Genomic DNA, 57,636 nt, shown 5'->3' on the forward strand with positions numbered 1-57,636 from the left:
GTTTTCTCACCGTCGGGCACAGCGATCTTGATGAGTTTGAAACCCTTGTCCTGGGCGGCTTTTTCGGCAAAGGCCCATTCGGTCTGGAACCACGGCTCCTCGGCCTGCTTGACCAGAAAACCGATCTTCACTTCTTCAGCGGATGCGAGGCTGCTGAGGCTGCTTAAAGCAACGGCGGCAGCAAGGACGCGTAGAGCCTTTTTCATGAACGACACCTCTTGTTGTTGTTTTTTGAATGTTGGGGTTAACCGGCAAAACGATGGCAAGGCTTGCCAGGTACATCGACTTCGATAGCCAGCACGGCACCGTCCAAAGGGTGATTCAAAGGACTGGCCGCGCTGGTGATAAACAGGGTGGTGAGGTCGGGCCCACCGAACACGCAACTGGTGGGGCGGCTGACCGGCAGTTCGATGATGCGATCCACCTCGCCCGCAGGCGACAGGCGCAGCAGGCAACTGCCGTCCCAGCGCGCGTTCCAGATAAAGCCCTGGGCGTCCATGGCCGAGCCGTCCGGGCCGCCGCGCGTGTGCGGCCCGAACCACACCCGTGGTGGTGCGAGCTGGCCATCGGCGTGGATCGAATACTGATAGAGCGTGCCGTCCAGGCTGTCACCAAAGTGCACCTGGCTGCCCTCCTCGTTCCACAGCAAGGTGTTGGGAATGCCCAGGCCTTGCAGCAACGGCGTGACCCGCGCATCGGCATTGATACGGAACAGGCCGCCGGAGCGCCGGGTAATCGGCAGGTCTTCACCCTGTTCGCCGATGTTGTTCTGCATGGTGCCCAGCCACAGGCGCCCCTGGGCATCGCAGCGTGCTTCATTGCCACGGTTGCCCGGTTGCGGGTCGGCCACGCACAGCAGGGTCAAGGCTTCGGTCGCCAGGTCCAGCCGATAGACGCCGCTGCTCAGGGTCACCAGTGCATCGCCGCTTTCACACGGGATAAACGCCGAGACATGCTCGGGCAACTGCCAGATGCGCAATTGCCCGCCCATCAGGCGCAGCGCCTGTTTACCTGCGATGTTGACCCAATACAGTGCCTGGGTCGGCACGTCCCAGAACGGCCCTTCGCCCAACTGTGCACGGTGTGCAGTGACCGCATTCCACGCCATGAAACCTCCGGATTCCTTAGAGCGACTCGCGCGACGGCGTGCCATCGACCAGGCGCTGGATACGCAACGGGTTGGCGTTTTTCAACGCATCGGGCAGCAGGCTGTCCGGGTAGTTCTGGAAGCACACCGGGCGCAGGAAACGGTCGATGGCCAGGGTGCCGACCGAGGTGCCACGGGCATCGGACGTCGCCGGGTACGGGCCGCCGTGCACCATCGAATCGCACACTTCGACGCCGGTCGGGTAGCCGTTGAGCAGGATGCGCCCGACTTTCTGTTCCAGCAGCGGCGTGAGTTCGGCGAACTGTTGAAAGTCCGCCGGCTCGCCAATGAGGGTCGCGGTGAGTTGACCGTGCAGGCCGTGCAAGGCGGCGCTGAGTTGGGCCTGGTCGGCGACTTCGACAAACACCGTTGTGGGACCGAACACTTCTTCCTGCAGGGCTTCATCGCCGTTGATCAGCAAGCTGGCGTCGGCCTTGAACAGTTGCGGCTGTGCTTGATTACCGGATTGCGCATTGCCCGCCAAGTGCTGGATGCCAGGGTGAGCCAAGAGTTTTTCCAGGCCCTTGCCGTAGCTGCTCAAGGTGCCAGCGTTGAGCATGGTCTGCGCCGGTTGCGCGCCAATCAGCTGCGCCACCTGTTGGGTGAACGCGGTGAATGCCGGCGAGGCGATGCCGATCACCAGGCCTGGGTTAGTGCAGAACTGACCGCAGCCTTGCACCACCGAAGCGGTCAGGTCGCGGGCGACGGTTTCGGCGCGGGCGTGCAGGGCCTGGGGCAACACGATCACCGGGTTGATGCTCGACATCTCGGCAAACACCGGGATCGGCTGCGGGCGGGCCGCCGCCATATCGCACAGGGCACGACCGCCTTTGAGCGAACCGGTAAAGCCCACTGCCTGGATCGCCGGGTGCTTGACCAGCGCCTCACCGACGCCGCCGCCGAAGATCATATTGAACACGCCGGCCGGCATCTCGGTGGCTTCTGCCGCGCGGATGATCGCATTGGCGACCTGCTCGGCCGTGGCCATATGGCCGCTGTGCGCCTTGAAGACTACCGGGCAACCGGCCGCCAGCGCAGCGGCGGTGTCGCCGCCGGCGGTGGAAAACGCCAGGGGGAAGTTGCTGGCCCCGAACACGGCGACCGGGCCGAGGCCGATGCGGTATTGGCGCAGGTCCGGGCGCGGCAGTGGCTGACGATCCGGCAGCGCCCTGTCGATACGCGCACCATAGAAATCACCGCGGCGCAGCACCGTGGCAAACAAACGCATCTGGCCACTGGTGCGCCCGCGCTCGCCTTTGATACGCGCGGCGGGCAGTGCGGTTTCGCGACACACCAGCTCGATGAAGGTGTCGCTCAGTGCATCCAGCTCATCGGCGATGGCGTCCAGGAACTGCGCGCGGCGCGCGGCACTCAGGGCACGATAGGCTGGATAAGCTTGCGCGGCGGCCAGGGCGGCGGCGTCGACTTCCTCTGGGGTGGCCTGGTAGAAATCCTGCGGCAAGGCCTCGCCGGTGGTGGCGTCGACGCTCTGCAGCTTGACGTTGCCGTTGGCGCTGCGCTGGCCGCCGATGAAATTGTGGCCGATAAACTGGGTCATGGGGCTCTCCTTTAAAGGGTGATGACGTTGCCGGGTTCGAATGCCGCATCAACGCTGCCGACACTGTTGACCAGCGGCGCGCCGAATTCGGCCTGGCTGATCTCGAACACATCGCCCGGTTGGGTACGTATACCGTCGGCAAATGACAGGGTAGCGGTGCCGAAGAAGTGGATGTGCACATCGCCCGGCTTGAGGAACTGGCTGTATTTGAAATGGTGGTATTCGAGGTTTTCCAGGCTGTGGCACATATTGGCCTCGCCGCTGAGGAATTCGTTCCGCCAGATTTCCTCGCCGTTGCGCAGGATACGGCTGGTGCCGGCCAGATGCTGGGGCAACTCGCCCACGCGCAGCTCCGGGCCGTAGCTGCAGCTGCGCAGCTTGGAATGGGCCAGGTACAGGTAGTTCTTGCGTTCCATCACGTGGTCGGAGAACTCGTTGCCCACCGCGAAGCCCAGGCGATAAGGCTTGCGGTCATGGCCGATCACATAGAGGCCGCCAATTTCCGGCTCTTCACCGGCGTCTTCGGCAAACGGCGGCACCGGGAACGCCTGGCCTGGGCGCACCACGATGCTGCCGTCGCCCTTGTAGAACCACTCCGGTTGCACACCGGCTTGGCCGGCGGCGGGTTTGCCGCCCTCCACGCCCCATTTGAAGATGCGCATGGTGTCAGTCATGGCGTTGTCGTCGCCGGCCTGCTGATGCATCTTGTCCCGCGCCGAGGCGCTGCCCAGATGCGTGAGGCCGGTGCCGCTGATCAGCATATGGGCCGGATCCGGGTGGTCCAGTGGCGGCAGGATTTTCTGCTCGGCCAGCAACGCCGCGTAGTCGTGAGTGTCGCCCAGGCCAAGGCTTTGCACCTGCTGCTGCAACTTGATGCCCGCCTCGATGGCGGCCAGCGCCAGTTCGCGCACGCTCTGCGCGCCCAGCACTTCGCGCAGTTGGCTGCCGTCTACGACGCCGACCCGACGCTCGCCATTATTGAGTTCAAACTGCACTAAACGCATGAAGGTTCTCCAAAATTTAAGTACGTGTGGCGCCACGGGCGCTGGCGGCGAACTGGTCGGCCGGCAGCACATGCTTGCGCTCGAGGACGCGATAGACCACGCCAGTCAGCACCAGCCCAAACACCATGACCGCGGACAGGAAGTACAGGCCCGAGGCCAGGTTGCCGGTGTATTCCTTGAGCGCACCGATCACGAACGGACCGATATAACCGCCGAGGTTGCCCACCGAGTTGATCAATGCAATACCCGCCGCCGCACTGGCGCCGGCAAAGAAACGCCCCGGCAAGGTCCAGAACACCGCCGTGCAGGAAAACAGCGCGAACGCCGCCAGGCACAGCGCCGCCATTTGCAGCACCGGCGCACTCAGCCAGGCGCTGCAGAACAGGCCGACGGCGCCCAGTACATAGAGCACGGCGAGGTGGCCGTAGCGGTCGTTCAAACGGTCGGAACTGCGCGGGATGATCAGCAAACCGATGATGCCGAAGATGTATGGCACGGCGGAGATGAAGCCGGTGGTGAGGTCGCTGCCGCCGAATTGCTTGATCAGGGTCGGCAGCCACAGGCCCAGGCCGTAGATGCTCAGGGTCACCGGCAGGTAGAACAGTGCCAGCAGCAACACGCGCTTGTCTTTGAGCGCATGCAACGGGTTGCCATGACGCGTCTGGCCGTAGGCTTGCAGGTCTTTGTCCAGCTCACCGGTCAACCAGGCTTTTTCGGCATCGGTCATCCACTTGACCTGCTTCGGACCATCCGGCAGGTAACGCAGCACCGGCCAGGTCAGCAGGATCGCCGGGGTCCCGATCACAATGAACAGCCACTGCCAGCCGTGCAGGCCGAGGATACCGTCCATGCCCAGCAGGCCACCGGACACGGGGCCGGTGATCATCATCGCGATAGGTTGGGAAAGGATAAACAGCCCGAGGATCTTGCCGCGATGGCGCACCGGGAACCATTGGGTGATGTAGTAGAGCACGCCCGGAAAGAACCCGGCTTCGGCTGCACCGAGCAGAAAGCGCATCACATAGAAACTGTGCGGCCCCTGCACAAAGGCCATGCCGATGGTGATGGCGCCCCAGGTGATCATGATGCGCGCGAACCAGCGCCGTGCGCCGAAGCGGTCGAGCATCAGGTTGCTGGGAATCTCGAACAGGAAGTAGCCAATGAAGAACAACCCCGCCCCCAGGCCATAGGCCGCATCCCCGATGCCGACGTCGGCGCCCATGTGCAGCTTGGCAAAGCCCACGGCGGAACGGTCCACGTAGGCAATCAAGTACAGCAGGATCAGGAAGGGAATCAGTTTCAGCGTGATGCGCCGGATAAGCCGCAATTCCTCGCTCATGGGGGTCGATCTCCGATTGTTGTTCTTATAGGAATCGGGGACGCCTCTCGCGGAAATCCGCCAGGGTCGTACCTCAGTTGAGATTGACTATATAGTAGTACTATTTGCGAAACAACACTTCCAAATGGAAGAATTTGCGCTTATGTTTAGCCGCAGAGAGAACATATAGTCATACAATAAGAGAATCGATCATGTCTGATAAAAAGCCCGGCCTACGCTCCGCCCAGTGGTTTGGTACCGCCGACAAGAACGGCTTCATGTACCGCAGCTGGATGAAGAACCAGGGCATCGCCGACCATCAGTTCCATGGCAAGCCGATCATCGGCATCTGCAACACCTGGTCGGAACTGACCCCGTGCAACGCGCATTTCCGCCAGATCGCCGAGCACGTCAAACGTGGCGTGATCGAGGCCGGCGGCTTCCCGGTGGAATTCCCGGTGTTCTCCAACGGCGAGTCCAACCTGCGCCCCACCGCCATGCTCACCCGTAACCTGGCGAGCATGGACGTGGAAGAAGCCATTCGCGGTAACCCGATCGATGGCGTGGTACTGCTGACCGGCTGCGACAAGACCACCCCGGCCCTGCTGATGGGCGCCGCCAGTTGCGACGTGCCGGCCATCGTGGTCACCGGCGGGCCGATGCTCAACGGCAAGCACAAGGGCCAGGACATCGGCTCGGGCACGGTGGTGTGGCAGCTCAGCGAACAAGTGAAGGCCGGCACCATTACCCTGGATGATTTCCTTGCGGCAGAGGGCGGCATGTCGCGCTCGGCGGGCACCTGCAACACCATGGGCACCGCGTCGACCATGGCCTGCATGGCCGAGGCGCTCGGCACCTCCCTGCCCCACAACGCAGCGATCCCGGCGGTGGACGCGCGCCGTTATGTACTGGCGCACATGTCCGGCATGCGCGCGGTAGAGATGGTGCGCGAAGACTTGAAGCTGTCGAAGATCCTCACCAAGGAGGCGTTTGAAAACGCGATTCGCGTGAACGCCGCCATCGGTGGTTCGACCAACGCCGTGATCCACTTGAAAGCCATCGCCGGCCGCATTGGCGTGGAATTGGACCTGGACGACTGGACCCGCATCGGCCGCGGCATGCCGACCATCGTCGACCTGCAACCGTCGGGGCGTTTTCTGATGGAAGAGTTCTACTACGCCGGCGGCCTGCCCGCCGTGCTGCGTCGCCTGGGTGAAGCCAACCTGATCCCGCACCCGAACGCCTTGACCGTCAACGGCAAGTCCCTGGGCGAGAACACCAAGGACTCGCCGATCTACGGCCAGGATGAAGTGATCCGCACCCTCGACAACCCGATCCGCGCCGACGGCGGCATTTGCGTGCTGCGTGGCAACCTCGCCCCGCTGGGCGCCGTGCTCAAACCGTCGGCGGCCAGCGCCGAGCTGATGCAGCATCGCGGCCGCGCGGTGGTGTTCGAGAACTTCGACATGTACAAGGCGCGCATCAACGATCCGGAACTGGACGTGGACGCCAACTCGATCCTGGTCATGAAAAACTGCGGGCCCAAGGGTTACCCAGGCATGGCCGAAGTCGGCAACATGGGCCTGCCGGCCAAGCTGCTGGCCCAGGGCGTGACCGATATGGTGCGCATCTCCGATGCGCGCATGAGCGGCACGGCCTATGGCACGGTGGTGTTGCACGTCGCACCGGAAGCCGCGGCGGGCGGACCATTGGCCGCGGTCAAGGAAGGTGACTGGATCGAACTGGACTGCGCCAACGGCCGCTTGCACCTGGACATCCCCGACGCAGAGCTGGCGGCGCGCATGGCTGACCTGGCGCCACCGGAGAAACTCATCGTCGGCGGCTACCGCCAGTTGTACATCGACCATGTGCTGCAGGCCGACCAGGGTTGCGACTTTGACTTCCTGGTTGGGTGCCGTGGGGCTGAAGTCCCGCGTCATTCCCACTAATTGGGATGCTATGATGCCGCGAATTTAAGCCAGAGCATCCCTGTCGTTATGGATCACCAGCCGCCCAAGCCGCGCAAGAGCATGCATGCCCAGATCGTTCAGGACTTGGGCATGCACATCGTTTCCGGTCGCTTCAAGCCCGAAGAAAGGCTGCCCATGGAGGCCACGCTCTGCGAGGAGTACAAGGTCAGCCGCTCGGTGTTGCGCGAAGCCACGCGTGTGCTCAGCGCCAAGGGCCTGGTGTATTCCAAGCCTCGGGTGGGTGCGGTGGTGCGGCCGCGCTTGAAGTGGCACTTGCTCGACCCGGACGTGTTGTCCTGGCTGATGCAATCCACGCCCCATAGCGAATTCTTCAATACCCTGGCCGGTGTGCGGCGCATCCTGGAACCGGAAATCGCCGCCATGGCGGCGACCACGGCGACCGATGAAGACATCGCCATCATCGAAAAAGCCTACGCCGGCATGGAAACCGCGAAGACCCACGAAGACCTGTTGCAGGCCGACCTGGACTTCCACCGCGCCATCGCCGACGCCACCCGCAACGATTTGCTCGCGTACATGTGCAACATGCTGTCGCTGCCGCTGCGCGAGTCGATCAACATCACCAACCGTCGCCCGGACATCCAGGGCCTGAGCCTGCCCCGGCACAAGGCGATCCTCACCGCGATCAAGAACCGCGATGCCCTGGGCGCGCGGCATGCATCGCTGGTGCAGTTGGATGACACGCGGGTGGCGTTGGATACGGTGATGAATGTGTTGACGCCGCTTTAACCTGTGTTGAGCTTCTACACTCAGTTCGGCGAACGCATCGACATCACGGCCGATTTGACCGGAAGCTCGGAATATTGCGGGTGCTGCTTGACGAAAGTTCGAACGGACTGTTCCTGGCGATCCACCACGCATATGGCAATGCTGGGGTAATCAACGGTGCACGTTCCCAGCGCCAGGATCCCACAGTTTTTCACGCCATAGATCGCTGCCGGGTGAGCCGCGAGCGGGCAACCATAGGTCATTTCACCCACATAATTGATTTGGCCATTGGTGACCGTAAAGCGCAGCGGTTTCGAGTAGGGCCCCATCACGCCACGACGCGAGCCAAGGTCACTGACTTCATACGTACCTCCCGGCAGCCATGCCGAGTAGTAGTCCTTGGGGCCCCAGCCATAGTCTTTGCCGGTATCCACGTTGTGAAAGCTCATCCAGGTTCCGTAGGGCCCACCCTCGATCAGCGCGCCCAGGACAAGACCTGCGTTTTCGGCGGAATAGACTTTTGAGTCCAATGCCATTTCAGGTGGCAATGCCGAGCAGGCACTCGTCAACGCCACGGCTCCAATCACAAACAACTGACCTATTTTGTGCATTCAATCCTCGGTCCATCGAAAAAAAAATCAACGTTGCCGGTATGATGCGGCATTTCTCAACATCGGCGTTAAGGATGACCCCCTTCCATGAATAATTTTTTTGCAGGCCGTGCGCTCGGCGCGACATGTTTCGCATTGGTGTTGAGCGGCTGCAGTGTGTCGGGCACTTATCCCGATGCCACCGAATCGGATGCCGCCAAGCTGAGGTTTGCCAGCGACATGAGCAGCGCCACGCTGAGCGTAATGGATGCGCAGCATTGCGACGGACAGACCACCGGCATCCTTAACAACCTGTTACTGGCCAACACCCGCAGGCGAGCGGACATGTCGATGCCGCCGGCTTCCGAAAAAATGCCTTACCTTGAAATTCGCTTGCCCGCCAATAAAGAGCTGCTTCTGCACCTCAATACCCAAGGCACAGGCTCGGTGTGTGGCATGGCTTTCACCCTCACCCCGCAAAACGGCGCGGAATACGAAGTGACGTTCACCGGCGCAGGCAGCCAGTGCGTGACGATGCTTAAACGCCTGCACTCAGTAAAGGGTCAGGTGGTGCGCTCACCGGTCCCGCTGATCAACAAAGGACTGCCCAGTTGCGTAGGTGCTAACGCGCTGTTCCCCGCACCACCGAAAGGCCTCCCGGCCACCCCGGAGCGTGACGTCCTGGCCGAGCAGATTATCGAGCCGAGCATCATTGCGGAAATGAAACCCCAGGCCAGCCCGCTGGATAACGGCATGCGCGATCACGCAACTGACCTGGTGGTCACCAAGCGCAGGGCCCAGATGAACCTCGATCTGCCGGACGCCTATTGGGCGCAGTATCGTCAGAGCGTCGCGAATTACCTGGTCCAGGCTCAGGGCGTAAAGGCCAAGGCGCTTGAACAATACAAGGCTGAATACCGTGCGCGGCTTTCGCGGCTGGACACGCCCACGCTGAAAACCCTGGTGCCCGATACTCCGGCAACCGACGTCACCCAGGCACTGGCCTTCAACGGCGCGATGCTGCAGTTCTACCGCAGGCTCAACGAATCGCTGGAAAAGGAAGCAATGGCCGACAACTGGGCACATCTGGCTGAATTGGACAAACGTTATGGCGTGTGTGAGCGCTATGCGCAGTGCTGGCAGAATTGATAACGGTCACGGGATGGTGAATGTGCTCACCCCGCTTTAAAGCCAGGTGGAGCCTCTCCCACATTTGGATCTTCACCTGGCTTGAATCCGTGGGCCTGCTCACAATAACGCCATCCGCCACGACCGTCACGCAAGCGCTTTAACGCAAGCCGTAGGCGTGCATACCGACATCGTAAAGTTTGCTTTGCTTGGCCCAGAACACGCGGTCGCCGGCGCCGTCGAAGCCGCGTATGCCGTGGTCACCGCCGTCCAGCGCCAGGCGTCTCCAGGACTGGCCCCAGTTCGTGGAATAAAACACCGCCCCGGACGAGATGTTTGCCTTGCCCCACCAGTACAGCCAGCGCGGCGGATGGTGTTCGCTGTAGGTGCTGATCATCAGGCTGTTGCGCCCCACCCACAGCTTCTGGGCCACGGTGCTGGCGGCCAACGGCGAGAATACATTGGGCACGTCGCCCAGGGGTTGCCAGGCCAGGGTGGTGGTGTTCATTTCAGCGACCACGGCCTGCCCATCCGGGCCGTGGTCGATCAGGCCGAGCACACGCCCCGCGCCATTGCTGGCAAGATCGGTGATGTACAGGTCGTCTTCACGCTGAGCAGCGCCCGCCTGCCATTTCCCGTCCACTCGCGTCAGTTCCACGCGCGTGGTGACGCTGACCCCGACATTGCCGCCCCTGTCATCGGGAGCGACGCCCCAGAAGCGCTGGGACACCCAGATATAGGCGCGTCGAGCATCCAGTTGCAGCACGTGGGTCACTTGATCGTTGGAATCGTGCCACTGCTTGATATCCGGACGTTTACCGCTCACGTATTCACCCCCTACCACCAGGGGGTGTGGCGTTGTGATTAACGTACTGTGCAGGCCGCCATCGGCGGAGTAATACACCCCGGTCGATACACTGCTGGACTCATCCTCTATCTCATCGGGAAAGCTCCAGGCCCAGACCTCGTCCTTGCTGTAAAAGTACGGATCGAGCAGCATCAGCGCGCCCCCTATCGCGGGGAATAACTCGTCGGCCAACAAGGTCCAGGTCTTGCCTTGGTCGTCACTGCTGAACACCACCTGGCCATCGGCCCCGTTGGGCCGCTTGAGGTCGGTGAGCAGCAAAACGCGCGCGCCATCGGCGCTGGCCACCAGGGATGCGGCGCCACTGAGCTGGGCCACTGGCTTGAATTGGCCGTCAGCCTGCAGGCGCGACACGATGGTGGTCTGGGGTTTGCTGCGCGAGAAATAGCTGAAATACGTGTTTTGCTCTTCCGGCGCCTTCGGGGTCTTGCCGTAGAGCTGCTCGGTCAGGTTGACCCGTTCGGCAGACGGTTCGAAGGTGTGATATTCATCGTCTACCAGCCCCACCAACCATGTGCCTTGGGCCGTCACGACCACGCCGGTGCCCGACTCGCCAAAATCACGTGGCGTCAGGCCCTGCAAGACGCCCACCTCCTGCTGATCCGGGCTGGCGCCGCCGATTTCCAGCTTGGGGCTGGCGATGATCCACATGTACCACAGCGCAGCGCCGACCAGCAGCGCGACGACCAGGCGGGTGATAAGGGTTGAACGAGGCATGGGATATCCATCTCCGGGGAAATGGGCACGTTTTTCTCACCTATTGGAGAAGAGGTAAACGCTTATTTAAGAGAACGCGGGGTTTTCTGCCGGTACTGTGAGGCGGCGTGCAATCACCCCGGATGACGCACGCCGCCAGGTAGCCATTACAGAGAGTACGAGATACCCACCTGCACCGTGCGCGGCGCGCCCGGATACGCGTAGATATTGCCGAAGGCGCCCTCTTCGTATTCACGATTGAACAGGTTCTTCACGTCCAGGTTCAGGCGTACCTGCTCGTTGACCTTGTAGTAGCTGAGCAGGTCGACGACGGTGTAGGCGTCCATCGAAAACGCCGTGTTGGCGGTCTGGCCCGCGCGCTGGTCGACGTATTTGCCGCCGGCACCCAGGCCCAGGCCCTTGAGGGCGCCGTCCTGGAATTCATACACGTTGAGCAGGCTGAAGCTGTTGCGCGGGATGTTCAGCAGGCGCGTGCCGGATCGGATCGAGTTGTCCTTGGTGACCTCGGCGTCCACGTAGGCATAGCCACCGATCACACGCCACTCGGGGGTGAGGTTGCCGGCCACGTTCAGGTCAAACCCTCGGCTGCGCACTTCACCCGCCGCGACGCTGAAGGTGTTGACCACCGGATCGGTGGTCAGCACGTTCTTTTTCTCGATCTGATAGATCGCCGCGTCGACGCTCAGTTGGCGATCCAGGGCTTCCCACTTGACCCCCATCTCGTAGGACTTGCCCTTCTCCGGCTCGAAGCCACCGCCTTCGCGGGCGGCACCGGTGTTCGGCTTGAACGAGCGTGCGGCATCGGCATAGACCGCGACGGTGTCGGTGAGGTCATAGATCACGCCCACGCGTGGGGTGACGGCGTTTTCTGCGGTCTGAAAAGGGCTGACGCCGGTCACATAACTTTCGTAGTCATGCTCAAACCGTTCGAAACGCGCGCCGGCCAGGACTTTCAAGCGTTCAGTCAGGGCCACCTGATCCTGCACGAACGCCGCGTAGGTCTTGAGATTTTCCTTGTCATGGGTCGGCGTGCGCGTCAGCGGTGGGCGCGCCTGACCGTAGACAGGGTTGAAGATATCGATCGGGTAAGTCCCCGCGGCTGCGCTGGAGCGCTGGATGATCGATTTGTAGTCGTAGTCTTCGTACTCGATGCCGGTCAGCAAGGTGTGCTCGAAACTGCCGGTCGAGAAATGCCCGGTCAGGTTGAGCTGGTAGTCTTTGTCGGTCCATTCCAGCTTGCGGTAGTTGAAGTTGCGTTGCAGCGTACGCCCATCGGCGCCCAGGCTTCCCGGGCCGTTGGCCTCGATGGCGTTGCCTGCCAGCGTCCCATCCAGCCACTGAAACCCACCGCCCAGTGTCCAGTTGTCGTTGAGCATATGCTCGAAACGCAACTGCGCCATGTTGTTGTCGTTGTGCAACTTGCCCGCGTCCTTGTCGCCCCAGAACGTATCGCGCGAAGGGGTGCCGCGCTGGTTGGGGAAGCGTGTCAGGCCGCGATCCAGCGGGTGGTTGTTGCGCATGAAGTCGCCTTCGAAGATCACCTTGGTCGCATCGGTGGCCTGCCAGGTAATCACCGGGGTCACGCCGTAGCGTTCGGTCTCGACATGGTCACGGAAGGTATCGCCGCCCTCGCCCACCACGTTGAGGCGATAGGCCAGGCGGCCTTCTTCATCCAGCGGGCCGGAGGCATCCAGGGTGCCACGCTTCATGCCCTGGTCATTCAACTGGCTGCCAAGGGTCACGGTCCGCTCGGCCAGCGGTTGCTTGGAGACCACGTTGAAGGTGCCGCCGGGATCGCCACGGCCATAGAGCATGGTCGCCGGGCCACGCAGCACTTCGAGGCGCTCGATGGTGTTGGCGTCCGGCATGTTCGGGTAGCCACGGTTGATCGGGAAACCGTTACGGTAGAACTCGCCGGTGGTAAAGCCACGCACGGTGAAGGTGGTGAGGCCCTGGCCGCCAAAGTTGTTGGCCCGGCCCACGCCGCCCGCGTAATCGAGGGCATCCTGCAGGCGGGTCGCGCCGATGTCCTCGACGACGTCCTTGGACACCACACTGATGGACTGCGGGGTTTCATGAATCGAGGTATCGGTGCGCGTCGCACTCGCTGAACGTGTGGCGTGATACCCCTTGACCGGCCCCTGCGCCGTCTCATCGTCCGCAGAGCCGGTCACAGTGGTCGCTTGCAATTCGAGACTGGCGTTATCGGTGGGGGCAACCTCTGCCCAGGTAAAGGGCGAAAACGCCTGGAGCACGCAGAGGGAAATCAGGGTACGACGCATGGATGTTGCACCTAGTGAAAAAGCCAGATGGGGCGGCAAACCTGCCAAGAATTCGCGGCGCATGGTATATCAACGCATTCTTGTTTGATATCTATTCTCATTCGTTATTTTTTGCGTATCCGCTTTGTATCAAAACCGGGCCGAAAAAAAGCCACTCGATTGAGTGGCTTGGAAACTGCTGGGCTTGCCTTAGCGAAACGCCGGGTTAGCCACTATCGGGAGCAAGCGCCCTCTCCACACGTTCAAAGTCGCATCCGAGAGGTACCTACGCCTCAGCGATAACGTTCCAGCCAATGCGCGTAAGGCGCCGGCAAGGTCCAGGACGATTTGTCCACGCCCAACTCCTTGGCCGCAAAGTAAGCCCAGTGCGGGTCGGCCAGATGCGCACGACCGACCGAGACCAGGTCAAGATGACCGGCCTGCAACGCACCTTCCGCCAATTGCGGCGTGCCAAAGCCCCAGGCCGAGGTCACCGGAATACCGGCTTCACGGCGCACGCGCTCGGCAATCGGCCCCATGAAGGCCGGGCCCCATGGGATCTGGGTGTCGGGAATGGTGAAACCGACGCTGACGCTCAGCAAGTCCAGGCCACCGGCCTTGAAGTTACGCGCCAGTTCGATGGACTCGGTGAGGGTCTGCTCGTCGCGGCCATCATATTCAATCACGCCGAAACGCGCGGTCAGCGGCAGGTTTTCCGGCCAGACTTCACGCACGGCGGCCAGGGTTTCCAGGAGGAAACGGCTGCGGTTGTCGAAGCTGCCACCGTAGGCGTCGGTGCGCAGGTTGGAATGCTCGGAAAAGAAGCTCTGGCCCAGGTAACCGTGGGCGAAGTGCAGTTCGATCCATTCGAAACCGGCATCGCGGGCACGGCGGGCGGCGTCGACGAAATCCTGTTTGACCCGGGCAATGTCATCCAGGGTCATGGCGCGCGGTACGGTCGGCAGGTTTGCACCAAAGGCGATGGCCGACGGCGCGATGGTTTCCCAACTGCGCGCGTCGGATGCCGGGATGTGGTCATCGCCTTCCCAGGGGCGATTCGCGCTGGCCTTGCGCCCGGCGTGGGCGATCTGGATGCCTGGCACCGAGCCCGCAGCCTTGATGGCCTTGACCATCGGCACGAACGCCTCCGCGTGGGCATCGCTCCAGATACCGGCACAGCCGGGGGTGATACGGCCTTCCGGTGAGACCGCGGTGGCCTCGACCACCAACAGACCGGCACCACCACGGGCCATGCCGGCCAGGTGCACGTGGTGCCAATCGTTGACCATGCCGTCATCGGCCATGTATTGGCACATCGGCGGAATGGCGATGCGATTGCGCAGGGTGACGTCTTTAAGTGTGAACGGTTCGAACAAGGCGGACATCGGGAACTCCAGAAGCAGGTGAGTGATTCGATAGTTCGATGGTAATCGAACAATGGTATTCAGCGATACCCCCCTGTTATGATCCGCTGCATGCGAGCCTTCAAACACCCTGCCCCGCAAGACCTGACCCTCGAGCGCGTGCTCTACGCCCTGAGCGATCCGGTGCGCCTGGACATCGTCCGCCACCTGGCCGAGGTGCCCGAGGCGACCTGCGGCGAACTGGACGGCGGACGGCCCAAGTCCAGCATGTCTCATCACTTTCGCGTATTGCGCGATGCTGGCCTGGTAAACACCCGCAGCGTGGGCACCACGCATATGAATTCGTTGCGGCGCGATGAGCTGGAAAGCCGGTTTCCAGGGTTGCTGGCGAGTATTCTTTGCCAGCAATGACGGCGCGTCGGTTTCACCGTCATTGGGAGTTTTTGGATCCAACTCTAATGCGAAAATGCGCTAATTAAACGATTCAGGCCACACGGCGAACCTTCACCCCAGCCCGGCGTCCGAGCTAAGGCACTGTTGCTTGCCGCTCGCCGCGAGGTTGTCGTTTGAAAGCCGCCATCATCAAAAAGTACCGCTTGATCATCAAGACCATGGGCTACGTCGGCTGGTCGCTGTTTTGGCTGCTGCTATGGGATATCGCCGTGACGGTGGATTTCATGCTGTTTCTCAACGCCAAAATCAACCTGCCGCTGATGCCGCTCACCTTGCTGGGCTCGGCGCTGATCGTGTTGATCAGTTTTCGCAACAGCAGCGCCTATAACCGCTGGTGGGAAGCCCGCACGCTGTGGGGTGCGATGGTCAACAACTCACGCAGCTTTGCACGCCAGGTGCTGACGCTGCTGGACGACCCCGGCAGCGAGGTGAACCCGATCAAGTCCACCCTGCTGCGCCGTCACGTGGCCTACGTGAATTGCCTGGCCGCGCACCTCAAGGGCGAGCCGTGTCCGGAGGAGGTACGCGCCTTTATCCCCACCGAAGAATTCGCGCGCAACGGCGCCACCAATAACTTCGCCAACGATATCCTCACCGGTTCGGCCGCGCTGCTGGCCCGGGAATACAAGGCCGGGCACCTGGACAGTATTCGCCTGGCGCGGCTGGAGTCGACCCTGGTGGACCTGTCCAACGCCCAGGGCGGCATGGAGCGGATCGCCAACACGCCCCTGCCCTACCCGTACGTGTATTTTCCACGCCTGTTTATCTCGTTGTTCTGCCTGATCGTACCGGTGGGCCTGGTGGAATCCCTGGGCTGGTTCACGCCGCTGGCGTCGACGGTGGTGGGCTTCATGCTGCTGGCCATCGAACGCATCGGCACCGATCTGCAAAGCCCGTTCCGCTCCAGCGAACACCAGATCCAGATGGAAGCCATCTGCGAAACCATCGAAAAGAACCTGCAATCGATGCGTCGCGATGCCCTGGCCGACGACCAAATCGGCTGATCGCGCCCCGTGCCCTAAAGTGCGTGCCCTCGCGGTCGATAAACCGAGGGTACGCATGGGCATATCCCCTCATAACAACACATGCAGCGTTCAGCACTAACGTTTCTCCTTGCCAAAACTACAAATACCCGCAGGTGAAGTCATGAATATCAAGCAGAAGTTGACCTGGGCGTTCGCGGCAATCGCGTGCGTGCCGGTCATACTCGTGGCCGTGTTGGTAGTGCTGAATCTGCGCGAGGGGGCCCAGGCCAATTTCCTCGACAGCAGCGGTCGCGAAATACGCCAGATCGACAATGGCATGAAACAGTTTTTCGACGGCATCAGCCAGAACGTGGACTTCGTGGCCAAGGACCCGCGCGTTGTCGCGGCCAAGGACCTCAAGAGTTACGCCGGCGCCGATGCGGCGCAAATCCCTCTGACACCGACCAATAAAGAGCTGCTGGCGATTTTCGACCAGTTCGCCAAAAGCCATCCCACCACCGCCTATCTGTCCCTGGGACTGAGCGACGGCGGCTACGCCAGTTGGCCGGACGACACCAAACTCAACAATTACGACCCACGCGTACGCCCCTGGTACAAAGCGGCCATCGCCGCGCCAGGCGCCACCGTGCGTACCGGTGCCTACTACTGGGCGCCGGATGACGTCGTGCTGATCGGCACCGTGCACACCGTCGCCGACGCCACGGGCAACATTCTCGGCGTGGTCGGCCTGGACGTGTCGCTCAAGCAGCTCACCGAACTGGTGCGCAACATCAAGCTGGGCGACAGCGGCTACCTGATGCTGGTGGAAGGCAACGGCAACGTGCTGGTCGACCCCAGCGATGCCAAGCACAACTTCAAACCCCTGGCCGAGCTGGGCCCCAACTACGCCGAACTGGCCAAACGCGGCGACGGCGTGACCCAGATCGACATCGACGGCGTGGCCTACATGGCCAACGTGGTCAGCTCCAAAGACCTGGGCTGGCGCTTTATCGGCCTGATCAAGCGTGATGAAGTGATGGCCGAAGCGACCCGCCTGACCTGGCTGATCGGTGCCATCGCGGCGGTACTCGCCGTGGTCTTCGCCATCGTCGGCGCCAGCTTCGCCCGCGTCATCGTGCGCCCGATTCGCGGCGTGGCCGACGGCCTGCAAGAGATCGCCGAAGGCGAAGGCGACCTCACGCGCCAACTCAAAGTGCAGGGCAAGGACGAAACCGCCAGCCTGGCGGGCTGGTTCAACCAGTTCCTGAGCATGATCGCGCAGTTAGTGCAGCGCATCGGCAACGCCTCCTCCGACCTGCAAAACGCCGCCGCCGACACCAGCGAAGTGGCCAACAACATGAACCAGGCCGCCGGCCGCCAGCGTGAAGCGGTGGAACTGGTGAGCACCGCGTTCAACGAAATGGTCGCCACCGCCAACGAAGTCGCACGTTCGTGCAGCGCCGCTGCGTCAAGTGCCGATGAAGGCTACCGCGACGTGCACGACGGCCAGCAACACATCGGCGAAGCCACCGGCAGCGTGCTCAAGCTCAGCGAAGACTTGCAGAAGTCGACCCAGACCATGCAGTTGCTGGAGCAGGACAGCCAGAACATCAATACCATCCTCGACACCATCCGTTCGATTGCCGAGCAGACCAACCTGCTGGCGCTCAACGCCGCGATTGAAGCTGCGCGTGCCGGTGACCAGGGCCGAGGTTTCGCCGTGGTCGCCGATGAAGTCCGCGCCCTGGCGCGCCGCACGGCGGATTCCACCGGCGAAATCGACAGCCTGCTCGGCAACCTCGCCCGCCGCACCCAGGAAGTCACGCAGCAGATGCAAGGCAGCTTGTTGGTGTCCCACACCAGCGTCGAACGCATTCAGCAGGCCCGTGACAGCTTCGACAAGATCCGTGGCTCGGTGGACTCGATCCGCGACCAGAACACCCAGATCGCCACCGCCGCCGAAGAACAGCATCAGGTGGCCGAAGAGATCAACCGCCACATCGCGCAGATCCATGCCGATGCGCAACTGGTCGAAGGCTTTGCGCATTCGGCGCAAACCGGCTCAGGTCGCTTGACCGATATTTCCGGTCAGCTCAAAGGGCTAGTGGGTCGCTTCAAGTTCTAGCCGCTGTCACACCGGGGTCGCCTGCGGGGGCGTGTATTGGCTACTATAGCCACGCGTTCCCCGCCCTTTACCCAACCACCCCGGAGCCTCAATGCCCAACCCCAAGGACACGGCCGCCGACAGCAGCGCCCCGATGATTCCCGAGCAGCGTCGCGAGCAAATCCTGCGGCAATTGCGCAAGCATCAGGTGATGAGCGTGCATCAGTTGATGGAGATGTTCGACTGCTCGCACATGACCGTGCGCCGCGATATTGCCTTGCTGGAGCAGGAGGGCCGGGCGTACTCCGTCACCGGTGGGGTACGTATCGCCAGTCAACTGCACAGCGAGCCCAGCCATCAATCCAAGGCCGTGGTGGAACTGCCGCAAAAGCAGGCCATGGCACGGCTGGCCGCGCGGCTGTTGCACGCGGACATGACGGTGTACCTGGACGCCGGCACCAGCACGCTGGAGATCGTGCCGTATATCAAGGCACTGTCGGGAATGACCGTGGTGACCAACGACTTCGGGATCGTGCAGGCATTAATGGACGCTACCCAGGTCACGGTGATCCACACCGGCGGCCAGCTGGACCATGACAATCATTCCTCGGTCGGCGGGCTGGCGGTGGCGACCCTGCGCCAGGTGGTCACGGACATCGCCTTTGTGTCGACCAGCTCCTGGGACTTGCACCGGGGCATCACCACACCCTCCGCGCTGAAGGTCGAAGTCAAGCAGATGGCCATGCAATCGGCGGCTCAAGTGGTGCTGGTGGCGAGCAGTTCCAAGTACGGCACCTTCAGCATGTACCGCATCGCCGGGCTGGAGCCGTTCGACGTGATCATCAGCGACGACGCTCTGGCCCCAGCGGCCGCAGACGGCATCCGTAAGCGTGGCATTGACTTGATGCTGCCGGGCGATCCGCCGTCAGCCTGAGCCTGAAGGCGAAGGCAGAACCGACGGATGAATCGTTGGAAAATCGGGGCAAGCCCCCTGCTACACGCCTCGAGTCGCCTTCCAGTCGCGCAACCATTGCAGGCCCGCCGAGGTATCGCCCTTTGGCCGGTACTCGCAGCCGACCCAGCCGTCATAGCCCAACTGGTCGATCAACTCGAACAGGTACGGGTAGTTCAGCTCCCCCAGGTCAGGCTCGTGACGGTCCGGCACGCCGGCAATCTGGATGTGGCCGATGCCGGCGAAATCGCGGCGCAGCTTGGTGGCCAAGTCGCCTTCGACGATCTGGCAGTGGTAGCAGTCGAACTGCACCTTGAGGTTGCTCGCCCCCACTTCCCGGCAAATGGCGTGGGCCTGGTCCTGGCGATTGAGGAAGAACCCCGGCATGTCGCGGGGGTTGATCGGCTCCAGCAATACCGTGACGCCGACCTCGGCCGCCGCCGCGCTGGCGTAGGCAAGGTTTTCCAGGTACACGGCGTGATGGCGCTGGCGCAGGTCTTCCGAGGGCAGCAAGCCGGCCATGACATGCACACGCCTGTTGCCCAGCACCGCGGCGTACTCCAAGGCCCGGTCAAAACCGCCGCGAAACTCGGCCTCGCGCCCCGGCAGGCTGGCGATGCCGCGCTCCCCCGCCGCCCAGTCACCGGGCGGCGCATTGAACAGGGCCTGAACCAGGCCGCTGTCACTCAGGCGCTGCTGGAGCACCTCGGCGCTGTATTCATAGGGAAACAGGTACTCCACCGCGTCAAAACCGTCGGCCTTGGCAGCACTGAAGCGCTCAAGAAAATCATGTTGCGGATACAGCATGCTCAGGTTGGCAGCAAAACGAGGCATAGCAACTCCCGAAAATCAGACAAAGGGCCAAATCAATAGTGTAATCACGAAACCCAAGGTGCCCAGCAAGGTGGTGATGACGGTCCAGGTCCGCAACCCATCGGCCACGTTGAGCCCGGCGAGCTTGGTGAAGATCCAGTAGCCGGCGTCGTTGATGTGCGACATGGCCAGCCCGCCACCGCCCATGGCCAGGCACAGCAGCGCCAGGTGGTTGGGCGTCAGGTTGAGGGTGGCGATCAGCGGGCTGATGATACCGGCAGTGGTCACCAGGGCGACGGTGGTGGAACCCTGCACGGCGCGCAACAGCATGGTCAGCAGGAACCCCAGGGCCAGCACCGGCAGGCCGGTGGTGCGCAGCAGGTCGGAGACCACCGCGCCGATCCCGGTGTCCACCAACACCTTGCCGAACACCCCGCCGGCACCGGCGATCAGGATCACCATGGCCACGCCCGGCAAGGCCGAGCCGATCACATCCGACACCTGGCTGCGACTCCAGCCTCGGCGCGAGCCCAGCAGCCAGGCGCACAGCAAGGTGTCGATCAGCAGCGCCACCAGCGGCGCGCCGAGCACCGTCATCACCCCACGCACCACCGATTCAACCGGCAGTAACGAGGTGGCCAGGGTGCCCAGCAGAATCAGTACGATAGGCAGCAGAATCAGACTGACGATCAGGCCAAAGCCCGGCGCCGGGGCCGGCGGCAGCTTGGCGACGATGGCACTGGTGGACTCTTCCAGGCCCATATGGGACTCGGCAACGCCCGCCTGCCGCTCCGCCTGGTCATGGCCGTTGCTCCAGGCGCGCAAATCTTCGTTGGTGACGTGGGGGCCATAGACTTCGGCGCGAATATCGTCGGTCATGGGATAGAAGCGCCGCGTCATGCGCCCCGCCACGCGGTACCCGACATAACACAGCAACGCGGTGATCGGCAGGCCGAACATCAGCACCCGGCCCAGATCGGCGCCCAACTGGCTGGCCGCCGCCACGGCACCCGGATGCGGTGGCAGAAACGCATGCACCGTCAGCAGCGCCGCGCACATCGGCAACGCAAACACCAGCAACGGCTTGCGCGCCCGACGCGCCACGCCGTAGGCCAGCGGCATCAGGATAATCACCCCGACTTCAAAGAACACCGGCACACCGATGATGAACCCGGCGATAGTCAACGCCAGTGGCGTGCGGCTGTTGCCGAACCGCTCGATCAGCGACTTGGCCAAGGCCTCGGCGCCACCGGACAACTCGATGATGCGCCCGATCATCGCGCCCAGGGCGATGATGATCGCGATATGGCCGAGGGTCTTGCCCATGCCGCCTTCGATCGTCGCCACCAGATCGGCCGGTTTCACCCCGGCCACCAGCGCCACCACGATACTCACCAGCATCAACGCGACAAACGGCTGGAATTTGTACTTGAGGACCAGGAACAGCAGCAGCGCGATACCGGCGCCGGCGGTCAACATCAAAATCAATGGGCTCATTCGGGGATGTCCTGTTGTTATTGTTTTTGGGCGCAAGCCGGCCCCGTCGAAAACCGCGGGCGGGTCTCGAGTGGTGCTTGCAGTATGGGTCTGCGGGTTACCAGTGCGCGCCGAACGTCTCGCGCAGTTCATCCAATGCATCCGTGCTCAACGGTTCGGGCCGGGGGTTGCTCATCAACCACAGCCGTGCGGTCTCTTCCAGCTCCTCCAGGGCATAGCTGGCCTTGGCCACCGAGCTTTCCCAGACCACCGGCCCCAGGCGTTCGAGCATCACGCCACGCACGCTGTTGGCCAGTTGCGCCACCTGCTCGGCCACCTTGGGCGAGCCGGGGCGCTGGTAAGCAATCAGCGGAATGTGCCCGACCTTCATCACCTGATACGGCGTGAGCGGCGGCAGGATATCGTCCGTGCGCCATACCCCGGCCAGGGTCAGCGCCACCAAATGCGTGGAATGGGTATGCACCACGCCGCCCACCGAGGGATTGCGGTCGTACACCTGGCGGTGCAGGGCCAGGGTCTTCGACGGTTTCTCGCCGGACACCCACTCGCCTTGCAGGTTGACCTTGGCAATGGACCCCGGCGCCAGGCGCCCCAGGCAGACGTCGGTCGGAGTGATCAGCCAACCGTCGTCCAGGCGCGCACTGATATTGCCGGCGCTGCCGACTGTGTATCCACGCTGGTAAAGACTGCGTCCCACGTCGCAGATTTCTTCGCGCAGGGCCTGCTCATCGATGCCACTCATTGGGCGCCTCCCGCCAGTTGCGTCAAGGCTTTGGCAAAGAAGTCGCGGCCACCGAAGTTGCCCGACTTGAGCGCCAGCGCCAACGGTTCGGCGCAACTGCTGAGCGTGGCCGGCACGCCCGGGTCAATCTGTGCGCCAATCTGCAACAACGTGACGCCAAGGGCCTTGACCACCGCCCCGGAGGTCTCCCCGCCCGCCACCACAAAGCGTCGAACACCCTGCTCACGCAAGCCGGCGGCGATCTGGCCCAATGCCGTTTCCACCAGGGCACCGGCGCGCTCGACACCCAACTGTTGCTGCACGGCCTTGATCTCGTCCGGGCTGCTGGTGGCGTAGATCAATACGGTGTCCGCACGGTCGCGGGCAAACGCCAGTGCTTGCGCCACCACCGGTTCACCGGCGGCCAGCGCGATGGGGTCAAGGCGCAACGCCGGGCGGCCGAATTCGCACCAGGCCGCGACCTGGCCCAGAGTCGCCACCGAGGCACTGCCCGCCAGCACCACTTCGCCACCGCCGACCGTTGGCAACGCCGTGACATCGAAGTCGCGCAGTTTACCGGCGCGGCGGAAATTAGCCGGCAGGCCCAACGCCAGACCCGAGCCGCCAGTGAGCAACGGCAAGTCGGCGCAGGCGCTGCCCAGGGTGTAGAGGTCCTGGTCCGACAGCGCGTCGGCAATGGCGATACCCACCCCCTGCGCGCGCAGTTCGGCGATCTTTGCACGGGTTGCGTCAACACCGGCGGCAACCGTGTCGTAGCGCAATAACCCGACCGGCAATGGTGTCTGCTGTTGCAGCACGCGCACCAGATTCGCGTCGCCCATGGGCGTCAGCGGGTGATGCTGCATGCCTGATTCGCTGAGCAACTGGTCCTGCACGAACAGGTGTCCGCGGAAAATCGTGCGGCCGTTTTCCGGAAACGCCGGGCACGCCAGGGTGAAGTCGCCGCCCAGCGCCTTGAGCAACGCCTCGCTGACCTGGCCAATATTGCCGGCGGCGGTGGAATCGAAGGTGGAACAGTACTTGAAGAAGATCTGCTCGCAGCCTTGTTCGCGCAGCCACTGCAACGCGGCCAGCGATTCCTCGACGGCCTCGGCAACGGGCGTGGTGCGCGACTTGAGCGCGATGACGATGGCGTCGGCGTCCAGCCCCTGGGCGACTTCACGGCCGGGGATACCAATACTCTGCACCGTACGCATACCGCCGCGCACCAGCATATTGGCAAGGTCGGTGGCGCCGGTGAAATCGTCGGCGATGCAGCCCAGCAAGGGACGTGCGTTGGGGTTAGTCATGCGGCGTTCCTCACACTGACTCGGGCTTGGCGGTCGGCAAGTCGATACCCGGGAAAATCTTGATCACCGCCGAGTCGTCCTCGCGGCCAAAACCGGCGCTGGAGGCCTGCATGAACATCTGGTGTGCGGTGGCGGACAGCGGCAATGGAAACTTGCTCGCGCGGGCGGTATCCAGCACCAGGCCGAGGTCCTTGACGAAAATATCCACCGCCGACAGTGGCGTGTAGTCGGCCTTGAGAATGTGCGGCACGCGGTTCTCGAACATCCAGGAGTTACCGGCACTGTGGGTGATGACCTCGTACAAGGCGTCAGCATCGACCCCTTCGCGCAGGCCCAGGGCCATGGCCTCGGCGGATGCGGCAATGTGCACGCCGGCGAGCAACTGGTTGATGATCTTGACCTTCGAGCCCAGGCCATGCACGTCGCCCAGGCGATAGACCTTGCCGGCCATGCCCGCCAGCACCGCGTCGGCCTTGGCGTAGGCGGCCTGCGGGCCGGACGTCATCATGGTCATTTCACCGGCGGCGGCCTTGGCCGCACCGCCGGAAATCGGCGCATCCAGATACAGCAGGCCGTGTTCGCCCAAGCGCTGCCCCAATTCCACGGCGAAGGTCGGCGCCACGGTGGCGCAACCGATCACCAGGCTGGCGCGACGCAGCGACGCCACCGCACCGCCTTCACCGAACAGAACGGTTTCGGTCTGCTCGGCGTTGACCACCACCGTAATGATCACATCACAGGCATCCGCCATCTGCGCGGGTGACGCGCACGCCACGCCGCCTTCGCCGGCGAACTGCTGGGTGACCGCGTCACGCACATCACAGGCATGCACATTGAACCCTGCGCGCAACAGCGAGCGGGCAATGCCCAGCCCCATCGCGCCCAGACCGATCACACCGACATTCTTATTATTCATGGGTACTCCAGGGGAAAGCGGCGGCTGACACCACACCGGCGAGCCGCGTTGGAATTGCTCTCGATCATCCACCAATGAACGGATTATGTGAAGTATTTTTTCGATCTAACATTTTTTAACATCGATACCACTTTTCCCTTTGTCGCTTCACACCACGCAAACTCGTTTCGGACACTTGTGCTTTTCGTATTATGGTATACCATCATACGCAAGCCTCTCCCCTACACCTGATGGAGCCGTCACATGAGTTTCGAAATCCGCAAGATCGTCAGCTACGTAGAAGAAACCTTCATCGAAGGCGGCAAAGCCGCGGACACCCCGGTGACCATGGTCGGCCTCGCCGTGGTGTTGAAGAACCCCTGGCTGGGTCGTGGTTTCGTCGAGGATCTGAAGCCTGAGATCCGCGCCAATTGTTCCGACCTTGGCGCACTGATGGTCGAGCGCCTGGTGGGCATCATTGGCGGCGCCGAAAAAATCGAAGCCTATGGCAAGGCCGCTGTGGTCGGCGCCGATGGCGAGATCGAACACGCCAGCGCGATCATCCATACCCTGCGCTTCGGCAACCATTACCGCGAAGCGGTCAAGGCCAAGAGCTACCTGAGCTTCACCAACAAGCGTGGCGGCCCGGGCACCTCGATCCAGGTCCCGATGATGCACAAGGACGACGAAGGCCTGCGTTCGCACTACATCACCCTGGAAATGCACATCGAAGACGCGCCGCGCGCCGACGAAATCGTCGTGGTGCTGGGTTGCGCCGACGGCGGCCGCCTGCACCCGCGCATCGGTAATCGCTATATCGACCTGGAAGAGCTGGCGGCGGAAAAAGCCCAGTAAGCAACACCGGCCACCACAACAAAAAGCATGCAGGAGCGCTCCATGATTCGGCTCACCGCTGAACACACACCGGCTGGCACCAGTTACCTGGCGACCGGCCAAGGTCAGCCTGTGGTTTTGATCCACGGCGTGGGCCTGAATAAAGAAATGTGGGGCGGCCAGGTGGTCGGCCTGGCCGCCCATTACCGCGTGATCAGCTACGACATGCTCGGTCACGGCGCCAGCCCGCGCCCGGCTTCCGGCACGCCGCTGCTCGGGTATGCCGACCAGTTGCTGGAGCTGCTCGACCACCTGCAACTGGCCAAGGCCACGGTGATCGGTTTTTCCATGGGTGGCCTGGTGGCTCGCGCGTTTGCGCTGCATTACCCGGAACGCCTGCACAGCCTGGTGGTGCTCAACAGTGTGTTCAACCGCAGCCCGGAACAACGTGAAGGGGTGATCGCGCGTACCGCCCAGGCCGCTGAACACGGCCCGGATGCGAATGCCGAAGCCGCGCTGTCACGCTGGTTCAGCCGTGAATACCAGGCGGCCAACCCGGCGCAGATCGCCGCGCTGCGCGAGACCCTGGCGGGCAACGATCCCCAGGGTTACCTCACGACTTACGAACTGTTTGCCACCCAGGACATGTACCGCGCCGATGACCTGGGCAGTATCCAGGCACCGACCCTGGTTGCCACCGGGGAACTGGACCCAGGCTCCACGCCGCAGATGGCTCGGCAACTGGCCGACCGCATTCCCGGCGCGACCGTGGCCGTGCTGCCCGAGCAACGGCATATGATGCCGGTAGAATCGCCGCGCCTGGTCAACCAGCTGCTGCTGGGTTTTCTTGAAACGGCACACTCCCAACAACACCCGATAAAGGGGATCGTGGCATGACGCTTGAACGCTTCCAGATGTGCATCGGCGGTGAATGGGTCGATGCCCTGTCCGGCAAGACCTTTGACAGCCTCAATCCGGCGCTGGCCCAGCCGTGGGCGCAACTGCCCGATGCCGACGAGGCCGATGTGGAGCGCGCCGTACAGGCCGCGCAAAACGCTTTCGAAAGCCCGGCCTGGCGCGGCCTTACCGCCACCGCACGGGGCAAATTGTTGCGTCGCCTCGGCGACCTGATCGCCGAGAACAAAGAGCATCTGGCCCAGCTGGAAAGCCGCGACAACGGCAAACTGATCCGCGAAACCCGCGGCCAGGTCAGTTACCTGCCGGAGTTTTTCCATTACACCGCAGGCCTGGCCGACAAGCTCGAAGGCGGCACCCTGCCGCTGGACAAGCCCGATCTGTTCGCCTACACCGTGCACGAAGCCATGGGCGTGGTCGCCGCGATCATTCCGTGGAACAGCCCGCTGTACCTCACCGCAATCAAACTCGCCCCGGCCCTGGCGGCGGGCAATACCATCGTGATCAAACCGTCGGAACACGCTTCGGCGACCATCCTCGAGCTGGCCCGTCTGGCCCTTGAAGCCGGGATTCCACCGGGTGTGGTCAACGTGGTCACAGGCTTTGGCCCCAGTACCGGCGCCGCCCTCACCCGCCACCCGCTGGTGCGCAAGATCGCCTTTACCGGTGGCGCGGCCACGGCCCGGCATGTGGTACGCAGCAGCGCGGAGAACTTCGCCAAGCTGTCCCTGGAACTGGGCGGCAAGTCGCCGAACATCATCTTTGCCGACGCCGACCTCGACAGCGCCATCAACGGCGCGATTGCCGGGATTTATGCCGCGTCCGGGCAAAGCTGCGTGTCCGGCTCGCGCCTGTTGGTACAGGACGAAATCTACGACGAGTTCGTCGAGCGCCTGGTCGAGCGCGCCCAACGTATCCGCATCGGCAACCCTCAGGACGACGCCAGCGAAATGGGCCCCATGGCCACCGCCCAGCAACTGGCCGTGGTCGAAGGCCTGGTCGCGGATGCCATCGCCGAAGGCGCGCGCCTGCGCACCGGTGGCAAGCGAGCGCAGAACCTCGGCGAAGGCTGGTTCTATGAGCCGACGCTGTTCGAGTGCGACCGCAACTCGATGAAGATCATGCAGGAAGAAGTGTTCGGCCCGGTGGCCTCGGTGATCCGCTTCAAGGACGAAGCCGAAGCGCTGGCCATCGCCAACGACTCGCAGTTCGGCCTTGCCGCCGGCATCTGGACCCGCGACCTCGGCCGCGCCCACCGCCTGGCGCGCGACGTGCGTTCGGGGATCATTTGGGTCAACACCTACCGTGCCGTATCGGCCATGGCGCCCATCGGCGGCTTCAAGAACAGCGGCTACGGACGCGAAAGCGGCATCGATTCGGTGCTGGCCTATACCGAGCTGAAGACGGTGTGGATCAACCTCTCCCAGGCGCCCATGCCTGATCCCTTTGTGATGCGTTAAGAGTTTACGACCATGATCGAACCCGGCATTTATAAAGACGTGATGAGTTCCTTCCCATCCGGTGTCACGGTGGTCACCACCCTCGACCCGCAGGGTGGCATCGTCGGCATTACCGCCAGCGCGTTCAGCGCGCTGTCAATCGACCCGGCGCTGGTGCTGTTCTGCCCCAACTACGCCTCGGACACCTACCCGGTGCTGCGCGACAGCAAGCGCTTTGCGATACACCTGCTGTCCGCCGACCAGACCGCCGAAGCCTATGCCTTTGCCAGCAAGGGCAAGGAAAAAGCCAAGGGTATCGAGTGGCATTTGAGCGAACTGGGCAACCCGCTGCTGGCCAAGGCCACGGCGATCATCGAATGCGAGCTGTGGCGCGAATACGATGGCGGCGACCACGCGATCATCGTCGGCGCGGTGAAGAACCTGATCCTGCCCGAGCAACCGGTCACGCCGATGATCTATCACAAGGGCAAGCTCGGCCCGCTGCCCACCCTGGCTTGAGGCGGGCCGGGGTCGAGAGGGTTTGTCGCTTCAAGAACCCGGCGTGATAAACTTGCGCATGATTTCGGCCTTTCATCGGCCCAGCCTCCAGTCAACCGCTAAATTCAGAGCAGCCCCCATGAAACGCGCGCCTCTCGACGACAGCTTCAAGGTCAATCACAACCCGGTCACCCTGCGCGAAATCGTGTTGGAAAAACTGCGCAGCGCCATCATGAACTTTCAGCTCCTGCCCGGTGATCGCCTGGTGGAACGCGACCTGTGCGACCGCCTGGGCGTCAGCCGTACCTCGGTGCGCGAAGCGCTGCGTCACCTGGAATCCGAAGGCCTGGTGGAATTCGCCGATGCCAAGGGCCCGCAGGTGGCAATCATCACCCTGGCCGATGCCGTCGACATTTATGAACTGCGCTGCGTGCTTGAAGGCTTGATCGTGCAGCTGTTCACCCTGCGCGCCAAGGCCAAGGACATCAAGGCCCTGGAAAAAGCCCTGGAAGAAAACCGCAAGGCCCTCAAGGACGGTGAACTGCAACAGGTCATCGACTCGGTCCAGGGTTTCTACGACGTATTGCTCGAAGGGTCGGGCAACCACGTCGCGGCCACCCAGTTGCGCCAGTTGCAGGCTCGTATCAGCTACCTGCGCGCCACCTCGGTGTCCCAGGAAAACCGTCGCGGCACCAGCAACCAGGAAATGGAACGCATGGTCCAGGCGATCAAGAGCGGCGATCCGCTGGCGGCACACCAGGCCTGCGTCGACCACGTACGCGCCGCCGCCGCCGTGGCTCTGGATTACCTCAAGCGCAAACAGGAAGAAACCGGGAAAGTTCCGGAAATCACCCTGCCCATCGCACTCAAAGAACCGCGCATAGGCCACTGACCATGCCCAGCCCGCGTTTTTGCCCGACCTGCGGCGGCAGTGACCTCGGTCACCAGCTGCCACCGGGCGATACCCATGAGCGCCTGATGTGCCGAGGCTGCGGCTATATCCACTACATCAACCCCAAGATCATCGCCGGCTGCATCATCGAGCAGGACGGCAAATACCTGCTGTGCCAGCGCGCAATCCCGCCGCGCCCCGGCACCTGGACGCTCCCCGCCGGTTTCATGGAAGGTGGCGAAACCACCGAACAGGCGGCGCTGCGCGAAGTCTGGGAAGAAAGCGGCGTACGCGCCGAGATCGTGTCGCCCTACTCCATCTTCAGCGTGCCCAGGATCAGCGAGGTGTACATCATCTTCCGCGCCATCGCGCTGGAGATCACCGGCGAGTTCGGGCCGGAGACGTTGGACTATAAATTCTTCGCACCCGAGGACATTCCCTGGGACAGCATCTACTACCCGGCGATCCGGCAGATCCTCGAACGGTATATCGAAGAGCGCCAGGCTGGGGTGTATGGCATCTATATCGGCAATGACGACAGCGGCAAGATCCATTTCATCCGCTGACCTCAAGCCCCCTCCCACATCTGGACCACTGTTTGGCTTGATACCTAGAGCGCCAGCCCTTCCACGATGATGATCTGCGCCACCCCCGCTCCCTCCCGGTGCCCCTTCGCCTCCTGATATTCGGCAGACTCGTAGCACGCCACCGCCTGCTCATAACTCTCAAACTCAATCACCACATTACGCTGCCGTGCCGGCCCACCTTCCATCGCCTCACTGCGCCCGCCCCTGGCCAGAAAGCGTCCGCCGAACTTCGCAAACGCCGCCGGCGCGCGCTGGGTGTACTGCGTGTACTGCTCTGCATCGGACACATCTACATGGGCAATCCAATAGGCCTTCATCGGTACATCCTCTTGTTTAGAATTTGTGGTATACCATAATACATACAACCAACAAATCGAGCACTCTCCATGTCCTTCAACAGCATCGCAGACATCATCGAAGACTACCGCCAAGGCAAGATGGTGCTCCTGGTGGACGACGAAGACCGGGAAAACGAAGGCGACCTGTTGTTGCCCGCCGCCTGCTGCACCGCCGAGACTATCAGCTTCATGGCCCGTGAAGCCCGTGGTCTGATCTGCCTGACACTCACCGACGAGCACTGCCGCCGCCTCGGCCTGGAACAGATGGTGCCCAGCAACGGCAGCGTGTTCAGTACCGCGTTTACCGTGTCCATCGAAGCCGCCAGCGGGGTGACCACGGGTATCTCCGCCGCCGACCGCGCGCGCACTGTGGCCGCAGCTGTCGCCAGCAACGCAGGGCCGGCCGATATTGTGCAACCGGGGCATATCTTCCCGTTGCGCGCCAAGGACGGCGGCGTGCTCACCCGCGCCGGCCACACCGAAGCCGGTTGCGACCTGGCGCGCCTGGCCGGGCATACACCGGCGTCGGTGATCGTCGAAGTGATGAACGATGACGGCACCATGGCGCGCCGACCGGACCTGGAAGTGTTCGCGCGCAGGCATGGCATCAAGATCGGCACCATCGCCGACCTTATCCACTATCGCCTTAGCACCGAACGCACCGTGCAGCGCATCGGCGAGCGCGACCTGCCGACGGTGCATGGCACGTTCCGCCTGATCACCTTCGAAGACCGCATCGACGGCGGCGTGCACATGGCGATGGTCATGGGCCAGCCGCGCCGTGACGAACCGACCCTGGTGCGCGTGCATGTGATCGACCCGCTGCGCGACCTGGTGGGCGCCGAGTACAGCGGCCCGTCGAACTGGACACTGTGGGCCGCCTTGCAACGCGTGGCGGCCGAAGGCAGTGGCGTGGTGGTGGTGCTGGCCAATCATGAATCATCCCAGGCCCTGCTGGAGCGCGTGCCGCAACTGACCCAGGCGCCGCGCCAGTTCAACCGCTCGCAATCGCGGATTTATTCCGAAGTAGGCACCGGGGCGCAGATATTGCAGGACCTTGGTGTCGGCAAACTGCGTCACCTCGGCCCGCCGCTCAAATATGCCGGGCTTACCGGCTACGATCTAGAGGTGGTGGAGAGCATCCCCTTTACCGAATGACGGATAACCGGTAAGGCAAAATGCTTGCACAAAGCTTGGAATACCATAATATGATATTCCATAGACCGAACGCTTTCGCCAAGTGCACCCGCCAGGGAAAGCACCCACAACAGCCCTTGGCACGGTCGCCTTTTGGGGTATCGAGTAGACGCCCCGACAGACCTACTGCTCCCGATAGGCGGGCATTACCAGCCCGCTCAATAACAAAACAAATGAGGGCGTGAAAATGGTGTTGAACAAACGTGTTACCGCAGTGTTGTTCGCGGGCTTGTTGGCCACGGCCACTCACGCGGCCATGGCGGCCGAAAGCGTCAATTTCGTGAGCTGGGGCGGTAGCACCCAGGATGCGCAGAAGCAGGCGTGGGCTGACCCGTTCAGCAAGGCCAGCGGTATCACCGTAGTGCAGGATGGCCCGACCGACTACGGCAAGCTCAAGGCCATGGTCGAAAGCGGCAACGTGCAGTGGGACGTGGTGGATGTGGAGGCCGACTTCGCCTTGCGCGCCGCCGCCGAAGGCCTGCTCGAACCCCTCGACTTCTCGGTGATCCAACGCGACAAGATCGACCCGCGTTTCGTCTCCGACCATGGCGTGGGTTCATTCTTCTTCTCCTTCGTGCTCGGCTACAACGAAGGCAAGCTCGGCGCCGGCAAACCGCAGGACTGGACCGCGCTGTTCGACACCAAAACCTACCCCGGCAAACGCGCCCTTTACAAATGGCCCAGCCCTGGCGTGCTCGAGTTGGCATTGCTGGCCGATGGCGTCCCCGCCGACAAGCTCTACCCGCTGGACCTGGACCGCGCCTTCAAGAAACTCGACACGATCAAGAAAGACATCGTCTGGTGGGGCGGCGGCGCGCAGTCGCAGCAGCTGTTGGCCTCGGGTGAGGTCAGCATGGGCCAGTTCTGGAACGGCCGCATTCACGCGCTCCAGGAAGACGGCGCGCCGGTCGGCGTAAGCTGGAAGCAGAACCTGGTCATGGCTGACATCCTTGTTGTGCCAAAAGGCAGCAAGAACAAAGCCGCCGCCATGAAGTTCCTGGCCAACGCCAGCAGCGCCAAGGGCCAGGCCGATTTCTCCAACCTGACAGCCTATGCACCGGTCAACATCGACAGCGTGCAACGCCTGGACTCGGTCCTCGCGCCCAACCTGCCGACGGCGTACGTCAACGACCAGATCACCCTCGATTTCGCCTACTGGGCCAAGAACGGTCCGGCCATTGCAACACGGTGGAATGAATGGCTAGTCAAATGAAAATGACGGCAACCACACCGACCGGGAGCGCCCTCGGCGCTGCCGGCGCGGTACCGGGTAACGCCAACTCGCCGTCCCTGGCACAACGCTGGCGGGGGTCGAGCAACCTGATCCCGGCCCTGCTGTTCCTGGGCTTGTTCTTTCTCGCACCGCTGATCGGCCTGTTGCTGCGCGGCGTGCTGGAACCCACGCCGGGCCTGGGCAACTATGAACAGCTGTTCGCCAACTCGGCCTATGCACGGGTGCTGCTCAACACCTTTTCGGTGGCGGGCCTGGTGACCTTGTTCAGCCTGTTGCTGGGCTTCCCGCTGGCTTGGGCGATTACCCTGGTGCCACGCGGTTGGGGCCGCTGGATGCTGAGCATCGTGCTGTTGTCGATGTGGACCAGCTTGCTGGCCCGCACCTATTCCTGGCTGGTCTTGCTGCAAGCATCCGGGGTGATCAACAAGGCGCTGATGGCCATGGGCATCATCGATCAGCCGCTGGAGATGGTGCACAACCTCACCGGCGTGGTGATCGGCATGAGCTACATCATGATTCCGTTCATTGTGCTGCCGTTGCAGGCGACCATGCAGGCCATCGACCCGATGATTCTGCAGGCCGGCTCGATCTGTGGCGCCAGCCCCTGGACCAACTTCTTCCGCGTCTTCCTGCCGCTGTGTCGGCCGGGGCTGTTTTCCGGCGGCTTGATGGTGTTTGTGATGTCCCTCGGTTACTACGTCACCCCGGCACTGCTCGGCGGTGCGCAGAACATGATGCTGCCCGAGTTCATCATCCAGCAGGTGCAGTCGTTCCTCAATTGGGGCCTGGCCAGCGCCGGCGCCGCGTTGCTGATCGTCATCACGCTGGTGCTGTTCTACTTCTACCTGAAGCTTCAGCCGGAATCCCCGGTTGGCGCCAGCAACGCGAGGTAAGCCATCATGCTCCTGACCCCCAACGCCATGAGCCGCAGGATGCGCCTGGGCCTCTATACCACCACCGGCGTGATCGGTCTGTTCCTGCTGTTGCCGATCGTATTTATCGTGCTGCTGTCCTTCGGCTCGTCGCAATGGCTGGTGTTCCCGCCGCCCGGCTGGACGCTCAAATGGTACGGCCAGTTTTTTTCCAACCCCGATTGGATGAACGCCGCCATGGCCAGCCTCAAGGTCGCGGTCCTGACCACGGTGTTTGCCGTCGCCCTCGGCCTGCCCACTGCGTTTGCCCTGGTGCGCGGGCGCTTTCCTGGCCGCGAGCTGCTCTACGGCCTGTTCACCCTGCCGATGATCGTGCCGCTGGTGATCATCGCGGTGGCGGTGTATGCACTATTCCTCAAGCTCGGCTACACCGGCACGATGTTCGCCTTTGTGGTCAGCCATGTGATCGTCGCGCTGCCGTTCACCATCATCTCGATCATCAACTCGCTGAAGCTGTTCGACCAGTCGATTGAAGACGCGGCGGTGATCTGCGGCGCCTCGCGCTTGCAGGCGGTGTTCAAGGTGACCTTCCCGGCCATTCGCCCCGGCATGGTAGCCGGTGCGCTGTTTGCCTTTCTTGTCTCGTGGGACGAGGTCGTGCTCAGCGTGATGATGGCCAGCCCGACCCTGCAAACCCTTCCCGTAAAAATGTGGACCACCCTGCGCCAGGACCTGACGCCTGTGATCGCCGTCGCCTCGACGCTGCTGATCGGCCTGTCGGTACTGGTCATGGTGATTGCCGCCGCCGTTCGCCGGCGCACCGAAACCCGCGCTTGAGCGCCGAGGATTAAGACATGAGTGCAGTGATCAAAGACCCCGCGCAAACCCCTGGCCAAAGCCTGGTGAGCCTGCGCAACCTGAACAAGTTCTATGGCGAATTTGCTGCCGTGGATAACATCTCGCTGGACATCAAGGACGGCGAATTCCTGACCTTTCTCGGTTCCAGCGGCTCGGGCAAAAGCACCACCTTGTCGATGCTCGCCGGCTTTGAAACGCCGAGCAGCGGCGAGATCCTCGTGGGCGGCCAATCCCTGGTCAACGTACCGCCGCACAAACGCGACATCGGTATGGTGTTCCAGCGTTACTCGCTGTTCCCGCATTTGTCGGTGCGCGACAACATCGCCTTCCCTCTGGCGATCCGCAAACTGGCCAGCGCCGAACGCGAAAAACGCGTCGATGCCATGCTCAAGCTGGTGCAGCTGGAACCCTTCGCCCACCGCCGCCCTTCGCAATTGTCTGGCGGCCAGCAGCAACGGGTCGCCATCGCCCGCGCGCTGGTGTACGAGCCACGCATCCTGCTGATGGACGAACCCCTCGGAGCCCTCGACAAAAAGCTGCGTGAAGACTTGCAGGACGAACTGCGCCAGTTGCACCGGCGCCTGGGCATCACCATCGTTTACGTCACCCACGACCAGGAAGAAGCCATGCGCCTGTCCCAGCGCATCGCGATTTTCAGCCACGGCAAGATCGTCGGCCTGGGCAGCGGCTTCGACTTGTACCAGAACCCGCCGAACGCGTTCGTGGCGTCGTTCCTCGGCAACTCCAACTTCCTCAAGCTCAAGGCCCAGGGCAATGCGGTGGCGTCGTTCGAAGGCCAGTCGCTGTCGATCCGCCTGACCACCGGGCTGCACACCGAGCAAGACGTACTGCTGATGGTACGCCCGGAAAAAGCCCTGGCGCTGAGCATCGAACAGGCCGCCGAGCAACCGTTGGTGGCTGGCTGGAATGAAGTGTCGGCGATTGTGGGTGAAGTGCTGTTTCTTGGTGAAAGCCAGACCTGCACGGTGAAAACCCTCGGTGGCACCTCGATGACGGTCAAGGCACTGTCCGCTGCCGGCATGCCGCTCAAGGCCGGCGACCCGGTGCGCGTGCGCTGGGCGACGGCGGATGCGTGTGTGTATACCGAGTGGGTGGAGAGTGATTTGAACAAGGCGGCCGGGGCGCATTGAGCTTCCCATGTCGAGATCAATGTGGAAGGGGCTTGCCCCCTCCCACATTTTTAGCTGCATTCATCCAGTCGAACGATCAGTGGTTGTAGGCCCGCTCGTTATGCTCGGCCAGGTCCAACCCCATGTCTTCAACCGATTCATGCGCACGCAGGCCGACCAGGGCGTTGACCACCTTGAGGATGATCCAGCTGATCACGAAGCAGTACACCGTGGTCAGCAACACGCCTTTGATCTGGGCCACCACTTGGGCGCCCATGGTCACGCCTTCCACCAGGCCGCCCATGGACGGTACGCAGAACACACCGGTCAACACTGCACCGATCATGCCGCCGATGCCGTGCAGGCCGAACACGTCGAGGCTGTCGTCGTAGCCGAAGCGGCGCTTGAGCACCGTCACGCTCAAGTAGCAGAACACCCCGCACAGCAAGCCGATAGCCAACGCACCGCCGACGCCGACATACGCGCACGCCGGGGTGATGCCCACCAGACCGGCCAACGCGCCGCTGGCCAGGCCCAAGGCGCTCGGCTTGCCGACCTTGAACCACTCGGTGAACATCCAGCCCAGAATCCCGGCGCACGCACCAGCTGGGTGTTGAGCATGACAATCCCTGAGGTACCGTTGAGGCCGCCACCGGAGCCGATATTGAAGCCGAACCAACCCACCCACAGCATGGCCGCGCCGGCCATGGTCAGGCTGAGGTTATGCGCCGGCATCGGCGTGTTCTGGTAGCCCTTGCGCTTGCCGAGGATCAGGCACGCGGCGAGCGCAGCCACACCGGCATTGATGTGCACGGCGGTGCCGCCGGCAAAATCGAGCACACCCCAGTTATGCATCAAGGCCCCTGAACCGCCCCACACCATGTGCGCCACCGGGGCATACACCAGGGTGAACCAGAGGGCCATGAACCACAGCGCCGCCGAAAACTTCATGCGTTCGGCAAACGCCCCGGCGATCAGCGCCGGCGTGATGATCGCGAAGGTCATCTGGAAGGTCACGAACACCCCTTCCGGAATATCCCCCACCAGGCTCTCGGGGGTCATCCCGGCCAGAAAGGCGCGACTCAGCCCGCCGACAAAACTGTTGAAGGTCACCTGCCCCTCGACCATGCCGGTGGTGTCGACCACCATGCTGTAGCCGTAGATCACCCACAGCACGCCCACCAACCCGGCGATACCAAAGCACTGGGTGAACAGCGAGAGCATGTTTTTCGCGCGGACCAGTCCGCCATAGAACAACGCAAGCCCCGGCAAGCACATGAACAGCACGAGCACGGCGGCGGTGACCATCCAGGCGGTGCTGCCGGTGTTCAAGGTGGGTGCATCGGCCGCCTGCGCCAGCGGTGCAAACGCACTGGCGACCAATAGGCCGAAAAGAGATTTGCCGACAAGACGATTGACCATGTTCAAAGCTCCTGCAAAAGAAATGGGATGTGCCTGGCAGTGAGCAGTAGTTGTGTGGAGAGCCTCTTGGCGGGCTCCTTGATTTGCATGTTTGTCATGGGAGGGAGCTTGCTTGCGCTGGGGTGTGAAGCAGCCCTAAAAAGCCGGCTCCAGCTGCGCTGTCGAACGGGAGCAAGCTGCCTCGCCACAGGTTCTGCTCCTGCCTCAGTAACCGCTACCGGAACCCGGCACCCAGCTGGTCCCCGCCAACGGCACCCGGGCCATGGCGGCCGATTCCACGGTCAGCGCGACCAGGTCCTCGGGGTCGAGGTTGTGCAGGTGCGATTTGCCGCATGCACGCGCCATGGTCTGCGCCTCCAGTACCATCACCCGCAGGTAATTGGCCAGGCGTCGCCCGCCTTCCACCGGGTCCAGCCGTTTGGACAGCTCCGGGTCCTGGGTGGTGATCCCGGCCGGTCGCGGCCGTTCTGCCAGTCGTCGTAGAAGCCGGCGGCCGAGCCGATTTTTTTCAGCTCCGCATCCAGCCGTGGGTGGTTGTCACCCAGGGCAATCAGCGCGGCCGTGCCGATGGCCACCGCATCGGCGCCCATCGCCATGGCCTTGGCCACGTCGGCACCATTGCGAATCCCGCCCGATACGATCAACTGGACCTTGCGGTGCATGCCCATCTCCTGCAAAGCCTGTACCGCTTGGGGGATGGCCGACAAAATCGGGATGCCGACGTGCTCGATAAACACTTCCTGGGTCGCTGCGGTGCCGCCTTGCATGCCGTCGAGCACGATCACATCGGCCCCCGCCTTGACCGCCAGCTTCACGTCGTAATACGGCCGGCTGGCGCCGATCTTCACGTAGATCGGTTTTTCCCAATCGGTGATTTCGCGCAGCTCGGCAATCTTGATTGCCAGGTCATCGGGGCCGGTCCAGTCCGGGTGGCGGCAGGCGCTGCGCTGGTCCACACCGATAGGCAAGGTGCGCATGCCGGCCACGCGCTCGGTGACCTTCATGCCCAGCAACATGCCGCCGCCACCGGGCTTGGCGCCCTGGCCGAGAACAATCTCGATGGCATCGGCCTTGCGCAAATCATCCGGGTTCATGCCGTAGCGCGACGGCAGGTACTGGTACACCAGGTGCTGGGATTGGCCGCGTTCTTCCGGGGTCATGCCGCCGTCACCGGTGGTGGTACTGGTGCCGGCGATGGTCGCTCCGCGGCCCAGGGCTTCCTTGGCATTGGCCGACAACGCGCCGAAACTCATGCCGGCGATGGTCACCGGAATCTTCAAATGGATCGGCTTCTTGGCGAAGCGGTTGCCGAGGATCACGTCGGTGCCGCACTTCTCGCGATAGCCTTCCAGCGGGTAACGCGACACGCTGGCGCCGAGCAGCAGCAAGTCATCGAAGTGCGGCAGCTTGCGCTTGGTGCCGCCACCGCGAATGTCGTAGATGCCGGTTTCGGCGGCGCGCTGGATTTCCTGGATAGTCAGGCGGTCGAAGGTCGCCGACTCGCGCAGGACCGGAGGGGTTTGTTCAGTCATGGTGGAGCTCCTGATCAGTACGCGCAGGCGTTGTCGACTTTGAAGTTGTAGAGTTGGCGGGCCGAACCGTAGCGCTTGAAGTCCGCCGCCTGATGGGCAAATCCGGCGCGATCCAGCAGTTCCTGCAGCTCTTGCAGGTGCTCATTGCGCATCTCTTTTTCGACACAGTCCGAGCCCAGGGACTCCACCGTGCCTTTGACATAGATATGGGTTTCATACAGCGAATCGCCCAACGCATCGCCGGCGTCGCCGCACACCACCAGACGCCCGGCCTGGCCCATGAAGCAGCTCATATGGCCGATGCTGCCGCCGACGACGATGTCGATGCCCTTCATGGAGATCCCGCAACGGCGCCCGCGTCGCCCTCGATCACCAGCAAACCACCATGGGCCGTCGCCCCGGCAGCCTGGGACGCGCTGCCTTTGACGCGCACCGAGCCGGACATCATGTTCTCGGCGCAGCCCACGCCGACGTTGCCGTGCACAGTGATCGACGCCTGCTGGTTCATGCCCGCGCAGTAGTAACCGGCGTGGCCCTCGATATCGATGGACACCGGCTGGTTCACCCCGACGGCGAGGTTGTGCTTGCCGTTGGAATGGGTGACGCGCCATTCGTTGTCGAGTACCGGCGCATGCAGCGCCTGGTTGAGGTCACGCACGGTGGCGGTGGAAAGATCGATGGTTTTCATGTGTGCGCTCCTTAAGCGGCTGTCTCGCGTTCCCAGATGTACAACGTGGCCGGGGCGGGCTCCCAGATCCGCGCGTTCTCGATGCCCGGCAGACTCGACAGCGCCTGGTACTCCGAGGCCATGGCCACGTAGTCGTCGGTCTCGGCGAGGATCGCCGGCTTGCAGGCAATCGGGTCGCGGATCACCGCAAAACCGTTGCGCGTGCCGATGGCAAAGGTGAAGAAGCCGTCGAGGTCTTCCAGGGAGTGGTCCAGCGCCTCTTTGAGCGAGTCGCCCTGTTGCAAACGCCAGGTCAGGTAGCCGGCGGCGACTTCGGTGTCGTTGTCGGTTTCGAACTGAATGCCTTCGCGCTTGAGCTCCTGGCGCAAGCGGAAGTGGTTGGACAGCGAGCCGTTGTGCACCAGGCACAGGTCGGCGCCGGTGGAAAACGGGTGGCTGCCTTCCATGGTCACCGCGCTTTCGGTGGCCATGCGGGTGTGGCCGATAATGTGGCTGCCCTGCATGCTGGCCAGGCCGAAACGCTGGGAAATGTCCTCAGGCAGGCCCATGCCCTTGAGGATTTCGATGCTCCGTCCGGCGCTCATGATGCGCACGCTCGGCGCCAGTTCGGCCAGTGCCAGGCGCACCGGGGCTTCGTCGGCGTGGATCTTCAGCACAGCGGCACTGGCGTTCTGGAACCAGTCCAGCGAACAACCCAGACGCCCTTCCAGCGCGCCCATCAAAGCGTTCCAATCGAAGGCGTCGGTGGTGGCTTGCAGGGTCAGCTTGACCCAACCATCGGCGACTTCATCGCCGTAGATGGCAAACCCCGCACTGTCCGGGCCACGGTCAGTCATGGCGTGCAGCATGGGTTCAAACAACTTGCCGAGCTGGGGTTCCAGCCGCGGATTCTTCAGGTACAGGCCTACGATTCCACACATAACAAGTCTCCGTCACACGGTGTCAGAAAAATTCGGTGTAGCGCTGGATTTCCCAGTCGCTCACATGGCGGCTGTATTCCACCCACTCCATGCGCTTGAGCTTGATGAACTCGCCCACGATCTGCGGCCCCAGCACCTCGGCGAACAACGCGTCGGCTTCCAGCGCGTCGCAGGCTTCCTTCAGCGATTGCGGCAGAGTCTTGATGCCGCGCTCGGCGATCTGCTCCAGGCTCAGGCTGTAGAGGTTTTCGTTGCAGACATGGTCGATTTCCAACTGCCGATCGATGCCGTCCAGGCCCGCCGCGATGATCGCGGCGCTGACCAGATACGGGTTGCAACCGGCGTCCGGCAGGCGGAACTCCAGGCGGCCGTAAGGCACGCGCACCATGGCCGAACGGTTGTTGGCGCCAAACGCAATGAAGGCAGGCGCCCACGTCGCGCCGGACAACGAATTGCCCACCACCAGGCGCTTATAGGAGTTGACTGTGGGCGCGGCGAACGCACACAGCGCCGGGCCATGGGCGAGCAGGCCGGCGGCGAAGTGATAGGCCAGTTTCGACAGGCCCATGCCGCTCGGGTCGCTGGCGTCATGGAACAGGTTTTTGTTATCAAAGCTGCTGATCGACAGGTGAAAGTGCATGCCGTTGCCGGCGCGTTTCGGGTCGGGCTTGGGCATGAAGGAACAGATCATGCCCAGTTCATTGGCGATCTCGCCGGCGGCCATGCGAAAGAAGGTGAAACGGTCGGCCGAGGTCAAGGCATCGCTGTAGGTGTAGTTGATCTCGAACTGGCCGTTGGCGTCTTCGTGGTCGATTTGATAGACCTCGAAATCCACTGCCTGCAAGGCTTCGGTCAGGCGCTCGAGGAACACTCGCGAACGCGACAGGCCCTTGTAGTCGTAGCAGGGCTTGTCGAGGTTGTCGCTGGGGTCGACCAGTTGCAACGCGCCTCGCTCGTCGCGGCGCATCAGGTTGAACTCGGGCTCCAGGCCGGTGTTCAGCGTCCAGCCCTTGTCCTGCAGGCGCTGCACCTGCTGTTGCAACACGTAGCGGCTGTCGTAGGGATGAGGCTTGCCGTCGACATGGCCGACGCACACCACCCGGCCGTACCCCGGCTGCCACGGCACCGGGGTCAATGTCGACAGATCGCCACGCGCCATGAAGTCCGGACCATGGGGCTCCATGCCCATGCCGCTGATGGCGAACCCGGCAAACCCCGCGCCCTCTTCGGCCACCGTCTTGAGCCCGCAGATGGGCACCGACTTGGTCTTGGCCGCACCGTGTATATCCACAAACTGCGCAAGCACGTACTTGATCCCGTGCTTGTCGATGATGCGCTGGGTTTCTGCTGGCAACATTGCGTGACACTCCTCGCGAAAGGCAAAACAGTGTGGAGGGGCTTGACCGTCTTTTTATTCCTAAAAAGAAAGTTAGTTTCTCTACAGGAATGCAATAGCCTTGCCAGCTTCGCGAATGGCACATCGACGTGCCGGAGAAAGCGCTTTTGTGCTGTATATATGGGAAAATTCTTTTCCCTGTGGGAATACGCAGCCAGGAACGGCCATCAAGAGCCATCACTTGCACTTTCCCAGTGCGAAATTAATATTACTGAACGGAAACCGTGCAGGATCTGATGACTATGTCCACCGAAACCGCCCCCCGCCTCAAGCTCGAGCAATACCTGGGTTTGCAGATCAAGCGCCAGCGCCAGGCCCAGGATCTCAAGCTGTCCGACGTTGCCAAGATTGCCGACATCAGCCAGGGCATGTTGAGCAAGATTGAAAACGCCCAGGTCTCTACCAGTCTGGATACCCTGAGCCGCTTATGTGATGTGCTTGGGCTGCCTCTGTCCAAGTTGTTCAGTGAATATGACCAGCAGGACGGCAGCGCCCTGTTGGTCAAGGGTGACCAGGGCATGGAAGTGGTGCGCCGGGGAACCGAGAAGGGCCATACCTACCACCTGCTCAACCATACGCGCGGGCCGAAGAAGAGTTTCGAGGCGTACATGGTGAGCATGGATGATGCGAGCGAGGAGTTTCCGACGTTCTCCCACCCCGGCACCGAGTTTCTGCATTTGCTGGAGGGTGAGTTGATTTACCGGCATGGCAATCAGCTGTATCGCATGGAAGCTGGCGACAGCCTGACCTTTGAAGGCGAGATTCCCCATGGGCCTGAGCAGTTGGTGCAGGTGCCGATTCGGTTGTTGTCGATCATGAATTATGGGGGGGACAAGGAGTAATCCGCGACTCGATACAGCTGAAGCACAAAGGTCCAAATGTGGGAGGGGCTTACTCCCTCCCCTATTTCCAACCGCGTTCGAGCTGTCCGCTCGTAGCGGTAAAAATTCCTCTCAGTTAAAAAACTTTCAAAATAGAGCTGGACGCCCCGCCCCCTCTTCCCCTATAAAGCCATCTCAGGAATATATTATTCCCCACAAGAAAACGCGCTCAAGGAATGAGCCTGCTGTCCTCAGACATTTTCGCTATGCGATGAGCTGCCGCCATCACCCCGAGGACGTGTCATGCAACACGAGAAAAACCATTTCATCATCAAGGTCACCTGCCCCGCCGTGTCCGGTATCGTCGCTGCCGTCACCACCTACCTGGCGGACAGCGCATGCTATATCGGGGAGATGGCGCAGTTCGACGATGATTTCAGCGGCCGCTTTTTCATGCGTGCGGTGTTCCGTTTCAACGATGGGCATGAGGGCGACCTGCAACAGATCAAAGACGGTTTCGCCGAGGTCGCCCAGGCCTTCGACATGCAGTGGGAGCTGCACGACACCCGCGAGCCGATGCGCGTGATGCTGATGGTGAGCAAGTTCGACCACTGCCTCACCGACCTGCTCTACCGCTACCACAAGGGCGAGATGGACATGACCATCACCGCCATCGTCTCCAACCACCTCGACCTGCGGCCCATGGCCGAGCGCGAGGGTATTCGCTTTATCTATCTGCCGGTGTCCAGGGACAACAAAGCCGCGCAGGAAGCCGAGCTGATGAAGATCGTCGATGACACCCGCACTGAGCTGGTGGTGTTGGCGCGCTACATGCAGATCCTCTCCGACGACCTGTGCCGGCAACTGTCGGGACGGGCGATCAATATTCATCACTCATTCCTGCCCGGCTTCAAGGGTGCCAAGCCCTATCACCAGGCTTATCAACGCGGTGTGAAGCTGATCGGTGCCACCGCGCACTACGTCACCAGCGACCTGGATGAAGGCCCGATCATCGAGCAGCAGGTGCAGCGCGTCGACCACGTGTACAAACCCGACGATCTGGTCGCCATCGGCCGCGACACCGAAACCGTGGCCCTGTCCAAGGCGGTCAAGTACCACCTGGAGCACCGGGTGTTTCTCAATCAGGACAGAACGGTGGTGTTCCGGTGAGCGCCGCTAAACTGATCGATGGCAAAGCCGCGGCCGCTCGCGTGCTGCTGCAAGTGCGTGAAGACGTGGCGCGCCTGCTCGCGCAAGACATTCAACCGGCCCTGGCCGTGATCCTGGTGGGCAGCGACCCGGCCAGCCAGGTGTATGTGCGCAACAAGATCCTGCGCGCCGACGAGGTGGGCATCCGCTCCCTGGAACACCGTCTGCCCGACGACACCAGCACCGAACAATTGCTGATCCTGATCGGCCAATTGAACACCCACCCGGCGATCCACGGCATCCTCCTGCAACTGCCGCTGCCGGCGCAGATCGACGAACTGCGCGCCCTGGAAGCCATCGCGCCGCATAAGGACGTGGACGGTTTCCACAGCCAGAACGTCGGCGGTCTCAGCCAGGGTCGCGCGGTGCTCATGCCGTGCACGCCGAGCGGTTGCCTGTATCTGCTGGAGCAAACCTGCGGCGACCTGCGCGGCAAACACGCGGTGGTCATCGGCCGTTCGAACATTGTCGGCAAGCCCATGGCCGCGCTGCTGCTCAAGGCCGATTGCTCGGTGACCGTGCTGCACTCACGCAGCCAGAACGCGCAGGCGCTGTGCCGACAGGCCGATATCGTGATCGCCGCCGTGGGCCGCGCCCGCTTGGTTGACGCGAGCTGGTTGAAGCCCGGCGCGGTGGTCATCGACGTGGGCATCAACCGCATCGACGACGACGGTCGCAGCCGCCTGGTGGGCGATGTCGACTTCGACAGCGCCCTGCCCCATGTCGCCGCCATTACCCCGGTGCCCGGCGGTGTCGGGCCAATGACCATTGCCTTCCTGATGAAAAACACCGTGGCCGCCGCCCTGGCGCAACACCACGCCCAACGCAGCCGATCGGAGGCCGTATGCCATTCAATCTATTGAAATATGGGCTGAGTTCGGAGTACCCGGTGGAAGTGGATCTGCCACCGCCCAAGGAACTCAAGGCCCGCTATGACGTAGTGATCATCGGCGCCGGTGGCCATGGCCTGGCCACCGCCTATTACCTGGCCAAGTACCACGGCATCACCCATATCGCGGTGCTGGAAAAAGCCTACCTGGGCGGCGGCAATACCGCGCGCAATACCGCAGTAATCCGTTCCAACTACCTCACCAGCGAGGGCGTTCGTTTTTACGCCGAGTCGGTAAAGATGTTCCAGGCGCTGTCCAATGAATTCGACTTCAACATCATGTATTCCGAGCGCGGCCAACTGACCCTGGCCCACACCGACGCTACCGTGCGTTCGTTCCGCCAGCGTGCCGAAGTGAACAAGCACTTCGGCGGGCGCACCGAGATGATCGACCGCCAGCAGATCCGCGAGCTGGTGCCCAGCCTCAACCTCGACCCCGGCCATTTGCCGGTGATCGCCGGGCTCTGGCATATCGACGGCGCCACCGCGCGCCACGATGCCGTGGCCTGGGGCTACGCCAAGCAGGCGGCCAAGCGCGGCGTGGAAATCCATCAACTCACCGAAGTGCAGGACCTGGTGATCGAAAACGGCGCCATCACCGCGGTGAAAACCAACCGCGGCACGATCCAGTGCGGCTGCGCGGTGCAGGCGATTGCCGGGCACAGCTCGTTGCTGATGGCCAAGGCCGGCATCCGCTCGCCGATTCAGACTTTCCCATTGCAGGCCATGGTCACCCAACCGTTCAAACCGTTCCTTGACCCTCTGGTGAGTTCCTCGGCCCTGCACTGCTATGTGCAGCAAACCAGTCGCGGCGAAGTGGTATTTGGCGGCGGTTCCGACCCCTACCCGCTGTTCAACACGCGCTCCACCCTGGATCTGAAAGAAAGCCTGCTGGCCCACGCCATCGAAATGTTCCCGTTTCTGGCCAACGCCAAGTTGATGCGCCAATGGGCCGGGATAACCGACATGACCCCCGACTACAGCCCGATCATGGGCCTGTCACCGGTAAAGAATTACTACCTCGACGCCGGTTGGGGCACCTGGGGTTTCAAGGCCACGCCGATCTGCGGCAAGACCATGGCCGAACTGGTCGCCAGCGGCGGCAAGGTGCCGGAGTTGATCAAGCCGTTTGGTCTGGAACGCTTCTCGACCTTCCAGCAAGTCAACGAAATGGGCGCCACGGCGGCCAGCCACTGACGGAGAGCAGACGATGAAAATCATGATGTGCCCGCTCAACGGGCCGCGCAATATTAGCGAATTCACCTACGGCGGCGAGTTCAAGCCGATGCCCGACCCGGTCAATTGCAGCGACGCTGAATGGGCCGACTACGTGTTCAACACCGACAACCTCGCCGGTGTGGTGCGCGAATGGTGGATGCACACACCCTCGAGCTACTGGTTCCTCGCCGAGCGCCACACGGTCACCGATGAGATCGTGCGCACCTTCGATCCCCGCGAAGTGTTCACCACCCGCGTCGACTTCCACACCGCCAAGGAGATCGCCGGATGAACCGCCTTCCCGCCCCCATGGGCCTGCTGATCCAGCGTGACCAGCCACTCGACTTCAGTTTCGACGGCCTGCCCTACCAAGGTTTGCAGGGCGACAGCATCGCCAGCGCCCTGCTCGCCAACGGACGCTTCCTGCTGTCGCGCTCGTTCAAGTACCACCGTCCACGCGGCCCGTTGACCATGGCCGGCCAGGACGCCAACAGCCTGGTGCAACTGCCCCGGGAGCCCAATGTGTTGGCCGATGCCCACGCGCTGTCCGCCGGTTTGGCGGTGACTGCACAGAACGTCAACGGCTCGCTGGATAACGACAGGGACGCCTACCTGGGCAAGTTTTCCAAGTTCATGCCGGTGGGTTTTTACTACCGTTCGTTCTACAAGCCCAAGGGCATGTGGAAAGTCTGGGAGCCGATCATCCGCAAAAAGGCCGGCCTGGGCGTGCTCGACCTGTCCTTTGCGCCTGAGTATTACGACAAGGCCTACCTGTTTACCGACCTGGCGGTGATCGGTGCCGGACCGGCCGGGTTGCAGGCCGCGCTGTCTGCCGCGAATGCCGGGGCCAAGGTGCTGCTGATCGAACAGCAGCCGATCCTCGGCGGCTCGCTGACCTACGCACGCTTCGATATCGAAGGCACCCGTGCCGACCGCCTGCGCCACGAACTGATCGACGCGGTGCAACAACACGCCAATATCCAGGTGCTGACCGACGCCACCTGCAACGCCTGGTTTACCGACAACTACCTGCCGGTGATCCAGGGCAAACGCCTGTACAAAGTACGTGCGCGCCAGTGCCTGGTGTGCAGCGGCTCGTTCGACCAGCCGGTGGTCTTCCGCAACAACGACCTGCCGGGGGTGATGCTGACCAGCGCCGCGCAACGCCTGATGAAGCTCTATGCGGTCAAGCCGGGCAAGCGCGCGGTGGTGCTCACCGGCAATGACGATGGCTACCTGGCGGCCCTCGACCTGCATGACCTGGGCGTGGACGTGGCGGCCGTGATCGACTTGCGCCATGCCCCGGCGGACAGCGCCCTGCCTGCGCCCTGGCCCGGCGCAAGATCCCGTGCCACACCAACAGCACGGTATTCGAGGCCCTGCATGAAAAAGGCCTGCGTCATGTGAAGGGCGTCGACGTGCGCCAGATCACCGGCCAGGGCCAGGTCAGCGCCAGCGCGCAGGTGATCGACTGCGACCTGCTGTGCATGTCGGCCGGCTACATGCCGGTGTATCAACTGCTGTGCCAGGCCGGCGGCAAGCTGGCGTATGACGACCGGCGCGCAGAGTTCAGTCTCAGTGGCCTGCCACGGAACCTGCGTGTGGCCGGCTCCGTGAACGGTCGGCACCAGTTGGACAACGTGCTGGCAGACGCCACCCATGCCGCCGCCGACAGTGTGCTCACCCTCGGCATGACCACTGCCAGCCCACCCGCGCCGCTGCGCAGTGAAGCCCAGGTCAATTTCAACTGGCCGATTTTTCCGCATCCCAAGGGCAAGGACTTCGTCGATTTTGACGAAGACCTGCAAGTGGCGGATATCGTCAACGCCACGCGCATCGGCTACCGCGATGTGCAGTTGGTCAAACGTTATTCCACCGTGGGCATGGGCCCGTCCCAGGGCCGCCATTCGGCGCTGCCTACCGCGCGGCTGGTGGCCTGGGCGACCCAACGCAATATCAGTGAAACCGGAGTCACCACCGCGCGGCCGCCGTTCGTCGCGGAGAAACTCGCGCATGTGGCCGGGCGGGCCTTCGATCCCTACCGGCAAACACCGATGCACGCGCGCCATGTGCAGGCCGGCGCGAAAATGATGCCCGCCGGTATCTGGCAGCGCCCGGCGTATTACGGCAAGGCCCAGCACCGCGAGGCGTGCATGCAGGCCGAAGCGCTGCATGTGCGCAACAAGGTCGGGCTGATCGACGTCTCGACCCTCGCGGCCTCGACGTGCGCGGCCCCGACGCCGCCGAATTGCTCAACCGGATGTACACCTTTGCGTTCATCAAGCAACCGGTGGGCCGTTCGCGTTATGCGCTGATGACCAACGAACACGGCGTGGTGATCGACGACGGCGTGTGCGCACGGCTGGCCGACAACCACTTCTACGTCACTGCCACCACCAGCGGCGTCGACCGCATCTACCAGCAGATGCTCAAGTGGAACGCACAGTGGCGCCTGGACGTGGACGTGACCAACGTCACGGCGGCGATCTGCGCGGTCAACGTCGCCGGGCCGGATTCGCGCAAGGTGCTGGAGCAGGTGTGCAAAGACCTCGACCTCAGTGCCGAAGGCTTCCCCTACCTGGGCGTGCGCCAGGGCACGGTGGCCGGGATCAAGGCGCGTCTGCTGCGGGTCGGGTTCGTCGGCGAACTGGGCTATGAAATCCACGTTTGCGCGCGCCATGGCCTGGCGCTGTGGGACGCGCTGATGGCAGCCGGCAAGGCCTTCGACATTCGCCCCTTCGGCGTCGAGACCCAACGCCTGCTGCGCCTGGAAAAAGGTCACGTGATCATCAGCCAGGACACCGACGGCATGACCCACCCGGCAGAAATCGACATGGGCTGGGCGGTGAGCCGCAACAAGCCGTTTTTCGTCGGCCGACGCTCGGTGGACATCCTCGAAGCCCAACCGCTGAAGCGCAAACTGGTGGGTTTCACCTTGCCCAAGGGCAGCGTACAACCGCTGGAAGGTCACTTGGTGCTCAACGGCCCGGACATCAGCGGCAACGTCACCTCCTGCGAATACTCCACGACCCTGGGCCGCATCATCGGCCTGGCCTATGCCGGGGTCGAGCAAAGCACACTGGGGCAGCGCATTCCGATTCGTGTCGAGGGCGGCATCGTCGTCCAGGCCGAAGTGGTGCAACTGCCGTTCTTCGACCCCACCAACACCCGCCAGGAGGGTTAAGCCATGACCAGTCTGAAAGCCCACGACCTGATCACGCCGTGCCGCCTGATCGACCAGACCGACCTGCCCCGGGTCGGCTTTCGCGGCGCGCACAGCGCCGAATACCTCGGCGCGTGCGGCTTCACCCTGCCCGAAGCGCCCAACCGCGCCGTCGCCCAGGCCGACGGCAGTTGGGTGGCGCGCCTGTCGCAGACCGAGTACCTCGTAATGGGCAGCCCCCAGGACCACGGCCAACGGATCGCCGATGAAGAAGCACGTTGGGAACTGGACCACCGCGCCAACTACCTGCTGCCACGACAGGACAGCCATGCTTGCGTGCTGCTCAGCGGCGGCGTGATTGCGCAGGTAATGGCAAAGCTGTGTGGCGTTGACTTGAGCGCCCCGGCCTTCAAGCCGGGGATGGTGGCGCAAACCTCGGTGGCGCGGGTCAATGCGATTGTGATCCACACCGGCACTGTGGAGATGCCGGCGTTGCATATCCTGTGGGATCGCGCCTCGAAGGCATACTTCGAGGGCGCATTGCGTGATGCGCTGGAGGAGTTTGCGGGAATGGGTCAGTCGGTGTAGCCCAACCGCCCCGCCCCGACCTTCCGGGTGTGTTGACGTGTCGCCAGGCAGTAATACAGCGGGCACGTCACCACCAACCCCACCAGCCACGACAGGTCCGCGCCTTCCACCAGATTGGCCCACGGCCCCACGTACAGCGACGTATTGGCAAAGGGCAACTGCACGATAATGCCGATGAAATACGCCACGATCGCATGCAGGTTAAAGCGCCCATACACCCCGCCATCCGCCTGGAAGATCGAAGCGATGTCATAGACACCGCGCTTGATGACGTAGAAGTCGATCAGGTTGATCGACGCCCATGGCACCAGCACCAGCAACAGCGCGAGGATCAGACCGATGAACTGTGAGATGAAGTCCGCCGAAGCGCCCAGCGCCACCACGCAGCAACCGGTAAGGATCAGGCCCGACAACATCACGCGCACTTTGATGCTAGGCGTCCAGTGGCTGGCGAAGGTCTGGATCGAGGTGACGATCGACAGCACCGCGCCGTACAGATTCAAGGCGTTGTGGCTGATGATATTGAGCAGAAACAGCACCATCAGGATCGGCCCCAGCCAGCCGGTGGCCTGCTTAACCGCTGCCATGGCTTCGGTGCCCTCGGGTGTGGCCAGGGCGGCGACCAGGCCGAAGGCGAAGGACAAAAGGGTGCCGAGGGTCGCGCCCAGGTAAGTGGCGAGAAATGGCCGCGTGATGCCGATATCCGCTGGCAGATAACGCGAGTAGTCGCTGGTGTAAGGCGAAAAGCTGATCTGCCAGATCACGCCAAGGGACACGGTGGCCAGCCAACCGGCTGCGTTGAAGCCGCCGCGGCTGAAAAAATCCGCTGGCAGGTCATGGGCAAAGATGTAGGTAAATCCCGCCAACAACGCGCTGCCCATGACCCAGGTACCGATGCGGTTCAAGCTATGGATAAAGCGGTAACCGATCACGCCGATGGCCGTAGCGCTGAGGGCGCCGATCAGGATACTCGCCGGCACCGGTACCGACGGCACGATGCCGACGATGGATTTACCGGCCAGCACGACGTTGGAAATAAAGAAACCGATATAGATCAGCGCGGCAAAAAACACGATCAGCAATGCGCCGTAACGACCAAACTGGCCGCGGCTCTGCACCATCTGCGGAATGCCCATGCGCGGCCCCTGGGCCGAGGCAAGGGCAATCACGATACCGCCGAGCAGGTGCCCGAGGGCAATCGCCAGCAGCCCCCAGGCCAGATTGAGATGGAACACCTGGGCCACCATGGCGCCGGTCACAATCGGCAGCGGCGCGATATTGGTGCTGAACCATAAAGTGAACAGATCGCGGGCCTTTCCATGGCGTTCCGCGAGGGGGACATAATCGACTGTATGATGCTCGATCAGGGGGTCTTGCCGGGACATCTGGGGCATGGAAATGAACTCGCGTTTGTCTGATCTTATAGTTGTTTGACGCCAAACCGGGGGAGCCTTTTAGGCGCTCCTCAGATGAACACCATATTATGGTATTCCAACATTTTCACAAGACTGATCCGCTGGTTTTACCGGCAGCTGATCCGGTTCCCTGCCGTCATGACGCCCCGTGCCTCCCGCTAAAAACCCTGTAATCATTGAGCATTGAGCTCGGAACAGACGTTTATCGGCTGTGTAAAAAAGCGCTTGCAAGCTGTGTATTACGGTATACCATCATACCTACAAATTGATAAAAACCGTTTCACCGCAGAGGACCGTCACATGATCGATGCCGCCATCTACAAACAAGTGATGGGTTCGTTTCCGTCCGGAGTCACCGTGATCACCACGCTCGATGACGACGGACAGATCGTCGGTCTCACCGCCAGCGCCTTCAGCTCGTTGTCCATGGACCCGGCCCTAGTGCTGTTCTGCCCCAATTACAGCTCCGACTCCTACCCGATTCTGATCAAGAACAAGCGCTTTGCCATCCACGTCCTGTCGGGCGGGCAGCAAAGCGAGGCCTATGCGTTTGCGCGCAAGGGCAAGGACAAGGCGCAGGGCATCGAATGGACACTCAGCGCGCTGGGCAACCCGATCCTGGCGAATGCCACGGCGGTGATCGAGTGCGAGCTGTGGCGTGAATATGAAGGCGGCGACCACGCCATCATGGTCGGCTCGGTGAAGAACCTGATCGTGCCGGAACAGGCCAATGGGCCCTTGGTCTATTGCCACGGCAAAATGGGCGCCTGCCCGTGCCTGCCTGACCCTCCCAGCAAACCCGGTATTTGCGCAAAATAACAACAGATTAGAGGTAAGCATCATGAAGTTTTCGCTGTTCGTGCACATGGAGCGTTGGGACGAAAGTGTCAGCCATCGTCAGTTGTTCGAAGACCTGACCGAACTGACCCTGATGGCCGAGGCCGGTGGTTTCAGCACCGTGTGGATTGGCGAACATCACGCCATGGAATACACCATCTCGCCAAGCCCGATGCCGCTGTTGGCTTACCTCGCAGCCAAGACCACTACGATTCATCTGGGCGCCGGCACCATCATCGCGCCGTTCTGGCACCCGCTGCGGGTGGCGGGCGAATGCGCCTTGCTCGACGTGATCAGCAACGGGCGCATGGAAGTCGGCCTGGCTCGCGGCGCGTACCAGGTGGAATTTGACCGCATGGCCGGCGGCATGCCCGCCTCCAGCGGCGGCCAGGCCCTGCGTGAAATGGTGCCGGTGGTCCGTGCACTGTGGCAGGGTGACTACGCCCACGACGGCGATATCTGGAAATTCCCCACCTCCACCAGCGTGCCCAAGCCGATCCAGCAACCCAACCCGCCGATGTGGATCGCCGCCCGCGACCCGGACTCCCATAACTTTGCGGTGGCCAACGGCTGCAATGTGATGGTCACGCCGTTGATGAAGGGCGATGAAGAAGTCCTCGACCTGAAAAACAAATTCCAGGCGGCCCTCGACAACAACCCGGACGTGCCGCGCCCGCAACTGATGGTGCTGCGCCACACCCACGTGCATGCGGCCGACGACCCGGACGGCTGGAAAGTCGGGGCCAAGGCGATCTCGAAGTTCTATCGCACCTTCGATGCCTGGTTCGGCAATAAAGCAGTGCCGGTCAACGGCTTCCTGGCGCCAAGCCCGGAAGAAAAATTCGCCGCCCGCCCGGAGTTCGAACTGGAGAGCCTGCACAAGACCGCGATGATCGGCACCGCCGCCGAAATCATCCCGCGTATCCAGTACTACCAGGAACTGGGGGTGGATGAGTTCAGCTTCTGGTGCGACAACAGCTTGCCCCATGCGGAAAAGAAGAAGTCGTTGAAGTTGTTTATCGAGCAGGTGGTGCCGGCGTTTCGTTGATTGATAACGCATCAAAGGTGGGAGGCGCGGTGCGACGATTCGACTTGCCTCCTCCCACATCTTGATCTCAGCGCGTCCATGCTCGCCTCAATCCATTACCGCAGCATCTGTAATTGTCTATTGCGACGGCATAATGTACTAACTGGTTACTTATCTTGCTAACATCGCGTCTTTGCCCTCTCTCACTCGAGTCCTTTCGATATGAAACGAGCATCGCGCGCCGCTGGCGTCTCTAGATTCCTCCTCCTGGGCCTGGGCGTTGTCGTCGCCCTGCTCGGCCTTGCGCTGGCCGTGGGCGGCGCCAAGCTGGTCAGCCTGGGAGGTTCGTGGTACTTCCTGATCGGCGGCGTGACCATGGCGGTTGCCGGCCTGTTGATTGCCCGACGCAAACCCGCCGGTGCGTGGTTGTTCGCCGCGTTCCTGGTCGGCACGGCTGTCTGGGCGGTGGCGGATGTAGGCCTGGTGTTCTGGCCCCTGTTCTCGCGGCTGTTCATGTTTGCGGTCATCGGCCTGGTGGTGGCGCTGGTGTACCCGCTGTTGCTCGGCAAACCGGCACGCGGCGCCTATGGCGTTGCCGCCTTGTTGGCGGTGGGTGTGACGGTTGCGGCGGGCAATATGTTTGTCGCCCACCCAAGCGTCGCCCCGACGGGTGCAGGCCCGGGTGTTACGCCGGTAGTCGCGGCCGACGCGCAGAAAGACTGGGCGCACTACGGCAATACCGAAGGCGGCAGCCGCTTCGCGGCGCTGGACCAGATCAACCGCAACAACGTCGACAAGCTCAAAGTGGCCTGGACCTACCGCACCGGCGACGTGGCCATCAGCGACGGCAACGGTGCCGAAGACCAACTCACGCCGCTGCAGATCGGCAACAAAGTGTTCATCTGCACCCCGCACAACAACCTGATCGCCCTGGACGCCGACACCGGCAAAGAGCTGTGGAAGAACCCGATCAACGCTAAATCGGCGGTGTGGCAGCGTTGCCGGGGCATGGCGTATTTCGACGCCACCGCGCCGATTGCCCAACCGACCCAGCCGAACAGCTCGCCCATCATCGCCGCCAGTGTCCCCGCCGGCGCGCAGTGCCAGCGTCGCTTGCTGACCAACACCATCGATGCACGCCTGATCGCGGTGGATGCCGACACCGGCCAATTCTGCGAAGACTTCGGCAACCATGGCCAAGTGGATTTGAAAGCCGGCCTGGGCAATGTGCCGGACAGCTACTACCAACTGTCCTCCGCCCCACTGATCGCAGGTACCACCGTGGTGGTCGGCGGCCGCGTTGCGGATAACGTGCAAGCCGACATGCCGGGCGGCGTGATCCGTGGCTTTGACGTGATCAGCGGCCAGATGCGCTGGGCCTTCGACCCAGGCAACCCGCAAGACAAACAGGCCCCCACCGGCGACAGCACCTACGTGCGCAGCACGCCCAACAGCTGGGCACCGATGTCCTACGACCCGCTGATGAATACGGTCTTTCTGCCGATGGGCAGCTCCTCCACCGACATCTATGGAGTGGAACGCACCGCGCTCGACCACCGATACGGCGCCTCGGTGCTGGCCTTGGATGCCTCCACCGGCGCCGAAAAGTGGGTGTACCAGACCGTCCACAATGACCTGTGGGACTTCGACCTGCCGATGCAGCCGAGCCTGATCGACTTCACCCCACCGGGCAGCGACAAGGCTGTACCTGCGCTAGTGATCGGCACCAAGGCCGGGCAGATCTATGTACTCGACCGCGCCAGCGGCAAACCGCTGACCGAGGTCAAGGACGTAGCGGTCAAGGCCGCCAATATCCCCAACGAGCCCTACTCGCCAACCCAGCCGAAATCGGTGGGCATGCCGCAGATCGGCGCGCAGACCCTGAGCGAGTCGGACATGTGGGGCGCCACGCCGTACGACCAGTTGCTGTGCCGCATCGACTTCAAAGGCATGCGCTACGACGGCCTGTACACCGCGCCGGGCACCGATAAATCCCTGAGTTTCCCCGGCTCCCTGGGCGGCATGAACTGGGGCAGTATCTCCACCGACCCGGTGCACGGCTTTATCTTCGTCAACGACATGCGCCTGGGCCTGTGGATCCAGATGATCCCGTCGCAGAACAAGGCCCTGGCCGCCTCCGGTGGCGAGGCGCTGAACACCGGCATGGGCGCGGTACCGCTCAAGGGCACGCCGTATGCGGTGAACAAAAACCGCTTCCTGTCCGTGGCCGGCATCCCCTGCCAGGCGCCGCCGTTCGGCACCCTGACCGCCATCGACATGAAGACGCGGAAGGTCGCGTGGCAAGTGCCGGTCGGCACCGTTGAAGACACCGGTCCCCTGGGCATCCGCATGCACCTGCCGATCAAGATCGGCCTGCCGACCCTCGGCGGCACCCTGTCGACCCAGGGCGGCCTGATCTTCATGGCCGGCACCCAGGACTTCTACCTGCGCGCCTTCAACAGCGGCAACGGTGATGAAGTGTGGAAAGCCCGCCTGCCAGTCGGCAGCCAGGGCGGCCCGATGACCTACGTGTCACCGAAAACCGGCAAGCAGTACGTGGTGATCACCGCCGGCGGCGCGCGCCAGTCCACTGACCGTGGTGACTACGTGGTCGCTTACGCTCTGCCATGACCTGCGTTGGCGCGATGCTGCGGCATCGCGCCTTCCTGGTCCGCCTCAATGACACGCAGCGCCCTGCTGATATTCACGAGGCGTACAACCAAACTCGCGGCGAAACACCGTATGCAGGTACTGCGCCGACTTGAAACCACACTGCTGGGCAATATCGGCAATCGCCAAATCGCCGTGTTGCAACCCATTGGCCGCCGCCGCCAGTTTGAACCGTAGAATCTCATCATGCACGCTGCAGCCGCGCACCTTGCGAAAGTGCGCTTCCAGGGATGAACGCGACACGCCGACATAGGCCGCCACCTGGTCGGTCTTGATGCCCTGGCAGGCGTATTGCCGGATAAACAGCAACGCCTGCATCACGTACGGATTACCCAAGGGTTGATGCAAGCTGGAAGCCTGCACATTGATAGCCTCCGGCGGCACCAGGACCTGCGTGCCCACGCACGGTTTGCCGTGCAACATCTGGTGCAGCAAGGCGGCGGCCGTGCGCCCCATGGTTTCCGTGCCCTGGATCACCGAGCTCAGCGGCACGCGCGTGAGGGTGCGCGTCAGCGGGTCGTTGTCGATGCCGATCAATGCGACTTGCTCCGGCACGGCGATGCCGGCAGTGAGACAGGCTTGCAGCAACTGCCGGGCACGGGCGTCGGTGACGGCGATGATGCCGATGGGTTTGGGCAGACTTTCCAGCCAGGCGATTTGCTGCTCCACCGCGCTGTCCCACATCGGCGCGCTGGTGCCCAGGCCGCGATAGATCTGCACTTGCAAGCCATCGCGCTGCATCAGGCGGCGAAAGGCTTTTTCGCGCTCCTGGGCCCAGCGATTGGCCTGGGCTTCGGGCAGGCTGAAACAGGCAAAACGCGTAAGCCCGGCCTCGATCAGGTGCTCGTAGGCCAACTTCATCAACCCGTAATTGTCGGTCGCCACGTAGGGAATGCCCTGGGGATAGGCGCGTGCATCCTCATAGGAACCGCCCACCGCCACCACCGGCAACTGGCTGCCGGCCAACGCCTCGCCGATCAAAGGGTCGTCGAAGTCGGCAATGATGCCGTCGCCCTGCCAGCGCTCGATCCCGCGCAGGCGGCACAGAAAGTCTTCCTCCAGGAACAAGTCCCACGAAGCGCGGGTGCTGCTCAGGTAGTTGCCGATGCCGGCGATGATGCCGCGGTCGTAGATTTTGCTGCCGTTGAAGAGCAGCGCGATGCGGTGGACGGGCGGTAGGGTTTTCATTGTTTTTGTCCTGGGGCCAGTCGTCCAAGCCTAGCCCCCGCTACTCAAAATCGCACGCTCCTTTGGTGATTTTCATAATCAGCAGCCCCACCGCCGTTGCTAGTATCAGACCATCGCCAAGAACAATAAGGAAAAACGCCATGCCGTACTTCCCAGGTGTCGAGAAGGTTCGCTTCGAAGGCCCCAGCAGCGACGCTCCCCTCGCCTTTCGCCATTACGATGCCGACAAGCTGATCCTCGGCAAACCCATGCGCGAGCACCTGCGCATGGCCGTCTGTTATTGGCACACCTTTGTGTGGCCAGGGGCGGATGTGTTTGGCTCGGGCACCTTCAAGCGGCCGTGGCAGCGTAGCGGCGAGCCGATGGAACTGGCCATCGGCAAGGCGGACGCGGCCTTTGAGTTTTTCTCCAAGCTGGGCATCGACTACTACAGTTTTCACGACACCGACGTGGCCCCCGAGGGCAGCTCGCTCAAGGAGTACCGCAACCACTTTGCGCACATGGTCGACCACCTGGAGCGCCACCAGGAACAGACCGGCATCAAGCTGTTGTGGGGCACCGCCAACTGCTTCAGCAACCCGCGCTTTGCCGCCGGCGCCGCGAGCAACCCGGACCCGCAGGTGTTTGCCTACGCCGCCGCCCAGGTGTTCAGCGCAATGAACGCCACCCACCGGCTCAAGGGCTCCAACTACGTGCTCTGGGGTGGCCGTGAAGGTTATGAAACGCTGCTCAATACCGACCTCAAACGCGAGCGCGAACAGCTCGGGCGTTTTATGCGCATGGTGGTGGAGCACAAGCACAAGATCGGCTTCAAGGGCGACCTGCTGATCGAACCCAAGCCTCAGGAGCCGACCAAGCACCAATACGATTACGACAGCGCCACGGTGTTCGGCTTTCTGCATGAGTACGGCCTGGAACACGAGATAAAGGTGAATATCGAGGCCAACCACGCCACCCTCGCCGGGCACAGTTTTCAGCATGAAATTGCCACTGCCGTGTCCCTGGGGATCTTCGGCAGCATCGATGCCAACCGTGGCGACCCGCAGAACGGCTGGGACACCGACCAGTTTCCCAACAGTGTCGAAGAGATGACCCTGGCCACTTATGAAATCCTCAAGGCTGGCGGTTTCAAGAATGGCGGCTATAACTTCGACTCCAAGGTGCGGCGCCAGAGCCTGGACGAGGTCGACCTGTTCTACGGCCACGTCGCCGCCATGGACACCCTGGCCCTGGCCCTTGAGCGCGCGGCAGCCATGGTGCAAAACGACCAACTGCAGCAGTTCAAGGACCAGCGATATGCCGGCTGGCAGCAGCCGCTGGGCAAGGCGGTACTGGCGGGCGAGTTCAGCCTGGAGTCGCTGGCCGAGCATGCGTTTGCCCACGAGCTGAACCCGCAGGCCGTGAGTGGGCGACAGGAGATGCTGGAGGGGGTTGTGAATCGGTTTATCTATACCTGATAGTCCCGGGTGTCTGGTTTTAGGGCTGCTTCGCAGCCCAG

General features: G+C 62.6%; 45 protein-coding genes and 7 pseudogenes. 30 read left to right on the top strand and 22 right to left on the bottom strand.

Features of this window, described 5'->3' with window-relative positions; all coding sequences use genetic code 11:
• The 5 genes and pseudogenes from JWR98_RS12355 to JWR98_RS12375 form a co-directional block, all read right to left on the bottom strand.
• A pseudogene (locus JWR98_RS12355) lies at positions 1-206 on the bottom strand (arabinose ABC transporter substrate-binding protein); the annotation flags it as partial.
• Positions 207-244: 38 nt separating this feature from the next.
• Complete coding sequence (locus tag JWR98_RS12360; RefSeq protein WP_205490161.1) at positions 245-1,108, bottom strand: SMP-30/gluconolactonase/LRE family protein; 864 nt, start codon at positions 1,106-1,108, stop codon at positions 245-247.
• Between the two features lie 16 nt (positions 1,109-1,124).
• Positions 1,125-2,705, bottom strand: a complete 1,581-nt coding sequence (locus JWR98_RS12365; protein WP_205490162.1) for an aldehyde dehydrogenase (NADP(+)) — start codon at positions 2,703-2,705, stop codon at positions 1,125-1,127.
• Between the two features lie 11 nt (positions 2,706-2,716).
• On the bottom strand, positions 2,717-3,709 hold the full coding sequence (gene araD1, locus JWR98_RS12370; RefSeq protein ID WP_078732753.1) for an AraD1 family protein: 993 nt from the start codon (positions 3,707-3,709) through the stop codon (positions 2,717-2,719).
• A 16-nt stretch (positions 3,710-3,725) separates the two neighbouring features.
• Positions 3,726-5,048 carry an MFS transporter gene (locus JWR98_RS12375; RefSeq protein ID WP_078732752.1) on the bottom strand — a complete coding sequence of 441 codons (1,323 nt, stop codon included), beginning with the start codon at positions 5,046-5,048 and terminating at the stop codon, positions 3,726-3,728.
• Positions 5,049-5,239: 191 nt separating this feature from the next.
• Here JWR98_RS12375 and JWR98_RS12380 point away from each other — a divergent pair, with 191 nt between their 5' ends.
• Together JWR98_RS12380 and JWR98_RS12385 are read left to right on the top strand one after the other, a co-directional pair.
• Complete coding sequence (locus JWR98_RS12380) at positions 5,240-6,976, top strand: IlvD/Edd family dehydratase (RefSeq protein ID WP_003173349.1); 1,737 nt, start codon at positions 5,240-5,242, stop codon at positions 6,974-6,976.
• A 48-nt stretch (positions 6,977-7,024) separates the two neighbouring features.
• The gene (locus JWR98_RS12385; protein WP_078732751.1) at positions 7,025-7,747 is read left to right on the top strand and encodes a FadR/GntR family transcriptional regulator; all 723 of its coding nucleotides are present in this window, start codon (positions 7,025-7,027) and stop codon (positions 7,745-7,747) included.
• 20 nt (positions 7,748-7,767) lie between these two features.
• On the opposite strand, the gene JWR98_RS12390 is transcribed toward JWR98_RS12385, so the two are convergent.
• Positions 7,768-8,337 (bottom strand): hypothetical protein, encoded by a 570-nt coding sequence (locus tag JWR98_RS12390; protein WP_078732750.1) that lies wholly within the window; start codon positions 8,335-8,337, stop codon positions 7,768-7,770.
• 87 nt (positions 8,338-8,424) lie between these two features.
• Between JWR98_RS12390 and JWR98_RS12395 the strand changes: the two genes are divergently transcribed.
• Positions 8,425-9,465 carry a hypothetical protein gene (locus JWR98_RS12395; protein WP_205490163.1) on the top strand — a complete coding sequence of 347 codons (1,041 nt, stop codon included), beginning with the start codon at positions 8,425-8,427 and terminating at the stop codon, positions 9,463-9,465.
• A gap of 139 nt (positions 9,466-9,604) precedes the next feature.
• Here JWR98_RS12395 and JWR98_RS12400 read toward each other — a convergent pair whose 3' ends face one another.
• From JWR98_RS12400 to JWR98_RS12410, 3 genes are all read right to left on the bottom strand, one after another.
• A complete protein-coding gene (locus tag JWR98_RS12400; RefSeq protein ID WP_205490164.1) occupies positions 9,605-11,026 on the bottom strand; it encodes a hypothetical protein in 1,422 nt (473 codons plus the stop codon).
• A gap of 146 nt (positions 11,027-11,172) precedes the next feature.
• The gene (locus tag JWR98_RS12405) at positions 11,173-13,308 is read right to left on the bottom strand and encodes a TonB-dependent siderophore receptor (RefSeq protein WP_205490165.1); all 2,136 of its coding nucleotides are present in this window, start codon (positions 13,306-13,308) and stop codon (positions 11,173-11,175) included.
• A gap of 272 nt (positions 13,309-13,580) precedes the next feature.
• Positions 13,581-14,672 (bottom strand): NADH:flavin oxidoreductase/NADH oxidase, encoded by a 1,092-nt coding sequence (locus tag JWR98_RS12410; RefSeq protein WP_205490166.1) that lies wholly within the window; start codon positions 14,670-14,672, stop codon positions 13,581-13,583.
• Between the two features lie 90 nt (positions 14,673-14,762).
• Here JWR98_RS12410 and JWR98_RS12415 point away from each other — a divergent pair, with 90 nt between their 5' ends.
• The 5 genes and pseudogenes from JWR98_RS12415 (at position 14,763) to JWR98_RS12430 (ending at position 19,107) form a co-directional block, all read left to right on the top strand.
• Positions 14,763-15,062 (top strand): ArsR/SmtB family transcription factor, encoded by a 300-nt coding sequence (locus JWR98_RS12415; RefSeq protein WP_205490167.1) that lies wholly within the window; start codon positions 14,763-14,765, stop codon positions 15,060-15,062.
• Between the two features lie 155 nt (positions 15,063-15,217).
• Positions 15,218-16,108 (top strand): bestrophin family protein, encoded by an 891-nt coding sequence (locus JWR98_RS12420; protein WP_078732744.1) that lies wholly within the window; start codon positions 15,218-15,220, stop codon positions 16,106-16,108.
• Between the two features lie 142 nt (positions 16,109-16,250).
• A pseudogene (locus JWR98_RS30195) lies at positions 16,251-17,330 on the top strand (cache domain-containing protein); the annotation flags it as partial.
• 348 nt (positions 17,331-17,678) lie between these two features.
• Positions 17,679-18,194: pseudogene (locus JWR98_RS30200) on the top strand (methyl-accepting chemotaxis protein); the annotation flags it as partial.
• A gap of 91 nt (positions 18,195-18,285) precedes the next feature.
• Entirely contained in the window at positions 18,286-19,107 is an 822-nt protein-coding gene (locus JWR98_RS12430) for a DeoR/GlpR family DNA-binding transcription regulator (RefSeq protein WP_205490169.1), read from the top strand.
• A gap of 60 nt (positions 19,108-19,167) precedes the next feature.
• Here the strand turns inward: JWR98_RS12430 and otnI are convergent, their stop codons facing one another.
• The 5 genes from otnI to ltnD all read right to left on the bottom strand — a co-directional run bounded on the left by otnI (position 19,168) and on the right by ltnD (position 24,487).
• Entirely contained in the window at positions 19,168-19,959 is a 792-nt protein-coding gene (gene otnI / locus JWR98_RS12435; protein WP_078732741.1) for a 2-oxo-tetronate isomerase, read from the bottom strand.
• Positions 19,960-19,974: 15 nt separating this feature from the next.
• Entirely contained in the window at positions 19,975-21,435 is a 1,461-nt protein-coding gene (locus JWR98_RS12440; protein WP_205490171.1) for a GntT/GntP/DsdX family permease, read from the bottom strand.
• A gap of 97 nt (positions 21,436-21,532) precedes the next feature.
• On the bottom strand, positions 21,533-22,177 hold the full coding sequence (gene otnC, locus JWR98_RS12445) for a 3-oxo-tetronate 4-phosphate decarboxylase (RefSeq protein WP_078732739.1): 645 nt from the start codon (positions 22,175-22,177) through the stop codon (positions 21,533-21,535).
• Positions 22,174-23,466 carry a 3-oxo-tetronate kinase gene (otnK, locus tag JWR98_RS12450; protein WP_205490173.1) on the bottom strand — a complete coding sequence of 431 codons (1,293 nt, stop codon included), beginning with the start codon at positions 23,464-23,466 and terminating at the stop codon, positions 22,174-22,176. Before otnK ends, otnC begins: the two co-directional genes overlap by 4 nt.
• Positions 23,467-23,476: 10 nt before the next feature.
• Entirely contained in the window at positions 23,477-24,487 is a 1,011-nt protein-coding gene (ltnD, locus tag JWR98_RS12455) for an L-threonate dehydrogenase (RefSeq protein WP_341870873.1), read from the bottom strand.
• A gap of 138 nt (positions 24,488-24,625) precedes the next feature.
• Between ltnD and JWR98_RS12460 the strand changes: the two genes are divergently transcribed.
• From JWR98_RS12460 to JWR98_RS12485, 6 genes are all read left to right on the top strand, one after another.
• Positions 24,626-25,216, top strand: coding sequence for an amino acid synthesis family protein (locus JWR98_RS12460; protein ID WP_078732736.1), 591 nt, complete (start codon positions 24,626-24,628; stop codon positions 25,214-25,216).
• Between the two features lie 42 nt (positions 25,217-25,258).
• On the top strand, positions 25,259-26,092 hold the full coding sequence (locus JWR98_RS12465) for an alpha/beta fold hydrolase (protein WP_078732735.1): 834 nt from the start codon (positions 25,259-25,261) through the stop codon (positions 26,090-26,092).
• Positions 26,089-27,570 (top strand): aldehyde dehydrogenase, encoded by a 1,482-nt coding sequence (locus tag JWR98_RS12470; protein ID WP_003173328.1) that lies wholly within the window; start codon positions 26,089-26,091, stop codon positions 27,568-27,570. Before JWR98_RS12465 ends, JWR98_RS12470 begins: the two co-directional genes overlap by 4 nt.
• 12 nt (positions 27,571-27,582) lie before the next feature.
• Complete coding sequence (locus tag JWR98_RS12475; RefSeq protein WP_003173327.1) at positions 27,583-28,068, top strand: flavin reductase family protein; 486 nt, start codon at positions 27,583-27,585, stop codon at positions 28,066-28,068.
• A 118-nt stretch (positions 28,069-28,186) separates the two neighbouring features.
• The gene (locus JWR98_RS12480; RefSeq protein WP_003173326.1) at positions 28,187-28,939 is read left to right on the top strand and encodes a GntR family transcriptional regulator; all 753 of its coding nucleotides are present in this window, start codon (positions 28,187-28,189) and stop codon (positions 28,937-28,939) included.
• Positions 28,940-28,941: 2 nt separating this feature from the next.
• Positions 28,942-29,505, top strand: coding sequence for an NUDIX hydrolase (locus JWR98_RS12485; protein WP_003173325.1), 564 nt, complete (start codon positions 28,942-28,944; stop codon positions 29,503-29,505).
• Positions 29,506-29,549: 44 nt separating this feature from the next.
• On the opposite strand, the gene JWR98_RS12490 is transcribed toward JWR98_RS12485, so the two are convergent.
• The gene (locus JWR98_RS12490; RefSeq protein ID WP_003173324.1) at positions 29,550-29,843 is read right to left on the bottom strand and encodes a DUF1330 domain-containing protein; all 294 of its coding nucleotides are present in this window, start codon (positions 29,841-29,843) and stop codon (positions 29,550-29,552) included.
• A 69-nt stretch (positions 29,844-29,912) separates the two neighbouring features.
• Here JWR98_RS12490 and ribBA point away from each other — a divergent pair, with 69 nt between their 5' ends.
• The 5 genes from ribBA to JWR98_RS12515 all read left to right on the top strand — a co-directional run bounded on the left by ribBA (position 29,913) and on the right by JWR98_RS12515 (position 35,176).
• Positions 29,913-31,022: a bifunctional 3,4-dihydroxy-2-butanone-4-phosphate synthase/GTP cyclohydrolase II gene (gene ribBA, locus JWR98_RS12495; RefSeq protein WP_205490175.1), complete on the top strand. Its 1,110-nt coding sequence runs from the start codon at positions 29,913-29,915 to the stop codon at positions 31,020-31,022.
• Positions 31,023-31,248: 226 nt separating this feature from the next.
• Complete coding sequence (locus tag JWR98_RS12500) at positions 31,249-32,274, top strand: ABC transporter substrate-binding protein (protein ID WP_078732734.1); 1,026 nt, start codon at positions 31,249-31,251, stop codon at positions 32,272-32,274.
• Positions 32,271-33,188 (top strand): ABC transporter permease, encoded by a 918-nt coding sequence (locus JWR98_RS12505; RefSeq protein WP_078732733.1) that lies wholly within the window; start codon positions 32,271-32,273, stop codon positions 33,186-33,188. Before JWR98_RS12500 ends, JWR98_RS12505 begins: the two co-directional genes overlap by 4 nt.
• A 6-nt stretch (positions 33,189-33,194) precedes the next feature.
• Positions 33,195-34,004, top strand: coding sequence for an ABC transporter permease (locus tag JWR98_RS12510; protein ID WP_003173320.1), 810 nt, complete (start codon positions 33,195-33,197; stop codon positions 34,002-34,004).
• A 17-nt stretch (positions 34,005-34,021) separates the two neighbouring features.
• Positions 34,022-35,176 carry an ABC transporter ATP-binding protein gene (locus JWR98_RS12515; RefSeq protein WP_078732732.1) on the top strand — a complete coding sequence of 385 codons (1,155 nt, stop codon included), beginning with the start codon at positions 34,022-34,024 and terminating at the stop codon, positions 35,174-35,176.
• 76 nt (positions 35,177-35,252) lie between these two features.
• Here the strand turns inward: JWR98_RS12515 and JWR98_RS12520 are convergent.
• From JWR98_RS12520 to glnT, 5 genes and pseudogenes are all read right to left on the bottom strand, one after another.
• Positions 35,253-36,577 (bottom strand): annotated as a pseudogene (locus JWR98_RS12520) (ammonium transporter).
• A gap of 204 nt (positions 36,578-36,781) precedes the next feature.
• Positions 36,782-38,109, bottom strand: a pseudogene (locus tag JWR98_RS12525) (FMN-binding glutamate synthase family protein).
• A gap of 14 nt (positions 38,110-38,123) precedes the next feature.
• Positions 38,124-38,797 (bottom strand): annotated as a pseudogene (locus tag JWR98_RS12530) (protein glxC).
• A gap of 11 nt (positions 38,798-38,808) precedes the next feature.
• Positions 38,809-39,717, bottom strand: a complete 909-nt coding sequence (locus JWR98_RS12535; protein ID WP_078732727.1) for a class II glutamine amidotransferase — start codon at positions 39,715-39,717, stop codon at positions 38,809-38,811.
• 22 nt (positions 39,718-39,739) lie between these two features.
• A complete protein-coding gene (gene glnT / locus JWR98_RS12540) occupies positions 39,740-41,074 on the bottom strand; it encodes a type III glutamate--ammonia ligase (protein WP_078732726.1) in 1,335 nt (444 codons plus the stop codon).
• A gap of 281 nt (positions 41,075-41,355) precedes the next feature.
• Here glnT and JWR98_RS12545 point away from each other — a divergent pair, with 281 nt between their 5' ends.
• The 7 genes and pseudogenes from JWR98_RS12545 (at position 41,356) to JWR98_RS12575 (ending at position 49,001) form a co-directional block, all read left to right on the top strand.
• On the top strand, positions 41,356-41,955 hold the full coding sequence (locus tag JWR98_RS12545; RefSeq protein ID WP_078732725.1) for a helix-turn-helix domain-containing protein: 600 nt from the start codon (positions 41,356-41,358) through the stop codon (positions 41,953-41,955).
• Positions 41,956-42,237: 282 nt separating this feature from the next.
• On the top strand, positions 42,238-43,104 hold the full coding sequence (gene purU, locus JWR98_RS12550) for a formyltetrahydrofolate deformylase (RefSeq protein ID WP_078732724.1): 867 nt from the start codon (positions 42,238-42,240) through the stop codon (positions 43,102-43,104).
• A complete protein-coding gene (folD, locus tag JWR98_RS12555) occupies positions 43,101-44,006 on the top strand; it encodes a bifunctional methylenetetrahydrofolate dehydrogenase/methenyltetrahydrofolate cyclohydrolase FolD (RefSeq protein WP_078732723.1) in 906 nt (301 codons plus the stop codon). Before purU ends, folD begins: the two co-directional genes overlap by 4 nt.
• Positions 43,988-45,229 (top strand): FAD-dependent oxidoreductase, encoded by a 1,242-nt coding sequence (locus JWR98_RS12560; RefSeq protein WP_078732722.1) that lies wholly within the window; start codon positions 43,988-43,990, stop codon positions 45,227-45,229. The genes folD and JWR98_RS12560 overlap by 19 nt, the downstream gene beginning before the upstream one ends.
• 13 nt (positions 45,230-45,242) lie before the next feature.
• A complete protein-coding gene (locus JWR98_RS12565; RefSeq protein ID WP_078732721.1) occupies positions 45,243-45,542 on the top strand; it encodes a sarcosine oxidase subunit delta in 300 nt (99 codons plus the stop codon).
• Positions 45,539-48,434, top strand: a pseudogene (locus tag JWR98_RS29905) (2Fe-2S iron-sulfur cluster-binding protein). Before JWR98_RS12565 ends, JWR98_RS29905 begins: the two are co-directional and overlap by 4 nt.
• Before the next feature lie 3 nt (positions 48,435-48,437).
• Entirely contained in the window at positions 48,438-49,001 is a 564-nt protein-coding gene (locus JWR98_RS12575; RefSeq protein ID WP_143480846.1) for a sarcosine oxidase subunit gamma, read from the top strand.
• On the opposite strand, the gene JWR98_RS12580 is transcribed toward JWR98_RS12575, so the two are convergent.
• On the bottom strand, positions 48,989-50,395 hold the full coding sequence (locus JWR98_RS12580) for a purine-cytosine permease family protein (RefSeq protein WP_078732719.1): 1,407 nt from the start codon (positions 50,393-50,395) through the stop codon (positions 48,989-48,991). The genes JWR98_RS12575 and JWR98_RS12580 overlap by 13 nt on opposite strands.
• A gap of 321 nt (positions 50,396-50,716) precedes the next feature.
• On the opposite strand from JWR98_RS12580, the gene JWR98_RS12585 reads away from it, so the two are divergent.
• The 3 genes from JWR98_RS12585 (at position 50,717) to JWR98_RS12595 (ending at position 54,911) form a co-directional block, all read left to right on the top strand.
• On the top strand, positions 50,717-51,235 hold the full coding sequence (locus JWR98_RS12585; RefSeq protein ID WP_205490177.1) for a flavin reductase family protein: 519 nt from the start codon (positions 50,717-50,719) through the stop codon (positions 51,233-51,235).
• Between the two features lie 22 nt (positions 51,236-51,257).
• Positions 51,258-52,301, top strand: a complete 1,044-nt coding sequence (locus tag JWR98_RS12590) for an LLM class flavin-dependent oxidoreductase (RefSeq protein ID WP_078824158.1) — start codon at positions 51,258-51,260, stop codon at positions 52,299-52,301.
• A gap of 201 nt (positions 52,302-52,502) precedes the next feature.
• The gene (locus tag JWR98_RS12595; RefSeq protein ID WP_205490179.1) at positions 52,503-54,911 is read left to right on the top strand and encodes a glucose/quinate/shikimate family membrane-bound PQQ-dependent dehydrogenase; all 2,409 of its coding nucleotides are present in this window, start codon (positions 52,503-52,505) and stop codon (positions 54,909-54,911) included.
• 45 nt (positions 54,912-54,956) lie between these two features.
• On the opposite strand, the gene JWR98_RS12600 is transcribed toward JWR98_RS12595, so the two are convergent.
• Positions 54,957-56,138 (bottom strand): XylR family transcriptional regulator, encoded by a 1,182-nt coding sequence (locus JWR98_RS12600; RefSeq protein WP_078732716.1) that lies wholly within the window; start codon positions 56,136-56,138, stop codon positions 54,957-54,959.
• Between the two features lie 140 nt (positions 56,139-56,278).
• Here JWR98_RS12600 and xylA point away from each other — a divergent pair, with 140 nt between their 5' ends.
• Positions 56,279-57,595, top strand: coding sequence for a xylose isomerase (gene xylA, locus JWR98_RS12605; protein ID WP_078732715.1), 1,317 nt, complete (start codon positions 56,279-56,281; stop codon positions 57,593-57,595).
• Positions 57,596-57,636: the final 41 nt, after the last annotated feature.

Origin of the sequence: Pseudomonas lactucae (assembly GCF_016937615.1) — a bacterium.
Classification (GTDB): domain Bacteria; phylum Pseudomonadota; class Gammaproteobacteria; order Pseudomonadales; family Pseudomonadaceae; genus Aquipseudomonas; species Aquipseudomonas lactucae.

Bases quoted from the DNA above. Each gene is read 5' to 3' on its own strand.
- JWR98_RS12360 (WP_205490161.1), bottom strand. From the start codon at position 1,108: ATGGCGTGGAATGCGGTCACTGCACACCGTGCACAGTTGGGCGAAGGG.
- JWR98_RS12365 (WP_205490162.1), bottom strand. From the start codon at position 2,705: ATGACCCAGTTTATCGGCCACAATTTCATCGGCGGCCAGCGCAGCGCC.
- araD1 (WP_078732753.1), bottom strand. From the start codon at position 3,709: ATGCGTTTAGTGCAGTTTGAACTCAATAATGGCGAGCGTCGGGTCGGC.
- JWR98_RS12375 (WP_078732752.1), bottom strand. From the start codon at position 5,048: ATGAGCGAGGAATTGCGGCTTATCCGGCGCATCACGCTGAAACTGATT.
- JWR98_RS12380 (WP_003173349.1), top strand. From the start codon at position 5,240: ATGTCTGATAAAAAGCCCGGCCTACGCTCCGCCCAGTGGTTTGGTACC.
- JWR98_RS12385 (WP_078732751.1), top strand. From the start codon at position 7,025: ATGGATCACCAGCCGCCCAAGCCGCGCAAGAGCATGCATGCCCAGATC.
- JWR98_RS12390 (WP_078732750.1), bottom strand. From the start codon at position 8,337: ATGCACAAAATAGGTCAGTTGTTTGTGATTGGAGCCGTGGCGTTGACG.
- JWR98_RS12395 (WP_205490163.1), top strand. From the start codon at position 8,425: ATGAATAATTTTTTTGCAGGCCGTGCGCTCGGCGCGACATGTTTCGCA.
- JWR98_RS12400 (WP_205490164.1), bottom strand. From the start codon at position 11,026: ATGCCTCGTTCAACCCTTATCACCCGCCTGGTCGTCGCGCTGCTGGTC.
- JWR98_RS12405 (WP_205490165.1), bottom strand. From the start codon at position 13,308: ATGCGTCGTACCCTGATTTCCCTCTGCGTGCTCCAGGCGTTTTCGCCC.
- JWR98_RS12410 (WP_205490166.1), bottom strand. From the start codon at position 14,672: ATGTCCGCCTTGTTCGAACCGTTCACACTTAAAGACGTCACCCTGCGC.
- JWR98_RS12415 (WP_205490167.1), top strand. From the start codon at position 14,763: ATGCGAGCCTTCAAACACCCTGCCCCGCAAGACCTGACCCTCGAGCGC.
- JWR98_RS12430 (WP_205490169.1), top strand. From the start codon at position 18,286: ATGCCCAACCCCAAGGACACGGCCGCCGACAGCAGCGCCCCGATGATT.
- otnI (WP_078732741.1), bottom strand. From the start codon at position 19,959: ATGCCTCGTTTTGCTGCCAACCTGAGCATGCTGTATCCGCAACATGAT.
- JWR98_RS12440 (WP_205490171.1), bottom strand. From the start codon at position 21,435: ATGAGCCCATTGATTTTGATGTTGACCGCCGGCGCCGGTATCGCGCTG.
- otnC (WP_078732739.1), bottom strand. From the start codon at position 22,177: ATGAGTGGCATCGATGAGCAGGCCCTGCGCGAAGAAATCTGCGACGTG.
- otnK (WP_205490173.1), bottom strand. From the start codon at position 23,466: ATGACTAACCCCAACGCACGTCCCTTGCTGGGCTGCATCGCCGACGAT.
- JWR98_RS12460 (WP_078732736.1), top strand. From the start codon at position 24,626: ATGAGTTTCGAAATCCGCAAGATCGTCAGCTACGTAGAAGAAACCTTC.
- JWR98_RS12465 (WP_078732735.1), top strand. From the start codon at position 25,259: ATGATTCGGCTCACCGCTGAACACACACCGGCTGGCACCAGTTACCTG.
- JWR98_RS12470 (WP_003173328.1), top strand. From the start codon at position 26,089: ATGACGCTTGAACGCTTCCAGATGTGCATCGGCGGTGAATGGGTCGAT.
- JWR98_RS12475 (WP_003173327.1), top strand. From the start codon at position 27,583: ATGATCGAACCCGGCATTTATAAAGACGTGATGAGTTCCTTCCCATCC.
- JWR98_RS12480 (WP_003173326.1), top strand. From the start codon at position 28,187: ATGAAACGCGCGCCTCTCGACGACAGCTTCAAGGTCAATCACAACCCG.
- JWR98_RS12485 (WP_003173325.1), top strand. From the start codon at position 28,942: ATGCCCAGCCCGCGTTTTTGCCCGACCTGCGGCGGCAGTGACCTCGGT.
- JWR98_RS12490 (WP_003173324.1), bottom strand. From the start codon at position 29,843: ATGAAGGCCTATTGGATTGCCCATGTAGATGTGTCCGATGCAGAGCAG.
- ribBA (WP_205490175.1), top strand. From the start codon at position 29,913: ATGTCCTTCAACAGCATCGCAGACATCATCGAAGACTACCGCCAAGGC.
- JWR98_RS12500 (WP_078732734.1), top strand. From the start codon at position 31,249: ATGGTGTTGAACAAACGTGTTACCGCAGTGTTGTTCGCGGGCTTGTTG.
- JWR98_RS12505 (WP_078732733.1), top strand. From the start codon at position 32,271: ATGAAAATGACGGCAACCACACCGACCGGGAGCGCCCTCGGCGCTGCC.
- JWR98_RS12510 (WP_003173320.1), top strand. From the start codon at position 33,195: ATGCTCCTGACCCCCAACGCCATGAGCCGCAGGATGCGCCTGGGCCTC.
- JWR98_RS12515 (WP_078732732.1), top strand. From the start codon at position 34,022: ATGAGTGCAGTGATCAAAGACCCCGCGCAAACCCCTGGCCAAAGCCTG.
- JWR98_RS12535 (WP_078732727.1), bottom strand. From the start codon at position 39,717: ATGTGTGGAATCGTAGGCCTGTACCTGAAGAATCCGCGGCTGGAACCC.
- glnT (WP_078732726.1), bottom strand. From the start codon at position 41,074: ATGTTGCCAGCAGAAACCCAGCGCATCATCGACAAGCACGGGATCAAG.
- JWR98_RS12545 (WP_078732725.1), top strand. From the start codon at position 41,356: ATGTCCACCGAAACCGCCCCCCGCCTCAAGCTCGAGCAATACCTGGGT.
- purU (WP_078732724.1), top strand. From the start codon at position 42,238: ATGCAACACGAGAAAAACCATTTCATCATCAAGGTCACCTGCCCCGCC.
- JWR98_RS12560 (WP_078732722.1), top strand. From the start codon at position 43,988: ATGCCATTCAATCTATTGAAATATGGGCTGAGTTCGGAGTACCCGGTG.
- JWR98_RS12565 (WP_078732721.1), top strand. From the start codon at position 45,243: ATGAAAATCATGATGTGCCCGCTCAACGGGCCGCGCAATATTAGCGAA.
- JWR98_RS12575 (WP_143480846.1), top strand. From the start codon at position 48,438: ATGACCAGTCTGAAAGCCCACGACCTGATCACGCCGTGCCGCCTGATC.
- JWR98_RS12580 (WP_078732719.1), bottom strand. From the start codon at position 50,395: ATGCCCCAGATGTCCCGGCAAGACCCCCTGATCGAGCATCATACAGTC.
- JWR98_RS12585 (WP_205490177.1), top strand. From the start codon at position 50,717: ATGATCGATGCCGCCATCTACAAACAAGTGATGGGTTCGTTTCCGTCC.
- JWR98_RS12590 (WP_078824158.1), top strand. From the start codon at position 51,258: ATGAAGTTTTCGCTGTTCGTGCACATGGAGCGTTGGGACGAAAGTGTC.
- JWR98_RS12595 (WP_205490179.1), top strand. From the start codon at position 52,503: ATGAAACGAGCATCGCGCGCCGCTGGCGTCTCTAGATTCCTCCTCCTG.
- JWR98_RS12600 (WP_078732716.1), bottom strand. From the start codon at position 56,138: ATGAAAACCCTACCGCCCGTCCACCGCATCGCGCTGCTCTTCAACGGC.
- xylA (WP_078732715.1), top strand. From the start codon at position 56,279: ATGCCGTACTTCCCAGGTGTCGAGAAGGTTCGCTTCGAAGGCCCCAGC.